Origin of the sequence: Desertibaculum subflavum (assembly GCA_003576705.1) — a bacterium.
Classification (GTDB): Bacteria; Pseudomonadota; Alphaproteobacteria; order Ferrovibrionales; family Ferrovibrionaceae; genus Desertibaculum; species Desertibaculum subflavum.
In genome coordinates this window covers 1-55,695 of the sequence record QOZS01000020.1, presented here as the reverse complement: position 1 = coordinate 55,695, position 55,695 = coordinate 1, and the positions used below count along the sequence as shown (strand labels likewise).

The 55,695-nt window shown below is 68.0% G+C and carries 57 protein-coding genes and 1 tRNA gene (1 of these 58 only partly in view); 30 read left to right on the top strand and 28 right to left on the bottom strand.

The window, feature by feature from the left end; all coding sequences use genetic code 11:
- Positions 1-538, top strand: the final stretch of a protein-coding gene (locus DT074_RS12550) for a 3-(methylthio)propionyl-CoA ligase (RefSeq protein ID WP_119420201.1). The gene continues 1,106 nt to the left of window position 1, outside the view; the window shows 538 of its 1,644 coding nt (coding positions 1,107-1,644); its start codon lies off the left edge, out of view; it ends in the stop codon at positions 536-538.
- Between the two features lie 34 nt (positions 539-572).
- Positions 573-1,508 (top strand): NAD(P)H-dependent flavin oxidoreductase, encoded by a 936-nt coding sequence (locus DT074_RS12545; protein ID WP_119420200.1) that lies wholly within the window; start codon positions 573-575, stop codon positions 1,506-1,508.
- Between the two features lie 2 nt (positions 1,509-1,510).
- Here DT074_RS12545 and DT074_RS12540 read toward each other — a convergent pair whose 3' ends face one another.
- The 4 genes from DT074_RS12540 to DT074_RS12525 all read right to left on the bottom strand — a co-directional run bounded on the left by DT074_RS12540 (position 1,511) and on the right by DT074_RS12525 (position 4,068).
- The gene (locus DT074_RS12540; protein WP_162914860.1) at positions 1,511-2,023 is read right to left on the bottom strand and encodes a PAS domain-containing protein; all 513 of its coding nucleotides are present in this window, start codon (positions 2,021-2,023) and stop codon (positions 1,511-1,513) included.
- 185 nt (positions 2,024-2,208) lie between these two features.
- Positions 2,209-3,255 (bottom strand): threonine aldolase family protein, encoded by a 1,047-nt coding sequence (locus tag DT074_RS12535; protein ID WP_119420198.1) that lies wholly within the window; start codon positions 3,253-3,255, stop codon positions 2,209-2,211.
- Positions 3,256-3,259: 4 nt separating this feature from the next.
- Positions 3,260-3,682 (bottom strand): M67 family metallopeptidase, encoded by a 423-nt coding sequence (locus DT074_RS12530; protein WP_119420197.1) that lies wholly within the window; start codon positions 3,680-3,682, stop codon positions 3,260-3,262.
- Positions 3,679-4,068 carry a hypothetical protein gene (locus DT074_RS12525; RefSeq protein WP_162914859.1) on the bottom strand — a complete coding sequence of 130 codons (390 nt, stop codon included), beginning with the start codon at positions 4,066-4,068 and terminating at the stop codon, positions 3,679-3,681. Before DT074_RS12525 ends, DT074_RS12530 begins: the two co-directional genes overlap by 4 nt.
- Between DT074_RS12525 and DT074_RS12520 the strand changes: the two genes are divergently transcribed.
- From DT074_RS12520 to DT074_RS12490, 7 genes are all read left to right on the top strand, one after another.
- Positions 4,067-5,065, top strand: coding sequence for an RluA family pseudouridine synthase (locus tag DT074_RS12520; RefSeq protein ID WP_119420195.1), 999 nt, complete (start codon positions 4,067-4,069; stop codon positions 5,063-5,065). The two genes, DT074_RS12525 and DT074_RS12520, sit on opposite strands and share 2 nt — an antisense overlap.
- A gap of 151 nt (positions 5,066-5,216) precedes the next feature.
- A complete protein-coding gene (gene rpoH, locus DT074_RS12515) occupies positions 5,217-6,122 on the top strand; it encodes an RNA polymerase sigma factor RpoH (RefSeq protein ID WP_119420194.1) in 906 nt (301 codons plus the stop codon).
- A gap of 15 nt (positions 6,123-6,137) precedes the next feature.
- Entirely contained in the window at positions 6,138-6,755 is a 618-nt protein-coding gene (locus DT074_RS12510; protein WP_119420193.1) for a hypothetical protein, read from the top strand.
- Positions 6,752-7,354 carry a hypothetical protein gene (locus DT074_RS12505; protein ID WP_119420192.1) on the top strand — a complete coding sequence of 201 codons (603 nt, stop codon included), beginning with the start codon at positions 6,752-6,754 and terminating at the stop codon, positions 7,352-7,354. Before DT074_RS12510 ends, DT074_RS12505 begins: the two co-directional genes overlap by 4 nt.
- Before the next feature lie 12 nt (positions 7,355-7,366).
- On the top strand, positions 7,367-8,107 hold the full coding sequence (locus tag DT074_RS12500) for an aspartate/glutamate racemase family protein (RefSeq protein ID WP_119420191.1): 741 nt from the start codon (positions 7,367-7,369) through the stop codon (positions 8,105-8,107).
- A gap of 141 nt (positions 8,108-8,248) precedes the next feature.
- Positions 8,249-9,445 carry an efflux RND transporter periplasmic adaptor subunit gene (locus DT074_RS12495; protein ID WP_119420190.1) on the top strand — a complete coding sequence of 399 codons (1,197 nt, stop codon included), beginning with the start codon at positions 8,249-8,251 and terminating at the stop codon, positions 9,443-9,445.
- A gap of 17 nt (positions 9,446-9,462) precedes the next feature.
- Entirely contained in the window at positions 9,463-12,621 is a 3,159-nt protein-coding gene (locus DT074_RS12490; protein WP_119420189.1) for an efflux RND transporter permease subunit, read from the top strand.
- A 6-nt stretch (positions 12,622-12,627) separates the two neighbouring features.
- Here DT074_RS12490 and DT074_RS12485 read toward each other — a convergent pair whose 3' ends face one another.
- Together DT074_RS12485 and DT074_RS12480 are read right to left on the bottom strand one after the other, a co-directional pair.
- Positions 12,628-13,314 carry a hypothetical protein gene (locus tag DT074_RS12485; RefSeq protein WP_162914858.1) on the bottom strand — a complete coding sequence of 229 codons (687 nt, stop codon included), beginning with the start codon at positions 13,312-13,314 and terminating at the stop codon, positions 12,628-12,630.
- A 62-nt stretch (positions 13,315-13,376) separates the two neighbouring features.
- Positions 13,377-14,675 (bottom strand): RsmB/NOP family class I SAM-dependent RNA methyltransferase, encoded by a 1,299-nt coding sequence (locus DT074_RS12480; RefSeq protein ID WP_119420187.1) that lies wholly within the window; start codon positions 14,673-14,675, stop codon positions 13,377-13,379.
- 63 nt (positions 14,676-14,738) lie between these two features.
- On the opposite strand from DT074_RS12480, the gene DT074_RS12475 reads away from it, so the two are divergent.
- Complete coding sequence (locus tag DT074_RS12475) at positions 14,739-15,479, top strand: formylglycine-generating enzyme family protein (RefSeq protein WP_119420186.1); 741 nt, start codon at positions 14,739-14,741, stop codon at positions 15,477-15,479.
- Here the strand turns inward: DT074_RS12475 and DT074_RS12470 are convergent.
- From DT074_RS12470 to DT074_RS12440, 7 genes are all read right to left on the bottom strand, one after another.
- A complete protein-coding gene (locus DT074_RS12470) occupies positions 15,476-17,452 on the bottom strand; it encodes an acetyl/propionyl/methylcrotonyl-CoA carboxylase subunit alpha (RefSeq protein ID WP_119420185.1) in 1,977 nt (658 codons plus the stop codon). The genes DT074_RS12475 and DT074_RS12470 overlap by 4 nt on opposite strands.
- Positions 17,453-17,462: 10 nt before the next feature.
- Positions 17,463-18,284 (bottom strand): enoyl-CoA hydratase/isomerase family protein, encoded by an 822-nt coding sequence (locus DT074_RS12465; protein ID WP_119420184.1) that lies wholly within the window; start codon positions 18,282-18,284, stop codon positions 17,463-17,465.
- Positions 18,281-19,444 carry an acyl-CoA dehydrogenase family protein gene (locus tag DT074_RS12460; protein WP_119420183.1) on the bottom strand — a complete coding sequence of 388 codons (1,164 nt, stop codon included), beginning with the start codon at positions 19,442-19,444 and terminating at the stop codon, positions 18,281-18,283. Before DT074_RS12460 ends, DT074_RS12465 begins: the two co-directional genes overlap by 4 nt.
- 8 nt (positions 19,445-19,452) lie before the next feature.
- Complete coding sequence (locus DT074_RS12455; protein WP_119420182.1) at positions 19,453-20,640, bottom strand: acyl-CoA dehydrogenase family protein; 1,188 nt, start codon at positions 20,638-20,640, stop codon at positions 19,453-19,455.
- A 2-nt stretch (positions 20,641-20,642) separates the two neighbouring features.
- Positions 20,643-21,038: an endonuclease domain-containing protein gene (locus DT074_RS12450; protein WP_119420181.1), complete on the bottom strand. Its 396-nt coding sequence runs from the start codon at positions 21,036-21,038 to the stop codon at positions 20,643-20,645.
- Between the two features lie 75 nt (positions 21,039-21,113).
- Positions 21,114-22,733, bottom strand: coding sequence for an acyl-CoA carboxylase subunit beta (locus tag DT074_RS12445; RefSeq protein ID WP_119420180.1), 1,620 nt, complete (start codon positions 22,731-22,733; stop codon positions 21,114-21,116).
- Positions 22,734-22,739: 6 nt separating this feature from the next.
- Positions 22,740-23,615: an SDR family oxidoreductase gene (locus DT074_RS12440; RefSeq protein WP_119420179.1), complete on the bottom strand. Its 876-nt coding sequence runs from the start codon at positions 23,613-23,615 to the stop codon at positions 22,740-22,742.
- 127 nt (positions 23,616-23,742) lie between these two features.
- Here DT074_RS12440 and DT074_RS12435 point away from each other — a divergent pair, with 127 nt between their 5' ends.
- Together DT074_RS12435 and DT074_RS12430 are read left to right on the top strand one after the other, a co-directional pair.
- Positions 23,743-24,045 (top strand): SCP2 sterol-binding domain-containing protein, encoded by a 303-nt coding sequence (locus DT074_RS12435; RefSeq protein ID WP_119420178.1) that lies wholly within the window; start codon positions 23,743-23,745, stop codon positions 24,043-24,045.
- A 22-nt stretch (positions 24,046-24,067) separates the two neighbouring features.
- Positions 24,068-25,315, top strand: coding sequence for a serine hydrolase domain-containing protein (locus DT074_RS12430; protein ID WP_119420177.1), 1,248 nt, complete (start codon positions 24,068-24,070; stop codon positions 25,313-25,315).
- Positions 25,316-25,321: 6 nt separating this feature from the next.
- On the opposite strand, the gene DT074_RS12425 is transcribed toward DT074_RS12430, so the two are convergent.
- Positions 25,322-26,161, bottom strand: a complete 840-nt coding sequence (locus DT074_RS12425) for a TauD/TfdA dioxygenase family protein (RefSeq protein ID WP_119420176.1) — start codon at positions 26,159-26,161, stop codon at positions 25,322-25,324.
- 134 nt (positions 26,162-26,295) lie between these two features.
- Between DT074_RS12425 and DT074_RS12420 the strand changes: the two genes are divergently transcribed.
- Positions 26,296-27,531: an MFS transporter gene (locus DT074_RS12420; RefSeq protein WP_162914857.1), complete on the top strand. Its 1,236-nt coding sequence runs from the start codon at positions 26,296-26,298 to the stop codon at positions 27,529-27,531.
- Between the two features lie 25 nt (positions 27,532-27,556).
- Here the strand turns inward: DT074_RS12420 and DT074_RS12415 are convergent, their stop codons facing one another.
- Complete coding sequence (locus DT074_RS12415; RefSeq protein WP_162914856.1) at positions 27,557-28,363, bottom strand: PEP-CTERM sorting domain-containing protein; 807 nt, start codon at positions 28,361-28,363, stop codon at positions 27,557-27,559.
- 221 nt (positions 28,364-28,584) lie between these two features.
- Positions 28,585-29,526, bottom strand: a complete 942-nt coding sequence (locus DT074_RS12410) for a glycosyltransferase family 2 protein (RefSeq protein WP_162914855.1) — start codon at positions 29,524-29,526, stop codon at positions 28,585-28,587.
- A gap of 143 nt (positions 29,527-29,669) precedes the next feature.
- Here DT074_RS12410 and DT074_RS12405 point away from each other — a divergent pair, with 143 nt between their 5' ends.
- Positions 29,670-30,746 carry a polysaccharide deacetylase family protein gene (locus DT074_RS12405; protein WP_162914854.1) on the top strand — a complete coding sequence of 359 codons (1,077 nt, stop codon included), beginning with the start codon at positions 29,670-29,672 and terminating at the stop codon, positions 30,744-30,746.
- Between the two features lie 42 nt (positions 30,747-30,788).
- Here the strand turns inward: DT074_RS12405 and DT074_RS12400 are convergent.
- Both DT074_RS12400 and DT074_RS12395 read right to left on the bottom strand, forming a co-directional pair.
- Positions 30,789-30,864, bottom strand: a tRNA-Ala gene (locus DT074_RS12400).
- 90 nt (positions 30,865-30,954) lie between these two features.
- Positions 30,955-31,278 (bottom strand): TIGR02300 family protein, encoded by a 324-nt coding sequence (locus DT074_RS12395; RefSeq protein ID WP_119420171.1) that lies wholly within the window; start codon positions 31,276-31,278, stop codon positions 30,955-30,957.
- Positions 31,279-31,421: 143 nt separating this feature from the next.
- Between DT074_RS12395 and aroA the strand changes: the two genes are divergently transcribed.
- From aroA to DT074_RS12345, 10 genes are all read left to right on the top strand, one after another.
- Positions 31,422-32,768: a 3-phosphoshikimate 1-carboxyvinyltransferase gene (aroA, locus tag DT074_RS12390; protein WP_119420170.1), complete on the top strand. Its 1,347-nt coding sequence runs from the start codon at positions 31,422-31,424 to the stop codon at positions 32,766-32,768.
- Positions 32,765-33,403 (top strand): (d)CMP kinase, encoded by a 639-nt coding sequence (gene cmk, locus DT074_RS12385; protein WP_119420169.1) that lies wholly within the window; start codon positions 32,765-32,767, stop codon positions 33,401-33,403. The genes aroA and cmk overlap by 4 nt, the downstream gene beginning before the upstream one ends.
- Positions 33,404-33,548: 145 nt before the next feature.
- Entirely contained in the window at positions 33,549-35,300 is a 1,752-nt protein-coding gene (rpsA, locus tag DT074_RS12380) for a 30S ribosomal protein S1 (protein ID WP_119420168.1), read from the top strand.
- Positions 35,301-35,418: 118 nt separating this feature from the next.
- Positions 35,419-36,267, top strand: a complete 849-nt coding sequence (sppA, locus tag DT074_RS12375) for a signal peptide peptidase SppA (protein ID WP_368744632.1) — start codon at positions 35,419-35,421, stop codon at positions 36,265-36,267.
- Positions 36,268-36,303: 36 nt separating this feature from the next.
- The gene (locus DT074_RS12370) at positions 36,304-36,642 is read left to right on the top strand and encodes an integration host factor subunit beta (protein ID WP_119420166.1); all 339 of its coding nucleotides are present in this window, start codon (positions 36,304-36,306) and stop codon (positions 36,640-36,642) included.
- Positions 36,643-36,649: 7 nt separating this feature from the next.
- A complete protein-coding gene (locus DT074_RS12365; RefSeq protein ID WP_119420165.1) occupies positions 36,650-36,988 on the top strand; it encodes a lipopolysaccharide assembly protein LapA domain-containing protein in 339 nt (112 codons plus the stop codon).
- A 19-nt stretch (positions 36,989-37,007) separates the two neighbouring features.
- On the top strand, positions 37,008-37,955 hold the full coding sequence (gene lhpI, locus DT074_RS12360; protein ID WP_119420164.1) for a bifunctional Delta(1)-pyrroline-2-carboxylate/Delta(1)-piperideine-2-carboxylate reductase: 948 nt from the start codon (positions 37,008-37,010) through the stop codon (positions 37,953-37,955).
- Positions 37,952-39,055: an FAD-dependent oxidoreductase gene (locus DT074_RS12355; RefSeq protein WP_119420163.1), complete on the top strand. Its 1,104-nt coding sequence runs from the start codon at positions 37,952-37,954 to the stop codon at positions 39,053-39,055. Before lhpI ends, DT074_RS12355 begins: the two co-directional genes overlap by 4 nt.
- 75 nt (positions 39,056-39,130) lie before the next feature.
- Entirely contained in the window at positions 39,131-39,664 is a 534-nt protein-coding gene (locus DT074_RS12350; RefSeq protein WP_119420162.1) for a superoxide dismutase family protein, read from the top strand.
- 11 nt (positions 39,665-39,675) lie between these two features.
- Complete coding sequence (locus DT074_RS12345) at positions 39,676-39,990, top strand: plasmid stabilization protein (protein ID WP_119420161.1); 315 nt, start codon at positions 39,676-39,678, stop codon at positions 39,988-39,990.
- Here the strand turns inward: DT074_RS12345 and ettA are convergent.
- Positions 39,987-41,669 (bottom strand): energy-dependent translational throttle protein EttA, encoded by a 1,683-nt coding sequence (ettA, locus tag DT074_RS12340; protein ID WP_119420160.1) that lies wholly within the window; start codon positions 41,667-41,669, stop codon positions 39,987-39,989. The genes DT074_RS12345 and ettA overlap by 4 nt on opposite strands.
- Before the next feature lie 80 nt (positions 41,670-41,749).
- Between ettA and DT074_RS12335 the strand changes: the two genes are divergently transcribed.
- Genes DT074_RS12335 through DT074_RS12325 form a run of 3 tightly spaced genes read left to right on the top strand, consistent with a single transcriptional unit; the run spans position 41,750 to position 44,241 of the window.
- On the top strand, positions 41,750-42,961 hold the full coding sequence (locus DT074_RS12335; RefSeq protein ID WP_119420159.1) for a CaiB/BaiF CoA transferase family protein: 1,212 nt from the start codon (positions 41,750-41,752) through the stop codon (positions 42,959-42,961).
- A gap of 35 nt (positions 42,962-42,996) precedes the next feature.
- Positions 42,997-43,854, top strand: coding sequence for an SDR family NAD(P)-dependent oxidoreductase (locus DT074_RS12330; protein ID WP_119420158.1), 858 nt, complete (start codon positions 42,997-42,999; stop codon positions 43,852-43,854).
- Positions 43,855-43,914: 60 nt separating this feature from the next.
- On the top strand, positions 43,915-44,241 hold the full coding sequence (locus DT074_RS12325) for a DMT family protein (RefSeq protein ID WP_119420157.1): 327 nt from the start codon (positions 43,915-43,917) through the stop codon (positions 44,239-44,241).
- On the opposite strand, the gene DT074_RS12320 is transcribed toward DT074_RS12325, so the two are convergent.
- From DT074_RS12320 to dcd, 9 genes are all read right to left on the bottom strand, one after another.
- Positions 44,238-44,699 carry an arsenate reductase ArsC gene (locus DT074_RS12320; RefSeq protein WP_119420156.1) on the bottom strand — a complete coding sequence of 154 codons (462 nt, stop codon included), beginning with the start codon at positions 44,697-44,699 and terminating at the stop codon, positions 44,238-44,240. The two genes, DT074_RS12325 and DT074_RS12320, sit on opposite strands and share 4 nt — an antisense overlap.
- A 12-nt stretch (positions 44,700-44,711) precedes the next feature.
- Positions 44,712-45,185, bottom strand: a complete 474-nt coding sequence (locus DT074_RS12315) for a UPF0262 family protein (protein WP_438503679.1) — start codon at positions 45,183-45,185, stop codon at positions 44,712-44,714.
- A 7-nt stretch (positions 45,186-45,192) separates the two neighbouring features.
- Positions 45,193-46,485 carry a histidinol dehydrogenase gene (gene hisD, locus DT074_RS12310; RefSeq protein WP_119420154.1) on the bottom strand — a complete coding sequence of 431 codons (1,293 nt, stop codon included), beginning with the start codon at positions 46,483-46,485 and terminating at the stop codon, positions 45,193-45,195.
- Positions 46,475-47,140: an ATP phosphoribosyltransferase gene (gene hisG, locus DT074_RS12305; protein WP_119420153.1), complete on the bottom strand. Its 666-nt coding sequence runs from the start codon at positions 47,138-47,140 to the stop codon at positions 46,475-46,477. Before hisG ends, hisD begins: the two co-directional genes overlap by 11 nt.
- Entirely contained in the window at positions 47,140-47,514 is a 375-nt protein-coding gene (locus tag DT074_RS12300; RefSeq protein ID WP_119420152.1) for a DUF2948 family protein, read from the bottom strand. Before DT074_RS12300 ends, hisG begins: the two co-directional genes overlap by 1 nt.
- Entirely contained in the window at positions 47,514-48,791 is a 1,278-nt protein-coding gene (gene murA, locus DT074_RS12295; protein ID WP_119420151.1) for a UDP-N-acetylglucosamine 1-carboxyvinyltransferase, read from the bottom strand. The genes DT074_RS12300 and murA overlap by 1 nt, the downstream gene beginning before the upstream one ends.
- 104 nt (positions 48,792-48,895) lie before the next feature.
- Positions 48,896-49,582: an SDR family oxidoreductase gene (locus tag DT074_RS12290; RefSeq protein ID WP_119420150.1), complete on the bottom strand. Its 687-nt coding sequence runs from the start codon at positions 49,580-49,582 to the stop codon at positions 48,896-48,898.
- 64 nt (positions 49,583-49,646) lie between these two features.
- A complete protein-coding gene (locus DT074_RS12285; RefSeq protein WP_162914852.1) occupies positions 49,647-51,389 on the bottom strand; it encodes a class I SAM-dependent methyltransferase in 1,743 nt (580 codons plus the stop codon).
- A 51-nt stretch (positions 51,390-51,440) separates the two neighbouring features.
- A complete protein-coding gene (gene dcd / locus DT074_RS12280; protein ID WP_119420148.1) occupies positions 51,441-51,995 on the bottom strand; it encodes a dCTP deaminase in 555 nt (184 codons plus the stop codon).
- 110 nt (positions 51,996-52,105) lie between these two features.
- Between dcd and DT074_RS12275 the strand changes: the two genes are divergently transcribed.
- Genes DT074_RS12275 through cobT form a run of 3 tightly spaced genes read left to right on the top strand, consistent with a single transcriptional unit; the run spans position 52,106 to position 55,642 of the window.
- Entirely contained in the window at positions 52,106-52,660 is a 555-nt protein-coding gene (locus tag DT074_RS12275; RefSeq protein WP_119420147.1) for a J domain-containing protein, read from the top strand.
- Between the two features lie 54 nt (positions 52,661-52,714).
- Positions 52,715-53,722 (top strand): cobaltochelatase subunit CobS, encoded by a 1,008-nt coding sequence (cobS, locus tag DT074_RS12270; protein WP_119420146.1) that lies wholly within the window; start codon positions 52,715-52,717, stop codon positions 53,720-53,722.
- Positions 53,723-53,740: 18 nt separating this feature from the next.
- On the top strand, positions 53,741-55,642 hold the full coding sequence (gene cobT / locus DT074_RS12265; protein ID WP_119420145.1) for a cobaltochelatase subunit CobT: 1,902 nt from the start codon (positions 53,741-53,743) through the stop codon (positions 55,640-55,642).
- The last annotated feature ends 53 nt before the right edge of the window (positions 55,643-55,695 follow it).

Below are 55,695 nucleotides of genomic sequence, written 5' to 3'. Positions count from 1 at the left end.
GAAGATCATCGACGACGAGGGCAGGGAGCTGTCGCGCGACGGCAAGGCCTTCGGCGACCTGGTGGTGCGCGGGCCCTGGATCACCGCCGGCTATTTCAAGGGCGAGGGCGGCCAGATCCTGGACAAGGACAACTGGTTCAAGACCGGCGACGTCGCCACGCTCGATCCCGACGGCTACATGCAGATCACCGACCGCTCCAAGGACGTGATCAAGTCGGGCGGCGAGTGGATCTCCTCGATCGACCTGGAGAACGAGGCGGTCGGCCATCCGGCCGTCGCGGAGGCGGCGGTGATCGGCATAGCCCATCCGAAATGGCAGGAACGGCCGCTCCTCATCGTGGTGACGAAGAAGGACATGGATGTCAGCCGCGAGGACCTTCTCAAGTTCCTGGAAGGCCGCGTCGCCAAATGGTGGCTGCCGGACGATGTGGTGTTCGTGAAGGATCTGCCGCACACGGCGACCGGCAAGCTGCTCAAGACCAAGCTGCGCCAGGATTTCAAGGACTACCGCTTCCCCGGCGCCGACGCGGCGGAGTAGAGGTCGGCCACGCTACAAGAGGGAAGGGGACGAGATGAACCGGGTGCTGGCGCATACGGGGGTGCGCTATCCGATCGTGCAGGCGCCGATGGGGTGGATCGCGCGGTCGCAGCTCGCCAGCGCGGTCTCGAATGCCGGCGCGCTCGGCGTCATCGAGACCTCGTCGGGCGAGACCGAGGCCTGCGCCGCCGAGATGCGGAAGATGCGCGAGCTGACCGACAAGCCGTTCGCCGTCAACCTGCCGCTGCTGTTCCTGCGCGATGCGAAGATCGTCGACTATGTGATCGAGAGCGGGGTCAAGTTCGTCACCACCTCGGCGGGTTCGCCGGCCAAGCTGATCGGCCCGCTCAAGGGCGCCGGGCTGATCGTCTATCACGTGGTGCCGACGCTGGCGGCGGCGGTGAAGGCGGTCGATGCCGGCGTCGACGGCCTCGTCGTGGAGGGCGGCGAGGGCGGCGGCTTCAAGAATCCGGACGACGTCTCGACCCTGGTCCTGCTGCAGGCGGTGCGCGAGAAGGTCGACGTGCCGCTGATCGCCGCCGGCGGGATCTGCGACGGCCGCGGCATGGCGGCGGCCTTCGCGCTCGGCGCCGAAGGCATCCAGATGGGCACGCGCTTCGTTTCCTCTGCCGAGAGTCCGGTGCACGGCAATTACAAGCAAGCGATCGTCGATGCGCCGGATACCGGCACGGTGATGCTGAACCGCAAGGGCACGCCCTGCGTTCGCGCCTTGAAGACGCAGACGTCGCTGGCCTTTGCCGAGGCAGGCGTGATGGACCGCAGCGCCCTTAAGACCGTACGGGACCTTTATTTCGGCGGCGACATGGAGGCGTCGGTCGGCCTTGCCGGCCAGACCGCCGGGCTGATCCACGAGGTGCTGCCCGTGGCGGATATCATCCGGCATACCGTCGAGGGGTTTCACGCGATTCGCCGCGCGCAGGGCGAACGCTCGGCGGCGGGCGGATTCTGACGTCAGGCCGGGAGCGGGACGCGCTCCTTGCCGGCGGCCGCATGCGGCGTCGTACGGGCCATCCGCATGGGGTCGTCGAAATAGGCCAGCCCGCCGAGCAGCATGTCGATCTGCTCGCCGTCGCTGGAGAGCGGCAGCCACACCACTTCGTAGCCATATGCCGTGCCGTCGACGGTGCGCTGGCTGCGCGCGAAACACGGCCGCCGCGTCCTGACCAGATCGCGGCAGCGCTGCAGCAGCACGGCACGGTTCTCCTCGTCGGGAAGCTCGTCCACCATGCGACCGGTCATGTCATAGCGGGCGCGGAAGCTCAGCACCGATCCGTGCAGACGGAAGCGGAAGCGCTGCGGGCGCTCCAGCACGTCGATCAGCAGGACATGGCCGAGCGCGAAGGCGAACTCGCGCGGGTCGAGGTCGCGACGCGAGGGAAAATCCTGCCCGCGCCGCTTATCCTGCCAATAGGCGAACAGCCGCCTGAGATACGGCGTCTCGATGTCTTCGAGATCGCACTCCATCGGTTCCTCCGCGCCGCGATCCTGTCGCGGCCGAGGCCGGTAGGCCCAGCCTTGCTCGGGAATCTTGCAGGCTGTGCCTTTACGGGGAGTAAACGGAGCCTGACCCATCTGGCGCCTTGCATTGCCCGTAGCGGCAACGCTCCGACGTCAAACAAGTTCCTGACGCGATGGCGCTTTTCGCGTCGCTATTCGGCGGCGCGGCCGGCGACCGCCTGACCCGCAGCGGCCAGCACCCGGTCGACTTCCGCAGCGGTGGTCGACCAGGCCGTCACCAGCCGGATCAAGGTGCCGCCGGGCTCCCAGCGATGGAAACGCAGCCCGGCCGCCTCCAGGGCCTGGATCGTCGGCTCGGCCAGGTCGATGAAGACCTCGTTGGCCTCGACCGGCGTGTCGAGCCGGGCGCCCGGCAGCCGTGCGAGGCCTTCCGAGAGCCGACGGGCCATGGCATTGGCATGCGCCGCATTGCGCAGCCACAGATCCTGTTCCAGATAGGCGTCGAGCTGCGCCGACAGGAACCGCATCTTGGAGAACAGGTGCCCGGCGCGCTTGCGCCGGTACAGGAAATCCTCGGCCTTCGCCGGATCGAAGAACACCACCGCTTCGGCCGCCAGCGCGCCGTTCTTGGTCGCCCCGAACGACAAGATGTCCACACCGGCCTTCCAGGTGATCTCGGCCGGTGAGCAGCCGAGATGGGCGAGCGCATTGCCGAACCGTGCGCCGTCCATATGCAACGCCAGGCGATGCTTGCGGCAGACCTGGCCGATCGCGGCGACTTCCTCCGACCGATAGACAGCGCCGCGCTCGCTCGCCTGGGTGATCGAGACCGCCGCCGGCTGGGCGTGGTGCTGCACGCCGGCGCCGGCGCCGGCCAGCCGGCGATCGAGATCGGCGGCACTGAGCTTGGCGTGCGGGCCGTCGAGCAGCGCGAGCTTGGCGCCGCCGGTGAAGAATTCCGGCGCGCCGCATTCGTCCTGCTCGATATGGGATTCGCGATGCGCGTAGACGACGCCCCAGGGTGGCGCGATGGCGGCCAGCGCGAGCGAGTTCGCGGCCGTGCCGGTGGCGACCGGGAACACCGCCACCTCGCGCTCGAACAGCCGGCTGAACTTCGCCTGCAGGCCGAGACTGATCGGATCGGCGCCGTAGGAGGCGGCGGTGCCCTCGTTGGCACGGGCAATGGCGGCCATGATCTCCGGGCAGGCGCCGGCGGTATTGTCGCTGCGGAATTCCATCACGCTATCCGTTCAGTTCAAGTTCCTCGAAGCCGGCACCGTGCGGGCGGAAGGCACGCGTCACCGGCTCGGCCGGCGGCGCAATCCCGGTGACCAGCCAGAGCAGGTCCGGCTCATGGATCATGGCAGCATCGGCCGCCGAAGGCTCGGAGGAACCGTTCGGATGGCTATGCCAGACGCCGATGATGCGCTCCGCCGTGCCGCGCAACGCCACTTCCAGGCGGATGCGCGCGGCCGGATCGACTTCGAACCGGCGGCGCCGGTCGGCGGCGATGTTGGCGCACGGAATCAATCGGGTGATCGAAGGCGGATCGCCGGTGCCGACCAGGAGCGCGCAGGCTTCCTCCGGATAGGCCTGCCCGGCCCAGGCATCCAGGCGGGCACGATCGTCGGGACCCAGCGCCAGCGCCGGGCGCGCGCCCGTCATTCCGCGATCAGCTCGAAACTGCCGAGCTGCTGGCCGGTCAGCAGCGACAGCACGATCCACACCTCGTTGCCGCCGAGCAGGCGGGCGCGCAGGAACATCCGATCGCCGGTGATGCGGGTCTCGACCAGCCGGGCGCCCTGAGGCAGCTCAACCCGCCGCTCGCCGAAGATCGGCAAGGGGACGCCCGAACTGCGCTCGCCGTTGGTTTCGCTGCTCCCGTTGGCGGGCGCCGAAGCCGGCGCCGTCGTCAGCCGGGCCGGCGGCGGACCGGTATCCGACAGGCGCCGGAACACGGTCACCCCGATGACGCCGATGGAAGCGACGATGAGCAGGCCGAGGACGATGACGACCGCCTTCAGCATGCGTATGTTGGCTTGTGACTCCATGACCGATCCGCACCCTTCCGCTGCCGTTCATCGCGTGGCCGCGGAGCCGGCAGATGCGGGCGAACGGCTTGACCGGTTCCTCGCCCGCCGGCTCGGCGACATCTCTCCCGGCAACGCTCCCCTTCGCTCCGACGGTCTCGGGGCGCCGCTCTCTCGCGCGCGCCTGAAGGCGCTGATCGAGGCGGGCCATGTCGTCAAGGGCGCGGCGACCTTACGAGACCCCTCCCACAGGGTCAAACCGGGGGAATGCTTCGAGGTCGTGGTGCCGCCGCCGCTGCCGGCCACCCCACAAGGCCAGGAAATTCCATTAAAAATCGTTTACGAAGACCCGCATCTGGTGGTCGTCGACAAGCCGGCCGGCCTGGTCGTGCATCCCGCCCCCGGCAATCCCGACGGTACACTGGTGAATGCCCTGATTGCGCATTGCGGCGACGGGCTCTCCGGCATCGGCGGCGTGCGTCGACCTGGCATCGTGCACCGCCTGGACAAGGACACCTCCGGCCTGCTGGTCGCCGCCAAGTCCGACCAGGCGCATCAGGGGCTGGCCGCCTTGTTCGCGCGACACGACATCGACCGGGCCTATCGGGCCGTCGTCTGGGGCACGCTTCGCCCTCTGGTCGGCACCATCTCCGGCGCGATCGGCCGCGATGTCAGGCACCGCCAGCGCATGGCGGTGGTTAGTCAGGGCGGCCGCCATGCCGTCACCCACTACAAGGTGCTGCGCGCCCTCGGCGAGCGTGCCAGCCTGCTGGAATGCACCTTGGAAACCGGGCGCACGCACCAGATCCGGGTGCACCTCGCCCATCGCGGGCATCCGGTCGTCGGCGACCCGGTCTATGCGCGCGGCCGCAAGCCGCCGGTCGAGGGCTTTGCCCGGCAGGCCCTGCATGCCTGTCGGCTCGGTTTCCGGCATCCGGTCGGCGGAAAAATACTGAGTTTCGACAGTGACTTACCTGACGACATGCAGCGCCTCATTTCCGCCTTCGAGGCCCGTTAATCATAGCAGAGGAGGCGCCGGGTCCCTTGAACCCTGATCGGCTCGATACCATTTCAGCACTCGGCACCGGAGAGTGCCAAACGACCTGGCTTGAACTTTCGGCAGGTGGGGCGGCTTGTGCCTTCGGGGCAGGCCGTGGAAAGGTGGGTAGATGAGCAGCAGGGCGCTCGCGCTGACGATCGGGCCCGAAGGCGGGCTGGCGCGTTATCTGGATGAAATCCGCAAATTTCCCATCCTCGCGGCGGATGAGGAATTCATGCTGGCCAAGCGCTGGCGTGAGCATGGCGATACGGACGCGGCGCAACAGTTGGTGACCAGCCATCTGCGCCTGGTGGCCAAGATCGCCATGGGCTATCGGGGCTATGGCCTGCCGATCGGCGAGCTTATCTCCGAGGGCAATGTCGGCATGATGCAGGCGGTGAAGCGGTTCGATCCCGACAAGGGGTTTCGCCTCGCCACCTACGCCATGTGGTGGATCCGCGCCTCGATGCAGGAATACATCCTGCGCTCCTGGTCGCTGGTGAAGATGGGCACCACCGCGGCGCAGAAGAAGCTGTTCTTCAACCTGCGCCGAATGAAGGGCCAGCTGAAGCAGATCGACGAGGGCGACCTGCCGCTGGAGGCGGTGCAGAAGATCGCCAAGGATCTCGGCGTGCCCGAGGACGATGTGGTGCAGATGAACCGCCGCCTGGCGGCGCCGGATCATTCGCTGAATGCGCCGCTGCGCCAGGACGGCGATGCTGAGTGGCAGGACTGGCTGGTCGACGACACACCGAGCCAGGAAAATGTGCTGGCCGATCGGCAGGAGATGGACCAGCGCCGCCAGTTGCTCGAAGGCGCGATGGGCGGCCTGAACGAGCGCGAGCGTGACATCCTGCGCGAGCGGCGCCTGAAGGAAGAGCCGGCGACGCTCGAGGATCTGTCGAAGAAATACAGCATCAGCCGCGAGCGGGTGCGGCAGATCGAAGTGCGCGCGTTCGAGAAGCTGCAGCGCGCCATGCGTGCCGGCAATCGCCGCCTGGTCGACCTTCCCGGCGCCGGCGGCGCCACCGCCTGAATTCGCGCCGCGCCGATGCAGATCGAATCTCTGTCCAGGGCCGAACTCGAGGCAGCCTTGGCATGGATCGGCGGCGAGCTGCCCGGTCAGGCCGCGTCAGCGTGGCGCCGGATTGCCGGCAACCCGGCAAAGCAGCTCAACGACGGGATGGACACGCCGATGCACCGCGCCATCGCGTGCGATACCGCGGCGCGGCTCGGCATCGCCTTGATCGATGCCGCGCCGGTGGAGGCGTTCAGCTGGGACGGCGCTGCGATCCGCAGCCGTTCGGAAGCCAGCGTCGTGCTGCATGAAGTCGCGCATTGGCAGCTTTGCCCGGCCGCGCGGATCGGCCTGCCCGATTTCGGCCTCGGCGCCGGACCGGAGACGGGCCGCAAGGCGGAAGCCGATGCGGCGCGCGCCGTCGATCCGTTGACCGAGGTGAAGGAAGAACAGCGCGCCTCGCTGCTCGGCATCCTGTGGGAGGCGCATCTCGGCCTGCCGGCGCTCGGCGCCTTGCTGGAGCAGAACTGGCTGGAAGGCTGGAGGCGCGGTGCCGCGGCCAGACATTTCGGCGCCATCCTCGACGACCTCGCGTCCCTCCGCCTTGTTTCGCCCGAAGGGATGCCGTTCGCCCGGAGCATCCGCGCATGAACCGTCGTGCCTTCCTCGCCGGCTGCGCCCTCGCCGTGATCGCGCGTCCGGCCGCCGCCGTGCCGTTCCAATTGCCCCAGGTCGAATATGCCGCCGACCGCTATGTCGAGCAGGCCGACCGCTTCCAGAACATGCGCGTGCGCTACGCGCCGGGCATGGAGCGGCTGGAACTGCAGGGCAAGTCGGCCGGGGGCAATGTCGTGCTGCTGCGGCACGATCTCGGCAAGGCCTGGCTGGTGATGCCACGCATGTTCGCGCTCGCCGAGCTGCCGGGCGAGGTGCTGGCGCGCCTCGGCCAGGCGATCCAGGGCACCGATCTGAAGCCGATCGGCACCGAGACCCTGAACGGCATCGCTGCGGTGAAGCACCAGGCGACCGGCACGTTCACCGGCAATGTCTGGCTCAGCCGCAGCGGTATCCCACTCAGGCTCGACGGGCAGCGCCGCGCGGAAGGCGGCGCCCGGCGGTTGTTCCTGGAGCAGCGCAATGTCGCTCCCGGGCCCCAGGCCGCGGATCTGTTCGAGCCGCCGGCGGGCCTTGCGCGCATCCAGATGACCGATCCGTCCTGGCTCGCCCTCTTGAACGACATCATCGGCTAGGATCGGAGCCGCATGCGGCTCCTGCTGATCAACCCGAACACGACGCCCGCGATCACCGACCGGGTGCTGGCCGTGGCGCGCGCGGCGGCGAGCCCGGGCGTGAGGCTCGCGGCGGTGACCGGCCGGTTCGGCGGCCGCTATATCGCCGACCGCGCCACCTACGCCATCGCCGGGCATGCGGCGCTCGACGCGCTGGCATCTTATCCTGGGCGCTACGACGCGGTGGTCCTGGCCTGCTTCGGCGATCCGGGCCTGCTGGCCCTGAAGGAAGTATGTCCGCGGCCGGTGGTCGGCATGGCCGAGGCCTCGCTGGCCCTGGCGATCACCCTCGGCCGGCGGGTGGCGCTGGTGACCGGCGGCGAGGCCTGGGTGCCGATGCTGGAAGAGTTCGTTGCCGCGCAGGGGCTGAGCCACAGGCTGGCGGCGGTGCTGGCGGTGGCGCCCACCGGCGCCGATATCGCGCGCGATCCGGAGGGCTCCCTCGCGTTGCTGGCGGAGGCGGTTTCGGACGCGGTGCAACGGTGCGGCGCCGATGTGGTTGTCCTCGGGGGCGCCGGGCTGGCCGGTCTCGCGGCGCCCTTGGCGGCGCGGGTCGCCGTGCCGGTTCTGGACTCGGTCGTCTGCGCCATCCGCATGGCGGAAGCTGTGGCAGGACAGCCGAGAGGCCACCGGCCAGGCCACCGTGGCGGGGTGAAATCCACAGAGACCGTGGGGTTGTCGGCCCCTCTGCGCGATTTCCTGCGGCGGCGCTGACGCGCGGCTCTGCGCGTCGGCAACATGGCTGTGACATGCGTTGGGCGCGGGTCTCGCAGCGCGTTATCGATTGCGATCCCGCTTGCGATGCCGCGAAACCCTGGTAGTCCAGGGTAATATATTCTGGTCCGGGAGTTGCGGATGCGCCGAGCATTGTTCCGATTGTTGACGGCTGTCGGCGGCCTCTGCCTCTCGTCTCTGCTCCCTGCCGTTGCGGTTGCCCAGGGACCGGGCGGTCCGCCGCCGGTGACCGTGGCCAAGCCGGTGGTGAAGGAGATCGTCGAGCTCGACGAGTTCGTCGGCCGCTTCGACGCCTCGGGCTATGTCGAGGTGCGGGCGCGGGTCGACGGCTATCTCGAGGGCGTGAAGTTCACCGACGGCGCCATCGTCAAAGAAGGCGACCTGCTGTTCGTCATCGATCGCCGGCCCTATCAGGCCGCATTGAATCAGGTGCAGGCCAGCCTGGTGGCGCAGCAGACCCGGCTCGACTTCGCCAAGGCCGATTACGAGCGCTACGAGCGGCTGATGCGCACGGGCGTCGCCGCCGAGCGCACGATGGAGGAGAAGCGGCAGGCCTATCTGCAGGCCCAGGCCGACATTGCCGCCATCCGCGCCGAGATCGAGACCGCGCGCCTCAACCTCAGTTTCACCGAGATCCGCGCGCCGATCACCGGCCGCATCTCGCGCAAGCTGGTGACCGAAGGCAACCTGGTGCGGCAGAACGAAACGCTGCTCACCAGCATCGTCCAGCTCGATCCCATCTACTTCTACTTCGACATCGACGAGCGCTCGTTCCTCGCTTACCAGCGCATGGCGCTGCGCGGGACGCATGCGGCCAACGGGTCCGCCCTGCCGGTCAAGGTCAAGCTGACCGACGAGAAGGAGTTCACCCATCCGGGTACGCTCGATTTCGCCGACAACCGGCTGGACTCGGCGACCGGGACGATGCGGCTCCGCGCCGTGCTGCCGAACAAGAGCTTTTTCCTCACCCCGGGCCTGTTCGGCCTGATCGCCGTGCCGGGCAGTCCGAAATATCAGGCCGTTCTGGTGCCCGACGAGGCGATTCTGACCGATCTCGATCGCCGCTACGTCTATGTCGTCGGCGACGACGGGTCGGTGCGCCAGCAGCCGCTCCGCCTTGCCTCGCGTACCGACAATTACCGCATCGTGCGCGAAGGCCTGAAGGGCGATGAGACGATCGTCGTCAACGGCCTGCAGCGCGTCAGGCTCGGTGGCGGCAAGGTGACGCCGCAGATGGTGGCGCTGCCGCCGGTCTGGCAGGGCCTGATGGCGCTGTCGCCGCCCGGCGCCGCCGCCGACGCGGCACCGAAGCAGTGACCGGCGGGCGTTAGGACATGAAATTCGGGCATTTTTTCGTCGACCGGCCGATTTTCGCCGTGGTCGTCTCGATCGCGGTGGTGATCATCGGCGCGATCGCCTATCTGCAGCTTCCGGTCACCGAGTATCCGGAGATCGCGCCGCCGCAGATCAACGTGACGGCGAGCTATCCCGGCGCCGATGCGGAGACGGTGGCCCGCACCGTGGCGACGCCGCTGGAGCAGGAGATCAACGGTATCGAGAACATGCTGTACATGTCGTCGTACTCGACGGCGGACGGCCTGCTGCAGCTGACGGTGACCTTCAAGACCGGCACCGATCTCGACATCGCTCAGGTGCAGGTGCAGAACCGCGTCACCATCGCCGAGCCGCGCTTGCCCGAGGAAGTGCGCCGCCTCGGCGTCTCGACCCGCAAGCAGGCCGGCGACTTCCTGATGGTCGTGCACCTGCTCTCGCCCGACAAGCGTTACGACGAGCTCTACATCGCCAACTACATGCAGCTGCGCATACGTGACGCGCTGCTGCGACTGGAAGGCGTCGGCAACATCATCGTGTTCGGCGGCAGCGAGTACGCCATCCGCGTCTGGCTCGATCCCAACCGGCTGGCCTCGTTCGGCCTCACCGGCACCGATATCGTCGAGGCGCTGCGCGCGCAGAACATCCAGGTGTCCGGCGGCGGCCTCGGCCAGCAGCCGGCACCGTCCGACACGGCGCAGCAGGCCATCATCACGACACAGGGGCGGTTCGAGGACGCGCGCCAGTTCCGCAACGTGATCGTCAAGAGCGGCAAGGACGGGCGCCTCGTCCGCCTACAGGACGTGGCGCGCATCGAGCTCGGCGCCAAGGACTACAACAGCCGCAGCTATCTCGACGGCCAGACGGCGATCGCGCTCGGCGTGTTCCAGCGGCCCGGCACCAATGCGCTCGACACTTCGGCGGCGGTGATCCAGCGCATGGAAGAGCTGCAGAAGTCGTTCCCGCCGGGCCTCGAATACACCGTCATCTACAACCCGACCGAGTTCATCGAGGAATCGCTCGACGAGGTCTACAAGACCCTGATCGAGGCGGTGATCCTGGTCGCCCTCGTCGTTCTGATCTTCCTGCAGAGCTGGCGCGCCTCGCTGATCCCGATCCTGGCCATCCCGGTCTCGATGGTCGGCACCTTCGCGGTGATGTACGCCTTCGGCCTGACGCTCAACGTGCTCAGCCTGTTCGGCATGGTGCTGGCGATCGGCATCGTCGTCGACGACGCCATCGTCGTGGTCGAGAACATCGAACGCAACATCGCGCGCGGCCTGTCGCCGCGCGAGGCCGCGCACAAGACGATGGATGAAGTCGGCCGCGCGGTGATCGCCATCGCCGTGGTGCTGTCCGCGGTGTTCATCCCCACCGCTTTCATTCCCGGCATCAGCGGCCAGTTCTACAAGCAGTTCGCGCTGACCATCGCGGTCGCGACCATATTGTCGGCGTTCAACTCACTGACCCTGTCGCCCGCGCTCGGCGCCATCCTGTTGCGTCGGCATCATGAAGGGCATCGGTCGCGCTTCGCGCCGTTCCGCGCGGTGCAGTGGGCGGCGTCGAAATTCAATCTCGGCTTCGACCGGATGAGCAGCGCCTATGGCCGCAGCGCCGGCTCGATCGTGCGGCACCGTGTGCTGATGCTCGGCATCTACCTGCTGCTGGTCGGCGCGACGGCCTTCATGTTCTTCAAGGTGCCTGCGGGCTTCATCCCGCCGCTCGACCGCGGCTATGCGATCGTCGTCATCCAGCTGCCGGACGGCGCCTCGCTCAGCCGCACCGACGAGGTGACGCAGAAGGCGACCAGGCTGATCGCGGGCATGCCGGGCGTCGAGCACGTGGTCGCCATTCCGGGCTTCAACGGCGCGACCTTCACCAATTCCACCAGCGCCGCCGTCATGTTCACGACCTTCAGCCCGTTCGCCGAGCGGCTGGCACAAGGTCTGACCGCCGATGCCATCATCGGTCAGATGATCGGCCGGCTGCAGGCGGTCGAGGAGGCCTTCGTCATCGCGGTCCCGCCGCCCGCGGTGCCTGGCATCGGCTCCGGCGGTGGCTTCAAGATGCAGCTGCAGAACCGCGCCGGCGACGATGTGCGGCCGCTCCTGGCCGCCGCCTACCAGATCATGGGGCGTGCCATGCAGACGCCGGGCGTCACCGGCGTGTTCACCACCTTCTCGGCCACGTCGCCGCAGATCTTCCTGAACATCGATCGCGTCAAGGCACAGATGCTGAACGTGCCGATCGGCAACGTGTTCGAGGCGCTGGAGGTCAATCTGGGCTCGGCCTATGTCAACGACTTCAACGCCTTCGGTCGCCTGTTCCAGGTGCGCGTGCAGGCGGATTCGCGGTTCCGGCTGAACCGGGAGGATATCCAGCGGCTCAAGGTCCGCTCCGCCACCGGCGAGCTGGTGCCGCTCGGCACCCTGGTCGAGATCCGCGAGACGGCCGGCCCGGATCTGGTCCAGCGCTACAACACCTATGTCTCGGTGCCGTTGCAGGGCAACACGCCGCCGGGCTTCTCCACCGGCCAGTCGCTGGATGCGATGGAGCAGCTGGCGAACCAGGTGCTGCAGCCGGGCCAGAGCTTCGAATGGACCGAGATCGCCTTGCAGGAGCGCTCGCTCGGCAATACCGCGGTCTACATCTTCATCCTGGCCATCGTCTTCGTGTTCCTGGCGCTGGCGGCGCAATACGAAAGCTGGGTGCTGCCCTTCGCCATCATGCTGATCGTGCCGATGAGCATGCTGTTCGCCCTGCTCGGCGTCTGGACCGTCGGCATCGACAACAACGTGCTGGTGCAGATCGGACTTGTCGTGCTGATCGGCCTTGCGGCCAAGAACGCGATCCTGATCGTCGAGTTCGCCCGGCAGCTGGAGGACAGCGGCAAGAGCATCCTCGAGGCGGTGGTCGAGGCCTGCCGCTTGCGCCTCAGGCCGATCCTGATGACCGCGCTCGCCTTCATCCTCGGCGTGGTGCCGCTGGTGACATCGTCCGGCGCCGGGGCGGAGATGCGGCGCGCGCTCGGCACCGCGGTTTTCGCCGGCATGATCGGGGTCACCCTGGTCGGCCTGTTCCTGACGCCGGTGTTCTATGTCGTCATGCGCCGGCTCGGCGGTCGCTTGCGTGCCACGCCGGCGCCGCAGGCTGCGGAGTAGGCGCCTCTAGTCGAACTGTCGCCCGATGAAGCGACCTACGCGGCCGAAGAAGCTCCCGACTTCGTCAATCGCTTCCTCGATGTCGCCTTTCTCATCCGGCGGCTCCGCTTTGCCGTTCGGATCGGCCTTCTGACCGGTGGCCGGAGCGGCGCTGCCCGGCGGCGGGTCGCTCGCCGGCACGCTCGGCCGCTCCTGTCGCGGGACGTTGTGATCGACCTCGGCCATGGCCTGCTTGAGCTCGCGATAGGTCGGCTCGAAGCCGTCCAGCGCGAAGCGGGCGAAGCGGCTCTGCCCGAACAGGTCGTTGTAGGTGACGGAGGCCATCTTGCCGTCGATCATCAGGCCGATCAGGCGCAGGCCTTCAATGCCGTTGACATGCGCGACCCGTCGCTGCTGCGCCAGCACCTGAAAGCGCTCGCCCTCGTCGACGCGCAGCATGACGTGCTGCGACCGGTCGAACTGGATGCCGGGCTCGGCCTGGACCACGACGAAGGGCTGGCCTCGACGCTCCACGACATAAAGCTGGAGGCCGTCGCGCGAGGCCGTGCGGCCGGCGCAGGCATAGCCGAGCGGCCCGTCATCGCGGGTGTAGCACTCGACCCACCAGTCGCCGTGGCGACTGCGGTAATCGGCCGATGCGGGCGTCGCCGCCAGCAGCACCGTTGCCGTCACCAATCCCGCCGCGCACCGCATGGAACGCTCCCGCCACCACCCGTACTAGAGATAAACCGCGTGTCCCGGGGCGGCAATGCCGCTCACCGGCGCTGCAACCGGGCCGCGTAAAACCCGTCCCAGCCGCCGGGATCGGGTGCGTCGCCCGGCAGGGTGCGTAGATCGCCTTCGGCGGAGATCGCATTTGAATGTCCGCCAATTTCGGCCGCCGCCAGCGGCAGGCGGGCCCAGGCCCCGTCGCGCGAGAGCAGTGCGGCGATCCGGTCCCGCCCTTCCTCGGGCTCCAGGGAGCAGACCGCATAAACCAACATGCCGCCCGGCCGCACCATTCGTCCTGCCGCAGCCAGCAGAGCATCCTGGAAGGCCGTCAGTGCCACCAGGTCGTCGGGCCGCTTGAGATGCGGCACGTCGGGATGGCGTCGCGCCGTCCCGGTGGCGGAGCAGGGCGCGTCCAGCAGGACGGCATCCGCCGGATCTCCAGGCCGCCATGCGGTGGCGTCGCCCACCACGATCTCCGCTTCGAGCTTGAGGCGCCGAAGGTTGCCTTGCAGCCGCTGCGCGCGGGCCGAAGATTTCTCCACCGCCGTCACCCGGGCGCCCGCCGCGGCCAGCTGTGCCGTCTTGCCGCCCGGGGCCGCACAAAGGTCGATCACCCGCTTGCCCGACACGTCGCCAAGCAGTCGGGCAGGGAGGGCGGCCGCGGCATCCTGCACCCACCAGGCACCCTCGGCGAAGCCCGGCAACTGTTCGACGGCGCCGGCATGCGGCCGGCGCAGCGTTCCGGTCGGAAGCAGGGCGGCGCCCAGCTGCTCCGCCCAATTGCCGGGGTTTTCCTTGGCGGTGATGTCGAGCGGCGGATCGGCCATGTGCTGGGCCGCGATGCGACGGGTCGCCGCCTCGCCATATTCCTTGCACCATCGCTGCCATAGCCATTCCGGCGTGTTGAGATGTGCGGCGTCGAGATCGGCCACGAGCGCCTGGGGCTCTCGCGCGACGCGCCGGAGCACGGCATTGACCAGCGCACGGTAGGGGCTTGCCTCGCCGACCAGCGCCACCGTCTCGCCGACCGCGGCATGGGCCGGTGTACCGAGATGCAGCAGTTGCGCGACACCGAGCTGCAGCGCCGTGCGCTCCCGGCCGGCCTTGGGCGGCAGCGGCTTGGCGATGCAGCGCGCCAGCACGGCATCGATCTCACCCTTGCGGCGCAACGACGTGGCCACGAGAAGGCGGGTGAAGGCACGATCGCGCTCCGACAGCCGGGTCAGCGGCGCGTCGGGGGCGAGCGCCGCCGCCCAGGCTTCGTCCAGCGGCCGGCCGCGCTCCAGCACGGCGGACAGGATGCGTCGGGCGGCGTCGCGGGCGGTGGGAGGATCGGATGTCATGCTGGCGCGGTCTCGTAGCGGATGGGCGGCAATGAGTCACTCGCGATCGGCTAGGATGGCGGCATGCGGCTTTCCGGTCCGGTCATTGCGATGCTGTTCTGTCTTGCGCCGGCGCGTGCCGACGACACGCCGCTCGGCGCGCCGTTTCGCGATTGCGGCCAGTGCCCGGAAATGGTGTTCGTCCGCGCCGGTGCGGTCGATCTTGGCCTCGAGCGGGCGCCGGCCGGGATTTCCAAAGCGCGGATCGCGAGCCGGCTCGCGGTCGGCCGGCATGAGGTGACATTCGACGAATGGGATGCCTGTGCGGCCGAGGGGGCCTGCCGGCGGCTGCACGACCAGGGCTGGGGGCGGGGGCGCCGGCCCGTCGTCAACGTCGCCTACAAGGATGCCGAGGCTTATGTGGCCTGGCTGCGCGCCACCACCGGCCAGCGCTATCGGCTGCCCACGCAGCCGGAATGGGAATACTACGTCCGCAGCGGGGTCACGACCGACAATCCGTGGGCGGAGTTCACCGACGGCAATTGCGATCCCTGCGACCCGACTTATGCGGGGATCAAGACGGCGCCGGTCGGCAGCTACAAGCCGAACGGCTTCGGTCTCTACGACGTGCTCGGCAATGTGTGGGAATGGACGTCCGACTGCGTCGACGCCTGCGCGCGGCGTCTGATGCTCGGCGGCTCGTTCCGTTCCGGTGCGCTGTTCATCGCCGGCGGCGTGCGGTTCGAGCCGGTCGAGGGCAAGGCCGATCTGATCGATGTAGGCTTTCGCGTCGTGCGCGACGAAGCGAATGTGGCGCTGCGCTAACCTTCCGATGCGAGGCTCGCCAGCAGGTGCCGCGTCGGCACCTGGTCGCCCGGCTTGACGTTGACCGTCGCCAGCGTGCCGGCGCGGCCGGCGGCGATCTCATGCTCGATCTTCATTGCCTCCAGCACGATCAGGCGCTGCCCTTTGGCCACCTTGTCGCCGGGCTGGGCGAGGACGGAGACGATCTTGCCGTTCATCGGCGCCCGCAACTCGGCATCGCCGTCGCCCTCGGCGGCGCTGCGCGGCACCATCAGGGTCTCCGCCACGACCAGCGACACGCCGTCGGCCTCGAAGACCAGCTCCGCATCGCGGAAGGCATAGGCGACGGTGCGGCGCAGGCCGTCGATCTCCATGGTCAAACGGTTGTCGCCGATCTCGATGATGTCGACCCTCACCCGCGCGTCGCCGACGGCAACTTCGAAGGCCGCTGGCGAATGCGGCGTCACGTCGACCACATGATGCTCGTCGCGGATGGTGAGGCGCAGCGGCTGCGTTGTGATGCCGGTCGACCGCCAACCCCGGGCGCCGCCGTCGAGCGGCATGGCCGCGCCCAATCGCCGCTGATGCAGCACGGCCGCGATCGCGAGCGCCTCGGTGCCGGGCGCCGGGCGCTTCACCAGCGGGCTCTTCGGCCCGAAGGCCTCCTGGATGAAGGTCGTGGTCGTTCCGCCTTCGACGAAGACGGGATGGCTTACCAGGTCGACCAGGAAGCGGCGGTTGGTCTGGATGCCCAGCACGACCGTGTCCTGCAGCGCGGCGATCAGCCGGCGCCGTGCCTCCTCGCGCGTGCGGCCATGCGCGATCACCTTGGCGATCATCGGATCGTAATAGGGGCTGATGGTGGCCCGCGGCTTCAGGCCGTGATCGGTGCGTACGCCGTCGCGCTCGACCGGCGCCCAGACCAGGATGTCGCCGGATTGCGGCAGAAAATTGCGGAACGGATCCTCGGCGTAGAGCCGCGCCTCGATGGCATGCCCTGTGAGGGTCAGCTCTTCCTGGCTGATCGGCAGCTTCTCGCCGGCGGCGACGCGAAGCTGCCACTCCACCAGGTCGAAACCGGTGACCATCTCGGTCACCGGGTGCTCGACCTGCAGGCGGGTGTTCATCTCCAGGAAGTAGAAATGCCCGTTGGCGTCCAGCAGGAACTCGACCGTGCCGGCCCCGCGGTAGCCGATCGCCTTGGCGGCGGCGACCGCCGCCTCGCCCATGCGGGCACGCAGGTGCGGGTCGACGGCGGGCGAAGGGGCCTCCTCGATCACCTTCTGGTGCCGCCGCTGGGCGGAGCAGTCGCGCTCGCCGAGATGGATCACGTTGCCATGGGCATCGGCGAAGACCTGGATCTCGACATGCCGGCCGCCGATCACCGCGCGCTCCAGGATCAGTTCATCGGAGCCGAAGGCGTTCTTCGCCTCCGAGCGGGCGCCGGCGACCGCGCGGGCGAACTCGTTCATCGAGCCGACAACCCGCATGCCGCGCCCGCCGCCGCCGGCCGCTGCCTTCACCATCAGCGGGAAGCCGATGCGCTCGGCCTCCTCGGCGAGGCGTGCGTCGGACTGATCGTGACCTTGATAGCCCGGCACGGTCGGCACCTCGGCCGCGATCATGCGCCGTTTGGCCGCGGCCTTGTTGCCCATCGCTTCGATGGCGGCGGGCGGAGGACCGATGAAGACGAGGCCGGCCTGCTCGCAGGCGGCGGCAAAGCCCTCGTTCTCCGACAGGAAGCCATAGCCCGGATGCACCGCGTCGGCGCCGGCCTTCTTTGCCGCGGCGAGGATCGCGTCGATGTTGAGATAGCTCGACCGCACGTCGGGCGGGCCAATGCGCGCCGCCTGGTCGGCCAGCGCGACGTGGCGCGCATCGGCGTCGGCATCGCTGAACACGGCCGTCATACGATAGCCCATGGCGCGCGCCGTGCGGATGATGCGGCAGGCGATCTCGCCGCGGTTTGCGATCAGGATGTTGGTGAAGGACATCGGCGCTCGTTCAGTCGATGGTGACGGCCCAGGCCGGCTTGCGTTTCTCGACGAAGGCCTTGGTGCCTTCGCGGCCCTCCGCTCCCCGCACCGCCGCGGTGAAGCTTTCGGCGGCGTAGGCCGCGATCTCGTCTATCGGCGCAGGGCCCGCGGCACGGTGCATCAGGCGCTTCGTCTCCGCCACCGCCTCCGGCGCGCAGCGCAGCACCTGGTTGACGTTGGCGGTGATCGCGGCGTCGAGCGCCGGGCCGTCGGCCGCCGCCTCGTGCGCGATGCCGATCTCGACCGCCTGCACGCCGTTCAGCTTGGCCCCGGAGACTCCGAAGCGCCGGGCCGCCGTGAGGCCGATCCGCCTCACCACGAAGGGCGAGATCGCTGCCGGCACGATGCCGAGCGTCACCTCCGTCATGGCGAAGGTGGCGTCCGCCCGCGCGATGGTGATGTCGCCGACGCAGGCGAGGCCGAAGCCGCCGCCCATGGCGAAGCCCTCGACGGCGCAGATCACCGCCTGCGGTGCAGTGTTGACCGCCTGCATCATGCGGCTGAAGCGCAGATTGCCTTCCTTCAGTTCGTCGCGCTCGCCAGGGGCCGGCGGCGTGCCCGAGGCCTGCATGTTCTTGAGGTCGCCGCCGGCGCAGAAGGTGCCACCGGCCCCGCGCAGGACCACGACGCGGATGGAGCGGTCGGCCTCGATCGCCTGGAAGGTCGCCAGGATCTCGGCCGTCATCTGGGCGGAGAAGGCGTTCCGCATCTCCGGCCGATTGAGCCAGAGCCGGAGCAGCGGGCCTTGCCGCTCCAGCTTGATGTGTTCGGTCGTGGGGAGGGCGGTCATTTGCGCTTCTGCGGCCGGGGCGCCGTTCCCATCAGCTTGGAGATGATGCCGAGCATGATCTCGTCGGCGCCGCCGCCGATCGAGGCGAGCCGGCCGTCGCGATAGGAGCGGCTGATCCGGCTTTCGCTCATGAAGCCCATGCCGCCCCAGTATTGCAGGCAGCTGTCGTTTACCTCGCGCAGCAGGCGGCCGGCCTTCAGCTTGGCCATCGAGGCGAGCAGGGTGACGTTGGTGCCGGCGAGATATTCCTCGCAGGCCCGGTAGCAGAGCGCGCGCAGAAGCTCGACCTCGGTCTTCAGCTCGGCCAGGCGGAAATGCACCACCTGGTTGTCCAGGATCGGCTTGCCGAAGGCGATGCGGTTGCGCGTGTATTCGATCGTGTCGTCGATCGTCCGCTCCATGCCGACGATGGCCGAGGTCGCGCCCCAGAGCCGCTCCTCCTGGAACTGGATCATCTGGTAGGTGAAGCCGGCCCCTTCCTCGCCGACCAGGTTGCGGCGCGGCACCCGGACCTCGTCGAAGAAGAGCTGCGCCGTGTCGGAGGAGCGCATGCCCATCTTGTCGAGCTTGCGGGCGATCTGCACACCTTTCGTCTTCATCGGCACGCAGATCAGCGACTTGTTCTGGTGCGAGGGGCCTTCGGAAGTGTTGGCGAGCAGGCAGATCCAGTCGGCCTGGGTTCCGTTGGTGGTCCACATCTTGCCGCCGTTGATGACGTAGTCGCCGCCATCCTTGCGCGCGGTCGTCTTGACCGAGGCGACGTCGGAGCCGGCGCCGACCTCGGAGACGCCGAGGCAGGCGATGAAATCGCCGCTGATGGAGGGCGCCAGGAACTCGCGCCTGACCTCGTCGGAGCCGAACTTGGCCAGCGCCGGCGTCGCCATGTCGGTCTGCACGCCGATGGCCATCGGCACGCTGCCGCAATTGATGTTGCCGAGCTCCTCGCACATCACCATGGCATAGGAATAGTCGAGGCCGAGGCCACCGAACTCCGTTGGCTTGTTGACGCCGAGGAAGCCCATATCGCCCATCTTCTTGAACAGCTCATGGGCGGGGAAGATGCCGGCCTCTTCCCAGGCGTCGACGTGCGGGTTGATCTCCGCCGCGATGAACTTGCGGAGCGAGCGGCGCAGCTCTTCGTGCTGGGGCGTGAATTGCATTGTGCGTCCTACTCCGCCGCCTGCTTCAGCGGCTTTCGGGAGCGCTCCGGCTTCGGCAGCGTGCCCATGTATTTCGCGATGATGGTCAGCATGATCTCGTCGGCCCCGCCGCCGATGGAGCCGAGGCGCACGTCGCGATAGGCGCGGCTGATCTGGGTCTCGTTCATGAAGCCCATGCCGCCCCAGTATTGCAGGCAGCTGTCCATGACCACGCGGCCGAGGCGGCCAACCTTCAGCTTCGCCATCGAGGCCAGCATGGTGACGTCCTGGCCGGCGAGATAGCCCTCGCAGGCGCGGTAGACGAGGGAGCGCAGCGCCTCCACCTCGGTCTGCAGCTCGGCCAGCTTGAAGTGCACCACCTGGTTGTCGAGGATCGACTTGCCGAAGGCGATCCGCTCGCGCGTGTAGTCGATGGTCTGCTGAATGGCGCGCTCCATGCCCTTCAGGCCCTTGGCGGCAGCCCAGAGGCGCTCCTCCTGGAACTGCAGCATCTGGTAGGTGAAGCCCTTGCCCTCCTCGCCGATGCGGTTCCGCTGCGGCACGCGCACGTCGTCGAAGAAGATCTGCGCCGTGTCGGAGGAGCGGGTGCCGAGCTTGTCGAGCTTGCGGGCGATCTCGACGCCCTTCGATTTCATCGGCACGCAGATCATCGACTTGTTCTCGTGCGCCGGCCCGTCGGAGGTATTGGCGAGCAGGCAGATCCAGTCGGCCTGGGTGCCGTTGGTGGTCCACATCTTGCCGCCGTTGATGACGTAGTCGTCGCCGTCCTTGCGGGCCGTGGTCTTCAGCGAGGCGACGTCGGAGCCGGCGCCGACCTCGGAGACCCCGAGGCAGGCGACATAGTCGCCGCTGATCGAGGGCGCCAGGAACTCCTTGCGCACTGTGTCGCCGCCGAAGCGGGCCAGCGCCGGCGTCGCCATGTCGGTCTGCACCCCGATCGCCATCGGCACGCCGCCGCAATTGATGCCGCCGAGCTCTTCCGCCATCACCATCGCATAGGAATAGTCGAGGCCGAGGCCGCCATATTCCACCGGCTTGTGGATGCCGAGGAAGCCGAGTGAGCCCATCTTCTTGAACAGCTCATGCGCCGGGAAGGTGCCTTCCTCCTCCCACGCATCGACATGCGGATTGATCTCGTTGTCGATGAACCGCGCGAGATTGCGCCGCAGCTCCTCGTGCTCCTGGGTGAATCGCATGATCAGACTCCGTCAATCGAACCCTCTCCCTGGGGGAGAGGGTGGCGCGCAAGGCGCACCGGGTGAGGGGCACCGCCAGCGGCAGCTCGTATTGCTTCCAGCACGCTGTTCGCGCGCTGCATCACGTCGTTGTTCCAGAATCGCAGGACACGGCACTGATGGGCTTCGGGCCACTCGGTGCGCTTCTCATCATGCTCGACTCGATCTGCGTGCTGGCTGCCATCGACTTCGACCACCAAGCGGTGCTCTTCGCAGAAAAAGTCCAATACGTACGGGCCAAGCGGTACCTGGCGACGAAACTTCAGGCCGTCCAATCGGCGATCGCGCAAGCGCGACCAAAGCAGGCTCTCCGCTTCGGTCATCGTGCGTCTCAGTCGGCGGGCGGATTGCAGGCTCATAGGGTGCCCCTCATCCGGCCCTTCGGGCCACCTTCTCCCCCAGGGAGAAGGAAACTTGGTGCATGTTCCGGCGCATCACATCCGCCCCACGCCAAACGTGCTGGCTTTAAGGGGGCGGAGATCGGCTTCGCGGCAGATGGAGAGGCAGAAGGCGAGCACCTTGCGGGTATCGCGCGGATCGATCAGGCCGTCGTCCCACAGGCGCGCGGTGGCGAACAGGGCGGTCGATTCACGGTCGATGCGGTCGCGGATCGACTTCTCGGTCGCCGCGAGCTTGGCCATGTCGACCGGCTTGCCCTCGCGCTTGCCCTTCTCCTCGGTGACGATCGACATCACCTTGGCGAGCTGCTCGCCGCCCATCACGGCGACGCGATTGTTCGGCCAGGCGAAGATGAAGCGCGGGTCGTAGGACCGCCCGCACATGCCGTAATTGCCGGCGCCGAACGAGGCGCCGATATGGATGGTGATCTGCGGCACGGTCGCGTTGGCCACCGCCTGGATCATCTTCGAGCCGTGCTTGACGATGCCGGATTGCTCGGCCTCGCGCCCGACCATATAGCCGGTGGTGTTCTGCAAGTAGACGATCGGCGTGTTCGACTGGCAGCAGAGATGGATGAACTGCGTTGCCTTGGTGGCGCCGTCGGCGTCGATCGGCCCGTTGTTGGAGATGATGCCGACTGGCCAGCCTTCGATCGCGCCATGACCGCAGATCGTGTGCGGGCCATAGAGCGGCTTGAAATCCAGCCAATCGGAGCCGTCGATCAGGCGCGCGATCACCTCGCGCACATCGTAGGGCCGGCGGTAATCGGTCGGCACCACGCCGCAAAGCTCTTCCGGCGCGTAGCGCGGCTCCTTGTAGCTGCGCCTGGGGATCATCGGCAGCTGCTCGTTCCAGGGCAGCTTGGCGAAGATCTCGCGGGCGAGGCGGATGCCGTCGGCATCGTCCTCGGCGAGGTACTCGGCAACACCGGAAACCATGGTGTGCATCTCGGCGCCGCCGAGCTCCTCGTCGTTCGCCACCTCGCCGGTGGCAGCCTTGAGCAGCGGCGGGCCGGCGAGGAACACCTTGGCCCGCTTCTTCACCATGATGACGTAGTCGGACAAGCCCGGCAGATAGGCACCGCCCGCGGTGGACGAGCCGTGCACCACGGTGACCTGCGGGATGCCGAGCGCCGACATGCGGGCCTGGTTCTTGAAGCCGCGGCCGCCCTCGACGAAGATCTCTGACTGGTAGATCAGGTTGGCGCCGCCGCTCTCCACCAGGTGAATGAAGGGCAGCTTGTTCTCCAGCACCACCTGCTGCGCCCGCAGGTTCTTCTTCAGACCCATCGGCGCCGTGGTGCCGCCCTTGATCGCGCTATCGGACGCACCGACCATGACACGGATGCCGCAGACATAGCCGATGCCGACGATCGAGGCGGCGCCGAGCACGTCGTCCTTGCCGTCGTCGTCATGCATGCCGAGGCCGGCCAAGGTGCCCAGTTCGAGCCAGGGGCTGTCCTTGTCGAGCAACAGCGCGATGCGCTCCCGCGGCAGCAGCTGGCCGCGCTTGCGGAAGCGATCCTTCTGGCCGTTCGACCGGTCGCGCACCTTCTGCTCCAGCCCGCGGAACTCGGCGATGAGCGCCAGCATCTGCTCGCGGTTCTTCCGGAAGTCGTCGCTGTTCGTATCGATGCGGCTTTCGAAGGCGGGCATTGGATCTCAGCTGTCCTGCAGAACCTTGGGCGTCACCGCGAGGTGGAAGCCGTTATAAGCCGGCGCGCCCTGTCGCGCCGTGGGCGCTTTGATCGGGAAGCTGGGTCGCGCATTCGGCACCGCACCATCGACGCGCAGCGTCGAGCCGGAAATAAATCCGGCCGCCTCCGAGAGAAGGAAGACGATGGCCGCCGAGACCTCGCTTTCGGTGCCCATGCGGCCGAGCGGCGCGATGTTCTTCAGGCCGCGGATGTGCTCGGCCATTTCCGGCGGGTAGTGGTCCATGCCGGAAGACATGATCCAGCCCGGCGCCACCGCGTTGACCCGCACATTGGCTGCCGCCCATTCGAAGGCGGCGGTCTCGGTGAAGTTGACCATGCCGGCCCGCGCGGCGCCGGAATGCGCCATGCCCGGCATCCCCATCCACATATCGGCGACGATGTTGACGATGCTGCCGCCATGGCCGCTCATCCACTGCACGAAGCACTCGCGCGCCATCAGGAAGCCGCCGGTCAGGTTGTTGCGGACCACCGTTTCCCAGCCCTTCTGGGTGATGGCGGCGACCGGCGCGGCGAACTGGCCGCCGGCATTGTTGACCAGGCCGTCGATCCGTCCGAACCGGGCCAGCACCTCGCTGACCGTCGCCTTGACGCGCTCCTCGTCGCGGATGTCGCAAGCGAAGCAGCCGGCCTCGCCCTTCACCTCGGCGATCTCGGCGGCGACCTGCTCCAGTCTTTCGATACGGCGCCCGACGAGAGCGACCTTGGCGCCGAGGGCGATCAGCTCATGAGCAGTGCAACGGCCGATGCCGCTGCCGCCGCCCGTGACGATCGCGACCTGGCCGTCGAACAAGCCCGGTCGGAACACGGACCGGTAGGGCATGCCGTGTCACCTTCCTCCCAACTTTCGTTGTTACGATGCGCCGCGAAGCGGCACGTTTGACCGCACGCTAGGCGGGCTTTACGTTAACGTCAAGCTGACCACGTTCGGCGGGAAACGGGAGACGGGAATGGACCTCGATACGCTCACCAACGGCATGCGCGAACGCGTTCAGGGCAAGTCCGGCCTGGATGCGACGGTGAAGTTCGATTTTGGCGACGACGGCAGAATCTATCTCGACGGCACCACCTCGCCCTACACGGTGTCGAACGATGACAAGGAGGCCGACTGCACGCTGTCGGTGAAGATGGACGACTTCGTCGCCATCGTGAAGCGTGAGATGGACCCGACCATGGCCTTCATGATGGGCAAGCTGAAAGTCGCCGGCTCGATGGGCATCGCGATGAAGCTGTCGAGCGTGCTCGGCGGCTGATCGTTCTCCGGCGCTCGCCCCGATGTGGCGGCGCGCTTTCGCGGCCCTCGCCGTCGGGGCGATCTTCGCTTGTCGCGCGGCCTCCGTTGCCGCCGGCAGTCCGGTTTTCGATCCCGGCGGTCCGGAAGCCGAAAGGCTCGGCCTGAGCGCGAGCGGATTTCCTGTCGCCAACCAGCAGACCTTCTGGCAGATCCCCTTCCTCGTCGATTCCCATTCCAGGCTCGACGAGATCTTTCCGGCGCGTCGGGTTGCCAGGTCCGATGCGCCCCGCGCCATCGCGCGGGCGGTGGAGCCGCCGCCCTTGACGTACCGGGTCGGCAACGAGGCGCGCACGATCGACGGCTATCTGGCGCGCAATCCGATCACCGGCCTGATCATCGCCAAGGACGACACCATCCTGGTCGAGCGCTACCAGTATGGGCGGCTCGATACCCACCGCCTGACATCGTGGTCGATGGCGAAAACCGTTGTGTCGATGCTCATCGGCATCGCGCGGGAAGAGGGCGCGATCCGCTCGCTCGACGACAAGGCGCAGGACTACGTCCAGGCTCTTGCCGGCACCGAATACGGCCGCACGCCGCTCCGGCGCCTGCTGACGATGTCCTCGGGCGTGAAGTTCCGCGAGGACTACGATGGGTCGGACGACGTCAGCAAGCTGAGCCGGGCGACGCTCTCGCCGACCGGCATCGGCGGTCTTGCCGTGCTCGGCCAGTTCAACGAGCGCATCGCCGAGCCGGGGCAGCGGCACTACTACGCCTCCAGCGAGACGGAGGTTTTGGGCTTGGTGCTGGCGGCGGCAGTGGGGCGGCCGCTCTCCGACTATCTTTCGGAGAGGATCTGGCAGCCGATCGGCGCGGAATCCGACGCCAGCTGGCAGATCGATCCGACGGGCCAGGAGCTCGGCTATTGCTGCTTGAATGCGGTGCTGCGCGACTGGGCGCGGCTCGCGCTGCTGCTCGCCAATGGCGGCCGTGTGGGTGAGCGCCAGCTCGTCCCGTCCGCCTGGCTGCGCGAGGCGACGATGGTGCATTCGCCGCATCTCGCACCCGGCACCGCGAGCCGGTTCTTCGGCTACGGCTACCAGACCTGGATCTTCCCGGAGAACGACGGCAGCTTCGCCCTGCTCGGCGTGCGCGGCCAGATGATCTTCGTCGACCCGGCGACGAAGCTGGTGATGGTCAACACCGCGGTACGCTTCAATGCCCGCGATCCCGGCACCGCCGAGACGGTCGCGCTTTGGCGCGGCCTGCGTACCCATTTCCGCAACTGATCCGGCTCAGGCCGATTTGTCACCGGCGAGCGTGATGCGGTGCATGATGCGCCGATAGCCCTGATAGTCGTTGATCGGATTGTGCTGGGCGCAGCGATTGTCCCAGAAGGCGAGCGAGCCGGGCTGCCAGTCGAACCGGCAGGTGAATTCCGGCCGCACCTGGTGCTGGAACAGGAAGTCGAGCAATGGCCGGCTTTCGGCCTCGGTCCAGCCCTTGAACCGCACGGTATGCGCGAAGTTGACGTAGAGCGCCTTGCGCCCGGTCTCCGCATGGACACGCACCACCGGATGCTCGGCGATGAATTCGTGGCCGGCCTCGTCGGTGGCACTGGTCTTCAGCCGGTCTTCGCGCGTCTTGGTCACATCGGCCTTGGCGGAGCTCGAGACCCCGATCAGGCCGTCGAGCGTCTGCTTCAGCCCCGCGGAGAGCATCTCGTAGGCGAGATATTGGTTGGCGAACAGCGTGTCGCCGCCGACCGGCGGCACCTCGCGCGCCACCAGCATGGTGGCGATCGGCGGGTCCTCCAGATAGGTCGTGTCGGCATGCCAGATGCCGCCGAAGTTCATTTTCTCGTTCTCGAACTTCGCCACCTGGATGATCTTCGGATAGCCCTCGATGCCCTTGACGAAGGGATATTCGATCGGCCGGCCGAAGCGCGCGGCGAAGGCCATGAAACGTTCGGGCGGCAGCGTCTGGTCGCGGAAGAACACAACGCAATGCTCGAGCCAGGCCCGGCGGATCGCCGCCACCTGCTCGTCGTCCAGATCGCCGCCGATATCGATGCCATGGATCTCGGCGCCCAGGGCGCCAGCGATCGGCCGCACGTCAAGCTGCCAGTTGCGCATGTGAGCGGCTCCGTTTCCTCCCGTTCGCAGCGAGGCTAGGGCGCGGTCGCGTCGGTATCAAGCGCGCCCGCGACATCCGCAAATCGGCTACGGTTGGTGTCAAGGAATCAATCGCCGTAGAGCGAAGCCGGGTGTTGGAAACGTCCTCGAATACCACGTCTGCCCGGCATCAGCCGATCAGCCTGCTGGTCGACCCTGTCTTCCGGCGCATCTGGCTGATTGGGGCGCTGATCGGCACCATGCGCTGGCTCGACATGCTGGTGGTCGGCATCTGGGTGTTCGACGTCACCCGCTCGGCCTTCACCGTCGCTGTGGTGACGCTGCTGCGGCTGGTGCCGATGCTGGCCGGCGTCTTTGCCGGCGCGCTGGCCGAGCGGCTGGCGCTCCAGCGCTTCCTCACCGTCGCGCTGGCTCTGATGACGTTGGGCTATCTCCTGCTGGCCGGGCTCGCCGCGACCGGCGCGATCGAGGTGTGGCACGTCGCCATCGGCTCTGTTCTCGCGGGTCTCTACTGGGCGACCGAGATGTCGGTCCGCCGCACCCTTGCCGGCGAGGTCGCGGGCGCGCCGCGGATGGCGGCCGCGATGGCGCTCGACTGGGCCACATTCAGCATCACGCGGACGATCGGCCCGCTGGTCGGCGGCGGCCTCTACGTGGCGATCGGCCTTGCCGGCTCGTATCTGCTCGGCGCGCTCCTGTTCGGGATCGGCGCCGGTCTTGCCGCCACGCTCTCCGTCGGGCGGGCTGCGCGGGCCGGTCGCCAGGGCCGCGTGGCGACGATCATCCTCGAGGGTTTCCGCACGGCGCGGCTGCTGCCGGTCGTCATGGGCACGCTCGCGGTCAGCATCGTGCTCAACTTCTTCGGCTTCCCCTATACCAGCATGGTGCCGGTGATCGGCAAGGACGTCCTGCTGGCGTCGCCCATCGCCGTTGGCCTACTCTCCTCGGCCGAGGGCATCGGGGCACTCTTCGGCTCGCTCCTGCTGGCCTGGCTCGGCCGTTCGGTCTGGCTGGGTCGCTGCCTGCTCGCCGGCTCGGCCATGGTGCTGATCGGCGCCTTCGGCTTCGGCGCTTCGGCGAACTACCTCCTGTCGCTCGCCGCGCTGATCCTGCTCGGCTGCGGCACCGGCATCTTCGCCACGACGCAGAGCACGCTGATCTTGACTCACGCGCCGGCGGACCAGCAATCGCGCATGATGGGCGTGCTGACCACCTGCATCGGCCTCGGCCAGCTCGGCCATCTGCATATCGGCCTCCTGGCGGGCTGGCTCGGTGCGCCGGGTGCCGTGCTGCTCTCCACCGCCGAGGGCCTGCTGCTGCTCGGCCTCTGCCTGTGGCGCTGGCCGGTGCTGTGGCGCGGCGGGGCCTGAGAGGCAGACCCCGCTGCCATAGAAGCTATGCCATGCGCCGCCGCCGGCACAGGCCGAGACCGGCCACACCGACGGCGAACAGGGCGAGAAGCGTTGGTTCCGGCACCGCGACGGTTCCGGGCAGAGCCTCGCTGCGCAGGCGGAGGATCGGACCGGTCGTGCTCTCCGTGCCGGTTGCGGCGCTGCCGGAATTCAGGTTGATGACACTGAACACGCCGTCGTTCAGCGCGTTCACCGTGTCGAATGTCAGGAAGCCGAAGCCGACATTCGGAGTGACGGTCGCGTCGGATGGCACCAGGACGTCGATCAGCAGGTTACCGAGATCGGGATCGAAGGTGAACGGCGTCGCGAACTCGATCGAGTAGTCGAACGGGCTGACCGGCAGATTGCTGTTCGCCGCGGTGGTCAGCGTCAGGCGGCCGGCGAAAGCCACAGCCTCGTCGGCGCCGACATTGTCGGCGAAAGTGGTGCTGAGCGGGTTGCCCTCACCGCCGCGCGCGGTGGTCGAGAGCCGGATGACGACGTTCGACGCGGTCACCGTATTGCCGAAGAAGGCACTCGGCGCGATGCCGGGGAAGGTCCGCAGATCGAAACCGGTGATCGAGCGCGGGCCATCGAATTCGCCGAACAGCGACGAGTCGTAGACGAGCTGCGAGCGGCTGCCGCCGCCGCCCGGAAAGCGGAGCGGGGCAGGGCCCTGGAACCCGCCGGCCTGGCTTTCGAAGCCGCCGGGCAGGACGGTGAAGATCGTGGCGGCGGCAGGCCAGGCGAACGAGGTCGCAATGAAGGCTGCCGCAGCGGCGAGCAGGCCGCGATGAGGTGATGAAAGCACGGATGTGTCCTCGCTTGAGATGAGCACGCGGACAAACGGCCTTCGCAGGGTCCCTCACCGCCTGTCTTCCTCGCTACGGCGAGCCGGCCAGGCAGGATCACGACCAGCCCTCTCACCTTTCGGACAGGCGGCCGCGGCTTCCGATCAAATCGGCGGCAGTGCGGTCGCCGGGAGCGGCGGCGCGCCTGGGAAGGATCAGGTAAGCGGGAGAGGGCGGGGCTTCAGGGCAGAAACCCGCGCAGCCACCGGCCGAAGGCAGAAGAGGTGAGTGAGAAGATCAGGTTCTGCAGAGGCTGGTAGCCATAGAAACTGCCGAGAACGAGAAATCGCAAGGCGGGGCGAGGCGTCTCCACATAGGCACCCCGGCCGATCCGCGCATAGCGCTCGGCAAGGATTCGCCGGCGCTCGGCCGGGGCAAGCCGGTCGCTCAGCCGCGCCAGGTGCCGATGCAGCATCGGCAACGTGTAGGTCTGCTGCAGCTTGATCCTGGGCTGTCCCCCGGTCAGGCTCGATGGCTGTTCGTGGATGACGATCAGCGGCCGGTCGAGATAGACGAGGTCGCCCGCGACGGCGAGACGGATCCACATATCCTGGTCTTCTGCTACTCTGAGGGCGACATCGAACAGCCCGGCGTCGATCAGCGCCTTGCGCCATGCCAGCACGCTCGGCGTCGCAATGAAGTTCGCCCGCAGAATCGCCCGCCAGGCGTCGGGCCCGCCGACCTTGCGTACACCGGGGTACTGGTCGGGCGCATAGCGCCCATCGAGATCGATCACGCTGCCGCCGCAGGCGGAAAAGGTTGCTCTCGGATTTGCGAGCAGCGCGGGCACTTGCAGGGCAAGCTTGTTCGGAAACCATTCGTCGTCGGCATCGAGGAAGGCGACCAGCTCGCCGGTGGCATGCTGGATTCCCTGATTGCGGGCGTTGGAGGCCCCGCTTGGCCTGGGGTTCCGCAGAACGTTGAGGTCAGCGCCTGCCAGGCGTTCCAGCAGGTTCGGCGTATCGTCCGAGCTGCCGTCGTCGATCACCACAATTTCGATCGGCCGATAGGTCTGGTCGCGCACGGAACATATGGCGCGCGCCAAGGTGGAAGCGGCGTTGAACGAAGGAATCACGACGGAGACGAGCGGAGTCCGATCGACTTCTTTCTGATCGATGGCCAAGGCCCAATCCCGAGCAAGAATTTGTTCAGCGCCGCGAATGCATATAATGGCCCCGGTCGCCTGTAAACGCGGTAGCGATGGCGTACCCTCTTGGTGAGGCAGAAACGGCCGAAAAGGCCGGGACGACGCGGGAGGCAGATTCGTTGCAGATGTTGGCGAGCGCAGTGGCGACGACGGGGCCGGACCTGACCGGGTTCCGAGCGGTTCAGGAACGCACGCTGCGCCGCCCGGTGCTGATCTCGCTGGTCGATCTGGAGGAGGAGTTCGACTGGAAAGGCCCGTTCTCGCGCGAGAATGTCGCCCTGACGCACCTGCACGCGCTTCCCGTGGCGCAAGCCCGGTTCGACGCCTTCGGCGTTCGGCCGACCTACCTTGCCGACTACCCGGTCGTCGCCAGCGACTTCGGCGCGGAGTTCCTGTCGCGCACCTCGGCCGAGGGGCGTTGCGAGCTCGGCGCCCAGCTGCATCCCTGGGTCAACCCGCCGCATGACGAGGTCGCCTCGGTGCGGAACTCCTACCCCGGCAACCTCGCCTTCGATGTCGAGCGCCGCAAGATCGAAGCCCTGACCGATCTGATCGAGCGGCGCTGCGGCATGCGGCCCCGCGTCTTCAAGGCCGGCCGCTACGGCCTCGGCCCGTCGACGATCGGCATCATCAAGTCCCTGGGCTATCTGGTCGATACCAGCGTGATGCCTTTCACCTCGTATGTGGATGAAGGCGGACCGGATTACAGTGAGTTTGACCGTCACCCGTTCTGGCTCGGCGCCGGCGAGGTTCTCGAGCTGCCGTCGACGCGGGCCTTCGTCGGTCGCCTGCGGAATATCGGCGCCGCGCTGTATCCGCGGGTCGCCGCCAGCACCGGTCGCACACTGCATGTCGGGGCCTTCTTCGCGCGTCTGGGCCTGCTCGAGCGCGTCACCCTGTCGCCGGAAGGCAACAATTTCGACGACCAGCGCCGCCTGGTCGACGCCATGCTGGAAGACGGCCACCGCGTTCTGGTGTTCTCCTTTCACTCGCCGTCGCTCTCGCCGGGGCATACGCCCTATGTGCGCTCCGACGCCGACCGGGATCAGTTTCTGGCGACGATCGAGCGGCTTCTGGAGTACATGCTGGTGCAGGTCGGCGCCGAGCCGATGACAACCTTGGAACTTCATCGGCGCTTGGCCGCCGACCTGGATCCTTTGCAGGCCCCGTCTGTCGAGCGAGGGCGGCAGTCCTAAACGATCAGGGCCCGACCGTCGCCGGCCGGGCCCTCAGGGATTTGGTGGAGCCAAGGGGAGTCGAACCCCTGACCTCTTGAATGCCATTCAAGCGCTCTCCCAACTGAGCTATGGCCCCTGGAATATCTCCTCGGGAAATCTGCCGCGCCGCCGCGCGGGCCTCCTTCTATGTCCGCCGCCGCCGCCGCGCAAGGGGCGGCAGGTCGGATCAGCGATCGACCGTATCCTCCCCTTCGTCGGCCGATTCGACGACCTCGACGACATCCTCCTCGTCCTCGCCCAGCTCCGAGGCATCTTCGATGAAGGCGTCTTCTTCGGTCTCCTCGACCGCATCCACGTCCACCGGCTCCGGCGCGGGTTTCGGCACCACCACGGCCTTGTCATCGGGCCGGGTGCGGCGCGGCTTCAGGATCTGCTCGGGCTGGTGCACGGTGTTGCAGCGCGGACAGATGATCGGGTCCTTGCGGAAGTCGTAGAACGCCGCCGCACAGCTCACGCAGCGCCGCTTGGTGCCCCATTCCGGTTTCGCCATCCTGACCTCGGCTTGCGGTGTTCGGCCTCGGACCGCCCTTGGCGGTCCCTATGCGAAGGCGGGGGGTTTTGTGGTAAGAACCGGCCCGCTGTCAACCCTTGAAATTCGGCTGGGGCCGATCCCTGCAAAAGGCGCTTTAACGAATGACCGGTCAGGCGGCCGCGCGGCCGCATGTTTCTCACCCCGTCGAGGCCTTGTCGGGCAGCGCCCGGGTGCCGGGCGACAAGTCGATTTCGCATCGTGCCCTGATCTTCGGCGCGCTGGCCACCGGTACAACCCGGGTGACCGGCCTGCTGGAAGGCGAGGACGTGCTGCGCACCGGCGCCGCCATGCGGGCGCTCGGGGCGGAGGTCGAGCGCGGCGCCGACGGCGACTGGACGATCCGTGGACGCGGCGTGGGCGGGCTCGGCGAGCCGGCCGATATCCTCGACCTCGGCAATTCGGGCACTGGCGCGCGGCTCATTGCCGGGGTGCTGGCGACCCATCCCATCACCACTTTCGTGACCGGCGATGCGTCGCTGCGGCGGCGCCCGATGGGCCGGGTGAAGGTCCCGCTGGAACAGATGGGCGCGCGTTTCATCACCCGGGCGGGCGACCGGCTGCCGATGGCGGTGATCGGCGCTGCCAATCCGCTGCCGATCGAGTACCGCCTGCCGGTTGCTTCGGCCCAGGTGAAGTCGGCGATCCTCCTGGCCGGCCTCGTGGCGCCGGGACGCACCACGGTGATCGAGCCGGAGGCCACCCGCGACCACACGGAAAACCTGCTGCGCCATTTCGGCGCCACCGTGACGGTCGCGCCCGACGGGAAAGGCGGCCGCATCGTGAGCGTCACCGGCGAGGCGGAGCTCGCGGGACGGGACGTGGTCGTGCCGACCGATCCCTCTTCGGCCGCATTCCTGGCCGTGGCCGCCGCCGCGCTGCCGGGCTCTGATTTGACGCTACAGGGCGTCGGCATCAATCCGCTGCGGGCCGGCCTCTATCAGACGCTACGCGAGATGGGCGCCGACCTTCGCTTCGACAACCGGCGGATCGAGGGGGGCGAGCCGGTGGCCGATATCGTCATCCGCGGTGCCCGCCTCAAGGGCGTCGAGGTGCCGGCGGAGCGGGCGCCATCGATGATCGACGAATATCCGGTGCTCGCCGTCGCCGCCGCCTGCGCCGAGGGCCGCACGGTGATGGCCGGGATCCAGGAAATGCGGGTCAAGGAGAGCGATCGCATTGCGGCCGTCGCCGCTGGCCTCGCCGCCAACGGCATCGACTATGCGGAAACGCCCGACAGCTTGACCGTGCAGGGCCGTGGCGGCCGGCCCAGGGGCGGCGGCAAGGTGGTAACCCACATGGATCACCGCATCGCCATGTCGTTCCTGATGCTGGGCCTGCTGGCGGAACGCGCCGTCACGGTCGACGATGTCGGCATGATCGATACCAGCTTCCCCGGCTTCGTCGGCCTGATGAACCGGCTCGGCGCCCGGATCGAGGTGGCGGCGTGATCGTCACCGTGGACGGCCCCGTCGCGGCCGGCAAGGGCACGCTGTCGCGTCGGCTGGCGGCCGATCTCGGCTTCGCGCATCTGGACACCGGAATGATCTATCGGGCGGTTGGCTGCAAGGTCATGTGGGCTGGCGGCGACCCGGCCGACGAGGCGCGGGCCCTCCAGGCCGCAGCCAAGCTCAGTCCCGCGGACCTTGCCGCCGACGGCCTGCGCGAGGAGGCGGCCGGCCATGCCGCGTCGAAGGTCGCGGCGATCCCGAGCGTCCGGGCCGCCTTGCTCGATTACCAGCGCCGGTTTGCTGCCCAGCCCCCCGGCGGCGAGCCCGGCGCGGTCCTGGATGGCCGCGATACAGGCACCGTGGTCTGCCCCGGGGCCGAGGCGAAGCTGTTCGTCACCGCCCGGCCCGAGGTGCGCGCCCGTCGCCGCTACCTCGAATTGCAGGCCCGCGGCGAGACGATCAGCGAGGCCGAAGTCCTGGCGGACCTGGTCGCCCGGGACAAACGCGACAGCGAGCGGGCCATAGCGCCCCTGAAGCCGGCCGCGGATGCCCACTTGCTCGACACCAGCGACTTGGATATAGACGCCGCTTTCCGGGCGGCCCGCGCCTTCGTGGCGGGCAGGCTCGGCCGCTGAAACGGCCCCGACGCGCCGGGGCATCCCGAAACTGACGTCCCGCCAGCGCGGGCCGGCCCGAGTGCCGGCGTGGGATTTCGTGGCCTCGTGACCCGCCGGAGACAACCGGCGAGGCCTGATAGGGTCGACTGAAAGGACATTTCGCATGGCTCGTGCCCGTACTGCCGTCGCCGCCGAACGCGCGGCGCCGCCCCCGACCGACGAGAATTTCGCGGAGCTGCTCGACGAGATCTACGGCTCCGGCTCCGGCCTCGAAGGCTCGGTGATCAAGGGGACCGTGGTCTCCATCGAGAACGATTTCGCCATCATTGATGTCGGCCTGAAATCCGAGGGCCGGGTGCCCTTGCGCGAATTCTCGCAGGCGGGCCGTCCCGCCGAGCTGAAGGTCGGCGATACCGTCGACGTTTATCTCGACCGCGTGGAGAACGCGCAGGGCGAGGCCGTGCTGTCGCGCGACAAGGCGCGCCGCGAAGAGGCCTGGGAGAAGCTGGAACACGCCTTCCAGGGCAACCAGCGCGTCGAGGGCATCATCTTCGGCCGCGTGAAGGGTGGCTTCACCGTCGATCTTTCCGGCGCCGTGGCCTTCCTGCCGGGCAGCCAGGTGGATGTGCGGCCGGTGCGCGACGTGACGCCGATCATGGGCACGCCGCAGCCGTTCCAGATCCTCAAGATGGACCGCCGCCGCGGCAACATCGTGGTGTCGCGCCGCGCCGTGCTGGAGGAAAGCCGCGCCGAGGCCAGGAACGAGCTGGTCGCCAACCTGCGCGAAGGCCAGGTGCTGGAAGGCGTGGTCAAGAACATCACCGATTACGGCGCTTTCGTCGATCTCGGCGGCGTCGACGGCCTGCTGCACGTGACCGACATCGCCTGGCGCCGCGTCAACCATCCGTCCGAGGCGCTGAACATCGGCCAGACGGTGAAGGTGCAGGTCATCCGGCTCAACCCGGAAACCCAGCGCATCTCGCTCGGCATGAAGCAGCTCGAGGCCGATCCCTGGGACGGCATCGAAGCGAAATACCCGGTCAACGCCAAGTTCACCGGCCGCGTCACCAACATTACCGACTACGGCGCCTTCGTGGAGCTGGAGCCGGGCGTGGAAGGCTTGGTGCACGTCTCCGAGATGTCCTGGACCAAGAAGAACGTCCATCCCGGCAAGATCGTCTCGACCAGCCAGGAGGTCGAGGTCATGGTGCTCGAGGTCGATCCCTCGAAGCGCCGCATCTCGCTCGGCCTCAAGCAGTGCCTGGCCAATCCCTGGGAGAGCTTCGCCGAGGCGCATCCGGTCGGCAGCACCCTGGAAGGCGAGGTCAAGAACATCACCGAGTTCGGCCTCTTCCTCGGCCTCGACAACAACGTCGACGGCATGGTGCACCTCTCCGATCTGTCCTGGACGGAGCAGGGCGAGGTGGCCATCCAGAAGTTCAAGAAGGGCGACATGGTGCGCGCCCAGGTGCTGGACGTCGATGTCGAGAAGGAGCGCATCTCGCTCGGCGTGAAGCAGCTGGAGAAGGATCCGCTGGCCGGCTCCGATGCCGTGAAGCGCAACGACGTGGTCACCTGCACCATCACCGCGGTGCAGGATGCCGGCCTCGAGGTGAAGATCGGCGACGACCTGACCGGCTTCATCCGCAAGGTCGAGCTGTCGCGCGACCGCGCGGAGCAGCGGCCGGAGCGCTTCGCGGTGGGCGAGAAGATCGACGCCAAGATCACGGCGATCGATCCGAAGACCCGCAAGATCTCGCTCTCCATCAAGGCGCGCGAGATCGCCGAGGAGAAGGACGCGGTCGCCCAGTACGGCTCGACCGACAGCGGCGCCTCGCTCGGCGACATCCTCGGCGCGGCCCTGCACCGTGCCCGCAAGGAGGCCGAGAAGAAGGACGAGGGCGAGGAAGGCTGAGCAGCGGCCTCGACCCATGGCGGCTTGAGCAGGACGGATGAGCGTCGAGAGCGACCTTCTCGCCGACCGCCGCCGGCTCAAGCGCCGCATCGCCTGGTGGCGGGGGCTCGCGGTCCTGGTGATCGCGGCCCTCGTTGCCTTTCTGGCGACCTACGATCCGGCTGAGGGGCGTTTCGTCCTCCGGCGCGGCGACTACATCGCCTGGCTCGACGTCGTCGGCGTGATCGCCGAAGACCGCCGGCTGGAAAGCGCGATCCGCGACATCGCCAAGGACGACGACGCCAAGGCGGTGATCGTCTACATCTCCTCGCCCGGCGGCTCGACTTATGGCGCGGAGCAGCTTTTCGTCGAGCTGCGCAAGCTGGCCGACAAGAAGCCTGTCGTTGCGGTGATCGGCACCATGGGGGCGTCCGGCGGCTATCTCACGGCGCTGGCGGCGGATCGCACCTTCGCGCGCGAAAGCTCGATCGTCGGCTCGATCGGCGTCCTGTTCCAGACCGTCGAGGTCTCCCGGCTGATGGACAAGCTCGGCATCTCGGCCGAGGCCATTACCTCCGGACCGCTGAAGGCTGAGCCGTCGCCCTTCAAGCCGCTCTCCGACCGTGGCCGCGTTGCAGTGCAGGATCTCGTCAACAAGGCCTACGAGTGGTTCGTGGGCCTGGTCGCCGACCGCCGCAACCTGCCGATGGAGCAGGCACGCCAGTTGGCCGACGGGCGCGTCTTCCACGGCCGTGAGGCCCTGGAGGCGGGCTTGATCGACCAGATCGGCGGCGACCGCGAGGCGCTCGACTGGCTGGCGCGTGAGCGAGGCATCGACCGCGGCCTGCCGTATCGTCACTTCCCGGTCCAACCGGTGTTTTCGGACTTGGCCGAGCAGGGGGCGCGGATCATCGGAAAATCCGTGTTTCCAGAAAGACTTACGCTTGACGGGCTGATTTCCCTTTGGCACCCTGACCAGCCACGATAGGTGGCACGGTGAGTGGGGATCGCCGGGGGAACGGGAATGATAAAATCAGAGCTGGTGGCCCGCGTGGCAGCGCGCAACCCGAGCCTCAATCATCGTGAGGCGGAACGTATCGTTGCGACCATTTTCGACGAGATCGTGGCGGCCCTGGCGCGTGGCGATCGGGTGGAACTTCGCGGTTTCGGCGCCTTTTCGGTGAAGCGCCGTCCCTCGCGGGTCGGCCGCAATCCGCGCACCGGCGACGCGGTCGCCGTGTCCCAGAAATCGGTGCCTTACTTCAAGACCGGCAAGGAATTGAGGGAACGGCTGAACGCCACCCAGTCCGGCGTGCAGGCGGCCCCGCCGATGGAATCGGCCGCCACCGGCTCCTCCGACTGACCGGCCCGTGCGCCTCTCCACCATCGTCGTCGCCATTCCCGTCGGCATCGTCGCCATCGGATTCGCGATCGCGAACCGCCAATCCGTCGAACTGAGCCTGGACCCGTTTCCCTGGCGAATCGATCTGCCGCTGTTCGCCGTGCTCTATGGCGGCGTGGTGATCGGCCTGCTGCTGGGCGTGATGGCGGAATGGTGGCGGGAGCGCCGGCTCAGGCGCGCGGCCCGCGAAGCCCGTGCGGCGGCGGAATCGCTACGGCGTGAAAATGCGGCCCTGAAGTCCGGCCAGCAGGAACCGTCAGCCGGCGGCGCCCTGACCACCTGGCCGGCGGCGCCCGGCCGTCCCTGACCCGGCGGTCATGAATTCCTTGCGCATGATCGGCGCCGCGGAGGTCGATGCGGCGCTGCCCGTGGTCGCGCTGGTCGACCGCCTGGAACAGGCCTTCCGCGAGGGCGCCGAGGTCCCGCTACGGCATCACCATGCCGTGGCCACGCCGGAGGGGCCGGGCGGCACCCTGCTGCTCATGCCGGCCTGGCGTACGGGCGCCGCGCTCGGCGTCAAATGTGTCACGGTCTTCCCCGGCAACACGGCGCGCGGTCTCGCCAGCGTGCTGGGTCTCTATCTCCTGCTCGACGCCACCACCGGGCGGCCGCGTGCCGTCCTCGACGGCGTCACTTTGACGCTCCGGCGGACTGCGGCGGCCTCGGCACTCGCTGCCCGCTTTCTCGCCCGTCCCGATGCGCGCCGCCTTGTCCTGGTCGGCGCCGGCGCCTTGAGCGCGCATCTTGCCCGTGCCCATGCCACGGTGCGGCCGATCGACGAAGTGACCATATGGAACCGCACGCCGGAGCGGGCCGAGGCGGTGGCCCGGCAGCTGACCGGCGAGGGGCTGCGCGCGCGGGCGGCGCCGGACCTGGAAGCGGCCGTACGTGCCGCCGACATCGTCTCCTGTGCCACGATGAGTGCGACGCCGGTCGTCTCCGGCGTCTGGCTGAAGCCGGGCGCGCATCTCGACCTTGTCGGCGGCTACACGCCGGCGATGCGCGAGACCGATGACGACGCCGTCCGGCGGGCACGGGTCTATGTCGACACCCGGGCCGGTGCAGGGAAGGAGGCGGGCGACATTGTCCAGCCGCTGCGCTCCGGCGTGCTGGGCGAAGCGGCGATCCTGGGCGATCTGTTCGAGCTCGCCCGCGGCCAGGTGGCCGGTCGCCGCTCAGCCGAGGAGATCACCCTGTTCAAGTCGGTGGGTACCGCCATCGAGGATCTCGCGGCGGCCGAGTTGGCGGCCGAGAATCTCGGCATTCCCGCATGAAGATCAGCATCGTCGGCGCCGGCATCATCGGGCTTTGCACCGCCTGGGCGCTGGCGCGGCGCGGCCATGCGGTGCAGCTGTTCGACCAGGCGGAAGTGCCGAACCCGGCCGGCTCATCGGTCGACGATCACCGGCTGATCCGCCACCCCTATGGCGAATTCGACGCCTATGTGCGGATGGTGGACGAGGCCTATGCCGCCTGGGAGCGGGTCTGGGCCGATCTCGGCACCGTTCTGTACGCGCCGACCGGCACGATCGCCTTCGATGCGGCGGAACAGGGCTGGGCGGCGGCGTCGCAGCGCTCGATGCACCGGCTGGGCATCGCCCATGAGGTGCTGAAGCCGGCCGAGGCGGCGGCACGGTTTCCGCATCTCCGCTTCGGTGCGGCGGAAGCTGTGCTCTACGCGCCTTCGGGCGGCGTGTTGCGCGCCGGCGCCATCGTCGAGGCGTTGGCCCGGCATCTTTCGGCCGCGCGCAACGTCGAGCTGCATCAGAACACCAGGGTCGAAGCAGTGGAGGCCGATCAGGGCCGCATTGTCCTGGCGGATGGCAATCGCATCGATGCGGATACGGTCGTCGTGGCAGCGGGGCCATGGGCGACGCGCCTCGTCCCGGCGCTGGCCGCCCGTGTCACGCCGTCGCGCCAGGTCGTCGCCTATATCGAGCCGCCGGCGGCGATGAAGCAGCTTTGGGCGGCGAGCCCGATGGTGCTGAAGATCGGCGCCGATTCCGGCTTCTACGCGGTGCCGCCGGTGCCGGGCACCGGCCTCAAGATCGGCGACCATCGCTTCTCGCTCGAAGGCGATCCTGCGGCGCCACGCGAGTTGCGCGCCGGCGAGGCGGAGGCGCTGATGGCGACCGCCCACGACAACCTGGTCGACTTCTCGGGCTATCGCCTGGTTCAGGGCAAAGTGTGCTTCTACGACGTCGAACCGGAGGAGCGTTTCATCGTCGAGCCGCTGGGGTCGAAAGCCTGGCTGCTCTCGGGCTTCTCCGGCCACGGCTTCAAGTTCGGACCTGTGATCGGGGAAAAGCTCGCCGCCGGTATCGATGGCGCGCTCGACGTAGACGCACTGAAGGGATGGGCGGCGGGGCGCTGACCCTCTCGCGTCGCGGCAACCTTCTGCACCGGAAACACGTTCCCACGGCGATACCGCAACCACGGGAGGACGAGCATGCGTCTTCGTCCCTGCCTTGCCGCCATGGTCTTTGCAACGGTCCCGCTGACCGGATGGGCGCAGTCGGAGCCGATCGCCGTCGCCGAGATGCATGACCGAGACGGCCGCGAGATCGGCAAGGTCGTGTTTCGCCAGACTGCGGCGCACGGGGTCGCCATCACCGCCGGCTTCATTTCCGGCGGCCTCCCCGCTGGGCAACACGGCTTCCACGTTCACGAAAAGGGGGCCTGTGCACCCGACTTCGCAGCGGCCGGAGACCACTTCGCGCCGGAGGGCCATCAGCACGGCGTGCTCGCCCTTCGCGGAGCGCATGCGGGAGATCTCCCGAATTTGCACATCCCGAAGACGGGCGAGCATGTAGTCGAATTCTTCGCGGCCGCGCTCAGCCTGGAGCCGCGCACGGCCGGAAACCTGCTGGACGAAGACGGCTCGGCCGTCGTCGTGCACGCCAAGCCCGATGACTACAAATCCCAGCCATCCGGCGATGCCGGCGACCGCATCGCCTGCGGCGTGATCCGCCGCGCATCGTGAAGGAGCGAGCCATGCCGAGAGGCGACAAGTCCAGCTACACGGGCAAGCAGAAGCGCAAGGCGGAGCATATCGAGGAGGGCTACCGCAAGCGCGGCGTCTCCGAGGGCGAGGCCGAGCGGCGCGCCTGGGCCACCGTCAACAAGGAGACCGGCGGCGGCAACAAGAGCGGCTCCGGCCGCGGCAAGAAGGATACGAAGGTGTCCTCTCGCCGCGGCGGCAAGATCGGCGGCAGGGCCGCCGCAGCCCGCCCGGCCGCGGCACGCTCGGCGTCGGCAAAGAAGGCGGCAGCCACGCGCAGCCGCCGCGCCGCTGCGAAGAAGCGCTAGCCGCGGCTGATCGGCTTGTACTTGATCCGGTGCGGCTCGGCGGCGTCCGCCCCGAGCCGCTTCTTCTTGTCTTCCTCGTAGTCCTGGAAGTTGCCCTCGAACCACTCGACATGGCTGTCGCCTTCGAAGGACAGGATGTGCGTCGCGATGCGGTCGAGGAACCAGCGATCGTGACTGATCACCAGCACGTTGCCGGCAAAATCCAGCATGCCTTCCTCGAGCGCCCGCAGCGTGTCGACGTCGAGATCGTTGGTCGGCTCGTCGAGCAGCAGCACGTTGGCACCGGATTTCAGCATCTTGGCGAGATGCACCCGGTTGCGCTCGCCGCCGGAAAGCTGGCCGACCTTCTTCTGCTGGTCGCCGCCCTTGAAGTTGAAGGCGCCGACATAGGCGCGGCTCGGCACGTCGCGCTTGCCGAGTGTGATCACGTCGTCGCCGCCCGAGATCTCCTCCCACACGGTCTTCTTGTCGTTCAGGCTGTCGCGGCTCTGGTCGACATAGCCGAGCTTCACCGTATCGCCGATCCGCATGGTGCCGGCATCCGGCTGGTCCTGGCCGGTGATCATGCGAAACAGGGTGGTCTTGCCGGCGCCGTTCGGGCCGATGATGCCGACGATGGCGCCGGGCGGAATCTTGAACGACAGGTCGTCGATGAGCAGGCGGTCGCCAAAGCCCTTGGCCACGCCGTTCGCCTCGATCACCAGGTCGCCGAGGCGGGGGCCGGCCGGGATGACGATCTGCTTGGTCTCCTGGCGCGCCTCGGCTTCCTGGGACAGCAGCTCCTCATAGGCCTTGATGCGCGCCTTGCTCTTGGCCTGGCGGGCGCGCGGGCTCGCCTTGATCCACTCCATCTCGTTCCTGAGGGTGCGGCGGCGGGCATCCTCGGCCTTGCCCTCCTGCTCCAGCCGCTTCTCCTTCTGCTCCAGCCAGGAGGTGTAATTGCCTTCCCAGGGAATGCCGGCGCCGCGGTCGAGCTCGAGGATCCAGCCCGCCACGTTGTCGAGGAAGTAGCGGTCGTGGGTCACCGCCACCACGGTGCCGGGATAGTCGTGCAGGAAATGCTCGAGCCAGGCGACGGATTCGGCGTCCAGATGGTTGGTCGGCTCGTCCAGCAGCAGCATGTCCGGCTTCTCGAGCAGCAGCCGGCAGAGCGCGACGCGGCGCCGCTCGCCGCCCGAGAGCTTGCTGACTTCGGCGTCGCCGGGCGGGCAGCGCAGCGCATCCATGGCGATCTCGACATTGCGCTGCAGGTCCCAGGCGCCGGCGGCGTCGATCTTCTCCTGCAGCTCCGCCTGCTCGGCCAGCAGGGCGTTCATCTCGTCGTCTTCCAAGGGTTCGGCGAATTTGGCCGAGATCTCCTCGAAACGGTCCAGCAGCGCCTTGGTCGGGCCGACGCCGTCCATCACGTTGCCGAGCACGTCCTTGGCCGGGTCGAGATGCGGCTCCTGCGGCAGAAAGCCGACCTTCACGCCATCGGCGGCCCAGGCCTCGCCGTTGAACTCCTTGTCCTCGCCGGCCATGATCCGGAGCAGGGTGGATTTGCCGGCGCCGTTGAGGCCCAACACGCCGATCTTTGCGCCCGGAAGGAAGCTCAGCCAGATGTTCTTCAACACCTGCCGTCCGCCGGGATAGGTCTTGTTCAGACCCTTCATCACATAGACGTATTGATAAGCGGCCATGGCGGCTCCGACGGCGTTAGCTAGGGAGAGGGGCGCGTTGTACCGGCGAAGGGTCGCCGGCGCAACGCGGGTGAAATCAGATGAGTGATCGAATCCTGCCGCTGGCCGGCCTCAAGGTGATCGACGCCGCGAGCTTCATCGCCGCCCCGGCCGCGGCCACGGTGCTGGCCGATTTCGGCGCCGACGTCATCAAGGTCGAGGAAAAGGGGGAGGGCGACCCGAACCGCCGCCTGCACCAGCTGCCGGGCATGCCGCCGCATGACGTGCCGTATAGCTGGGCATTGGACAGCCGGGGCAAGCGCAGCCTGGCGGTCGACCTGAAGCAGCCGGCCGGGCGCGAGGTGGTGACCCGGCTGGTCCGCCGCGCCGATATCTTCATCACCAACTTTCCGTTCCAGGTGCGCGAGCGGCTCGGGCTCCGCTACGAGGACTTGGCGCCGCTGAACGACCGGCTGATCTATGCCTCCTTCTCGGGCTACGGCGAGACCGGCCCGGACCGCGACCGGCCGGGCTTCGACACCAATGCCTATTTCGCCCGCAGCGGCATCAGCCACGCGCTCAGGGTCGCGGATGGACCGCCCTCGCAGGCGGTGCCCGGCGGCGGCGATCGGCCGACGGCGATGAGCCTGTTCGCCGGCATCCTGATGGCGCTGATGCTGCGCGAGCGCACCGGCAAGGGCACGCGCGTCACCAGCTCGCTGCTCGCCAACGGGCTCTGGGCCAACGGCGTGCTGGCCCAGGCCTCGCTGCTCGGCACCGTGCCAGGCCCGCGCCGGCCGCGGCACGATCCCTGGAACGCCGTCGGCACCCAGTATCGCAGCCGCGACGGACGCTGGTTCGTGCTGAACCTGGTGCAGGAGGAAAAGCTCTGGCCGCGCCTCTGCGAGGCGATCGGCCGGCCGGACCTCGCGACCGATCCGCGCTTCGATCAGCTGAAGAAGCGCCGCGCCGATCCGAAGGCGCTGTTCGCCATCCTCGATCCGATCTTCGCCGGCCGCGACTGGGCCGACTGGGCGGCGACCCTGAGCCGCTTCGACATCACCTTCGGGCTGATCGCCGAGCTGCGCGACATCCCGGGCGACGAGCAGGCGGTGCATGCGGGCGCCGTGGTGCCCTCCGACGATCCGGCGGTCGGGCGTACCATCGCAGCGCCGTTCCACGTCGACGGCATCGCGCGCCGCGCGCCGGGACCGGCGCCTGGCCTCGGCCAGGACACCGATGCGATCCTCGCCGAGGCGGGCTACGACGGGGCGGCGATCGCCAAGCTCAGGGCCGACGGCATCGTTACCTAGGCGATGCGTGCCAACGACAACAAGAGGAGGAAACCATGACGGGCCGGCTTGAAGGCAAGGTCGCGGTCATAACCGGCGGCGCCAGCGGCATCGGCCGCGCCACCGTGCTGCGCTTCCTGGACGAAGGGGCGAAGGTGCTGTTCGCCGACATGAACCAGGCGACGGCGGACGAGACGGTCGGCCTCGCGGCCAAGGCCGGTCATGGCGACCGCATCGCCTATCGACGCGTCGACGTCGCTCAGGAAGGCGACGTGAAGGGCATGATCGAGGCGGCGACAGCGAAATTCGGCCGGCTCGACGTCATTTTCAACAATGCCGGGGTCGGCGGTGCCTTCGGCCCGCTCGACGAGGTGACGGTCGAGGATTGGGACTACACCTTTGCCGTTCTGGTTCGTGGCGTATTCCTCGGCATGAAGCACGCGATCCCGGTGATGCGCGCCCAGGGCGGCGGCTCCATCATCAACACCGCGTCGATCGCCGGGCTCGGCGGCGGTGCCGGCTCGAACTGCTACTCCGCCGCCAAGGCAGCTGTCGCCAACCTGACCAAGGCTTCGGCTTCCGACCTGGCGCGCTTTCGCATCCGCGTGAATGCCATTGCGCCGGGGGTGATCTGGACGCCGTTGCTCGGCTCCACCAGCAATCGCGACCTCGACGAACGCGTGGCACGGGCGCAGCCCTGGCCCGACCGGGGCCGGCCGGAGGACATCGCCTCCGCCGCGCTCTACCTCGCCAGCGACGACGCGGTGTTCGTCTCTGGCCACATCCTCACCGTGGACGGCGCCATTCTCGCCCAAGGCCCGAACGTCTGGGGCCGCGACGAGACCAGCCCGATGCTGCGCCGCACTGGCGTGAACAAGGGCACCACCGGCGAGGCCAGCGTGGTGCGCCGCTAGCAGCGCCCCGGAGCGGCAAATCTACGGCTATTCTCCGCCGGCATTCCGGCGGAGACCTGCATGTCCACCATTGTGCTGTTGATCGGTTCCAACGTGCTGATGACCTTTGCCTGGTACGGGCATCTGAAGCACCCGTCCTTCGCAATGTGGCAGGCGATCCTGGTGAGCTGGGGCATCGCCTTCTTCGAGTACTGCCTCGCCGTCCCGGCCAACCGGCTCGGCTACGGCGATTTCAGCGTGGCGCAGTTGAAGATCATGCAGGAGGTGATCACGCTCGCCGTCTTCGCGGGCTTCGCCGTGCTCTATCTCGGCGAGACCCTGCGCTGGAACTATTTCGCCGCCTTCGGCTGCCTGCTCGGCGCCGTGTTCTTCATCTTCAAGGCTTAGGCGGGCGCGACCGGGTCGCGTGGGAAGCGGGCGCGGATCTTGCGGAACAGCTCGTCGCGCACCGCGCGATAGGCGTCCAGGATCTGCTCGCGCGATCCCTGCACGACCGAAGGATCGAAGGTGTTCCAGAACTCGATATCCACCGCGGCGTTGCGCGTCATCTCGATCGCATGGTGATGCGCCTCGGGCGACAGCGAGATGACGAGGTCGAAGCTCTCGGTCTCCTCCTCGTATTCGTCGTGCAGGTCGTCGAAGGTCTTCGGCTTGTGACGCGTGAGGTCGATGCCGATCTCGTCCATGACTTCGGCGACGAAGGGATCGGGCTCGCCCGTCCGGATGCCGACCGACTGCACGTAGATCCGGTTGCCGTGCAGATATTTCAGCATCGCCTCGGCCATCGGCGAGCGAATGACGTTGGAGGTGCAGGCGAACAGCACGGCACCCGGCAGCTTCGCCATCCGCGTTCCCGCCTATACCTTTATATGGAGGACGCAGATCAGCGTGAACAGGCGGCGCGCCGTGTCGTGGTCGACATCGATCTTGCCGTCGAGGCGCTCCTTCAGGATGCGCGAGCCCTCGTCGTGCACGCCGCGGCGACCCATGTCGATCGCCTCGATGCGCGACGGCGTCGCCGTGCGGATCGCCTGGTGATAGGTCTCGACCATATGAAAATAGTCACGCAGCACGCGGCGGAGCGGTGTCAGCGACAGCCCGAATTTGTGCCGCGGCGCCTCCGCCGTATCCCGTACGTCGAAGACCAGGCGGCCTTCCTCGATAGCGAGGCGAAGGTGATAGGGGCCGCCGTCAGGGTCGTTGGCCAGCGCGAAACGGTTCTCTTCCAGGAGATCGAAGATCGCGACCTTGCGCTCGTGATCGACATCGGCCCCGCGCCAGCCGATCGTCGCTTCGTCGAGATGGATCTGCGCGATGCGGGGCTCCGCCACGGCGGCGTCAGCTCTCCAGGCGGATCGCGACGGAGCGGGCATGCGCCGGCAGGCCCTCCGCCTCCGCGAGCGCGATGGCGGCCGGGCCGATGGCGCGGAGCGAGCGCTCGTCGCACTGCACGAGCGTGGTGCGTTTCATGAAGTCGAGCAGGTTGAGGCCGGACGCATAGCGGGCCGCGCCGGCAGTCGGCAGTACGTGATTCGGGCCGGCCACGTAGTCGCCGATCGCTTCCGGCGTGTGGCGGCCGAGGAAGATGGCACCGGCATGCCGCACCGCGCGGGCCAGGGTCGCCGAATCCTCGACCGCGAGCTCGAGATGCTCCGGTGCAATGCGGTCGATCAGGGCGGGGGCGTCCTGCAGATCCTTGACCGTGATCAGGGCGCCGAACCGCTCCCAGCTTGCCGCCGCGATATTGCCGCGCGGCATGCTGGCGAGCTGCTTCTTCACGGCCTTGCCGACGCTTGCCGCAAAGGCTGCGTCATCGGTGATCAGCACCGACTGTGCCACCTCGTCGTGCTCGGCCTGCGACAGCAGGTCGGCGGCGATCCAGGCCGGATCATTCTTGTTGTCGGCGACGACCAGAATCTCCGACGGTCCAGCCGGGTTGTCGATGCCGACCTGGCCGAACACCATGCGTTTCGCGGTCACCACGTAGTCGCGGCCCGGCCCGGTGATCTTGTCCACCGGTGCGATGCTTTCGGTGCCATAGGCCATGGCGGCCACCGCCTGGGCGCCGCCGGTCCGATAGACCTCGCCGATGCCGATCAGCTTGAACGCCGCCATGACCAGCGGATTGAGCTCGCCGCCGGGCGTCGGCACGCAGACTGCGACCCGTTCGACGCCGGCGACCAGCGCCGGAATGGCGTTCATCAGCACCGAGGAGGGATAGGCCGCCTTGCCGCCCGGGACGTAGAGCCCGGCGGCGGCAAGCGGCGTCCAGCGATGGCCGAGGGTTACGCCCTGCGCATCGGTGAACATGTCGTCAGCCGGCATCTGGCGGGCATGGAACTGGCGGATGCGGATCGCGGCTGTCTCCAGCGCCGCCAGTGTCGTCCCATCGACCTGGGCGGCCGCCTCGTCGATCTCTTCCTGGGTGATGCGCAGGCCGAGCTTGCGGCTGTCCACCTTGTCGAACTTGGCGTTCAGCTCGTGCAGCACCTCGTCGCCGCGCGCGCGCACATCGGCGATGATGGCGGCGACGGTGGCACCGACATCCGCCTCGGCATCGCGCTTGGACTTCACCAGCGCGTCGAACCGCGCGGCGAAGTCGGCGTCGCGTGCGTTCAGCTCAAGCGGCATCGAGGGCCTCGCGGAAACGGTCCACCACGCCGCCGACATCGGCGGGGCGCGTCTTCAGCGCCGCGCGGTTGACGATCAGGCGCGAACTGATGTCGGCGACCGTCTCCACCTCGACCAGGCCATTGGCTTTGAGCGTCGATCCGGTCGAGACCAGGTCGACGATGCGCCGGCAGAGGCCGAGCTGCGGCGCCAGCTCCATGGCGCCGTTCAGCTTGATGCATTCCGCCTGCACGCCGCGGGCGGCGAAATGCGCCTCGGTGATGCGCGGATACTTGGTCGCCACGCGGACATGGCTCCAGCGCGCCGGATTGTCGGTGCGGCGGAGCTCGGCCGGCTCGCAGACGGACAGCCGGCAGCGGCCGATGCCGAGATCGAGCGGTGCGTAGATCTCGGGATAGCCGAATTCCATCAGCACGTCGTTGCCGGCAATGCCGATCTCCGCCGCGCCGAAGGCGACGAAGGTCGCGACGTCGAACGACCGCACGCGGATCACGGTGACATTCGGGTGATTGGTCGCGAAGCGCAGCTTGCGCGAGTTCTCGTTGGCGAAATCGGGCTCGGGCTCGATGCCGGCACGCGCGAGGAGGGGCATCGCCTCGTCCAGGATTCTGCCTTTCGGCAGCGCCAGGGTCAGCAGATTGTTGGGACGCGACATCAGCTCCGCTCCGCCGCCGGAAGATCGGCGAGATAGGCCTCGATGCATTCGACGTCGAGGCGGATTGAGGCGCCGCCGGCGAAGGCGAGCACGACGGTGGCCGCGGCATCCGAGCCCGGCTCGCAGCCGATCGCCCGCAGCTCGAGCTGGGCTTCCGGATCGTCGCGGTCGAAGCCGCGGCTGGCCGCCTTGAGAACGCCCTCGAAATGCAGGCCGCTCGCCATGCCGTGGCGGTCGAGGACGATGGCAAAGCGGTGCCGCTTCGGCTCGAAGCCGATATTGCCGACCCGCACCTGCGCGCCGCGCACGGCCTCGTCCAGCGCGGCGAGGTCTTCCAGGTCGAGCGCCTGAAGCTGCAGCCGTGCCGCCGCCATCACGCCGCGATCCGCTCGATCCGCGCGCCACAGGCCGACAGCTTCTCCTCCACGCGCTCATAGCCGCGATCCAAGTGATAGACGCGGCTGACCACGGTCTCGCCCTCGGCGGCGAGGCCCGCCAGCACGAGCGAGACCGAGGCGCGCAGATCGGTCGCCATCACCGGCGCACCTTTCAGCTTCGGCACGCCGCGCACCAGGGCGGAGGCGTGGTGCACGGTGATATTGGCGCCCATGCGAGCCAGTTCCGGCACGTGCATGAAGCGGTTCTCGAAAATGGTCTCGGTCACCATCGCGGCGCCCTCGGCGATGGTCATCAGGGTCATGAACTGCGCCTGCAGGTCGGTCGGGAAGCCGGGATAGGGCTCGGTGATCACGTCGACGCCGCTGATCCGGTTGTTCTCGCGCCGCACGATGGTGCCGGTGCCGTTCGCCTCGACGGTGACGCCGGCGCGGCGCAGCGCGTCGATCATGGCGCCGAGATGCTCGGCCGGCAGGTCGATCAGCTCCACCTTGCCGCCGGCGATCGCGGCGGCCAGCGCATAAGTGCCGCCCTCGATACGGTCGGCCATCACCTTGTGCGCAGCGCCGCCGAGCGACGGCTTGCCGAGGATGCGGAGCCGGTCGGTGCCAATGCCCTCGATCTCGGCGCCCATCTTCACCAGGCAATGGGCGAGGTCGCCGATCTCGGGCTCGCGCGCGGCGTTTTCCAGCACCGTCTCGCCCTTGGCGAGGGTCGCCGCCATCAGCAGGTTCTCGGTCGCGCCGACGGAGACGAAGGGGAAGCGGACAATCGCGCCGGTCAATCCCTTCGGCGCACGCGCGCGAATATAGCCGCCCTCGATGTCGATCTCGGCGCCGAGCGCGCGCAGGCCCTCGATATGCAGGTTGACCGGCCGGGCGCCGATGGCGCAGCCGCCGGGCAGCGACACGTCGGCCGTGCCGCAGCGGGCGACCAGCGGCCCCAGCACCAGGACCGAGGCGCGCATCCGCCGCACCAGATCGTAAGGCGCCGTGGTGCTGGTGATCTCGCCGGCCTGCAGGATCAGGCGCTGCCCTTGCGGGTTCGCGGCATCCTCGACCTTGATGTCGACGCCATGCTGGGCCAGCAGCACTTCCAGGGTGCGGATATCGGCGAGCCGCGGCACCCGTTCCAGCACCAGCGGCTGGTCGGTCAGCAGCGCGGCGCACATCAGCTTCAGGGCGGCGTTCTTGGCGCCGCCGACATGAATGGCGCCATACAGGGGGCGGCCGCCCTCGATGCGGATGCTGTCCACGGGATTGCCTCGGAAACCTTGGGCTATCTAGCCGACCGGGGCCGGCCTCCTCAAGCCGAATAGCCGGGAATCCGGGCAGTTTCGGGGAGAAGGGCCGGAATCGCCTAGAATTTCTCGACCCAGGGCCTGAGTTCGATCTCCCAGGTCCAGGCGCTGCGGTGCTGGCGATGGGTCGCCAGATAGGTCGCCGCGATGGCATCCGGGTCCAGCCAGCGGTCCGGCGGGTCGCCGCTGCCGTCCCGCCCGGTGGCGACCCCGCCGTCGATGACGAAATGGGCGACATGGACGCCCTGGGGGCTGTATTCCCGGGCCAGGCTCTGGGCCAGGCCGCGCAGCGCGAATTTCTGCATGGCGAAGGCCGCCGAATTGGGAAAGCCCTTCACGCTCGCCGTCGCCCCGGTGAAGAACAGCGATCCCGACCGGCGCGGCTGCATGCGCCGGATCGCTTCCTGCGCCACCAGGAAGCCGCCGAAGGCGCCGATCTCGAGCGCCTTGCGCACCTCCGCCGGGTCGCGCTCCAGGAACGGCCCGCGATAGCCATAGGAGGCGTTGAACAGCACGAAGTCCGGCGCACCGTGGCGCTGGTCCACCGCCTGGAACAGCCTCGCGACGGCCGCCGGCTGGCTGGTATCGCATTCCTCCGCGGTGGCGCCGATTTCGCCGGCGAGCGGGGCGAGCTTCGCTGCGTTGCGGGCGGCGATGACGACCTGCATGCCCTCGCGCGCGCAGGCGCGTGCGACCGAGGCGCTGATCCCAGGTCCGGTCCCGACGATGATCGCTGTTTCTGCCATGGCTTCCCCTCCGTTGCGCCGGAATGACCTAGGGCGTGCGCCCGGCGGGTAAAGTGCGGTCGCCCTATCGCCTCTGCGACCAGAAGCGATACATGCCGCGGAACGTGCGCGGATTCTCGCGTTCGAAGACGGCCCACTGACCCAGATTCAAGACATCGGCGGCGGGTCCGAACCGCCCCAGGAATCTCGTCTGAACGCCGGGCGGAAGATCCCAGTCGCGCAGCTGCAGCCCATTCGCCGCCAGGAGCGCGCCGACCTGCTCGAGCGTGAATCTGTGTTCGACCCGGTGAAACAGGAAATCGCGGCAGGTCGACAGCGAGTAGAACCCGGGAGAGGCAAGCAGGTCCGCCTTGAGCGGAATGTCGGGCCCCTCCATCAAAGCCTTCCGGAATTCCCGCATGCCGGCCGGCGTGTCGGGGATTCCCTCGGCGGCAATGCGCTCGCGCGCCGCAACCACGTCGCGGCGGGCTTCCTCGCTGTACAGCGCGAGGAACAGCAGGCCCCCGGGCCGCAGCTTGGACACCAGGGCGGCCAGCGCGGCCGCCGGGTCGGCAACGCAGACCAGCACGCCGGTCGATTCGATGATGTCGAACTGGCCGGGCAGCCGGTCGACTTCGAGCAGGTCGCCGCACATATGCCGCAGATTGCTCGCTCCCTGGGCTTCGGCCTGACAGACGGAATAGGCCAGGCTCGTCCGCGAAAGATCTATGGCCAGAAGGTCGACTTCCGGGCCATAGGCGAGCGCCGTCGAAACCGATTGGAATCCGGTGCCGCCGCCCGCGATCAGAACCTGCAGACGGCCATCGGGTCCGATGCCGCGCCGATCGCCGGCGAGCATGCGTTCGGCCCAGGCCTTGCGGCTGCCCGGATCCGGCAGGGTCAACCTGAACCAGCGGGGATAGGGGCTCTCTTCGTAGTGCTCCTTCACCAATGTCGAGGTCGCGTTGTCGATGGCGGCGAACTGGGGCAGGTCCCGGGCGATCTCCCGCTCCCGGAGCGGCCGTCGCACGACCCGGTCGAGCAGCTCGTGGACCGACGGAGGCCAGGTTCGTTCGAGCAAAGCGGCGGCCTCCGGCCGCAGATCCAACCGGCGGTACATGGCGACGCGCAGGAGTGATCGCAGATCCTCGATGCGGGTGATCGCATCGACGACCGACGCCTCTTCGTCGCTCTCAAAGAAGACGAACTCGTTGTTGTTCGCCTGCTGCGCGATCGCCGCCGCAAAGTCGATACGCGTCGGATCGAGAGCCGGCTCGCTCAGCAGAAAATCCCGGCGCAGCCTGGTCAGCATTCGCTCGAGGACGGCGTCGCGGTTGAAGCCGCTGACAAGCATGGCGCGGAACAGCGGCTCGCCCAGCAGCCCCGTTGGAAGCGCCGCCCAGCTGTCGGCCGGATCTCCGTTCTGCAGCTGCGACAGCAGCTGCCGGAGATCCTGGCGCTTGAGCATGATATTGGCGGTCGATCGCGCCAGCTGCTGGGGATTGACGTCGCCGCGCTGGTACAGCCGCCGCAGCACGCCGATGGTCATCTCGCTGTCATCGGTCAGTTGATTGTGCTCCAGCAGCAGCGCGAGGGCGCGCCCGGCATCGGACAGGGCGGGGTCGACGGCGAGCGCACGCAGCAGCGCGCCGAGCGCGTTGCCGATATCGCCGATCGCGATGCAGGTCAGGCCGATCTCCTGCATGACCAGCGGGTCGTCGGGGGCGAGCTGGATCGCCTGCTGCAGGGGCGCGACGGCCGCCGCCGGGTGGCCCCCAAGCCTGGCGGCTCGGCCGCGCTCGATCAGCGGCATGACGGCGCTAGACAAAGGCCGGCTCCGGCTCTGCTGGGTCCCGGCCCGGCATGCGCTTTGCCGGGCTCACAGCTTGGGCAGGGTGACGCCGCGCTGGCCCATATATTTGCCGGCGCGGTCCCGATAGGAGATCTCGCAAGGCTCGTTGCCTTGCAGGAACAGGAACTGGCAGGCGCCCTCGTTGGCGTAGATCTTTGCCGGCAAAGGCGTGGTGTTGGAGAATTCCAGGGTCACGTGGCCCTCCCATTCAGGCTCCAGCGGCGTCACATTGACGATGATGCCGCAACGCGCGTAGGTCGACTTGCCGAGGCAGATCACCAGCACGTCGCGCGGAATGCGGAAATATTCCACCGTGCGTGCCAGCGCGAAGGAATTGGGCGGGATCACGCAGACATCGCTCTTGCGGTCGACGAATCCTTCTTGCGAGAAGGATTTCGGATCAACCGTCACCGAATTCACATTAGTGAAGATCTTGAAGTCCTCGGCGACGCGGGCGTCATAGCCATAGGAGGAAAGGCCGTAGGAGATCGTGCCGTCCCGCTTCTGTGCCTCGACGAAGGGCTCGATCATCCCTTGCTCCTTCGCCATGCGGCGGATCCAGCGGTCGGACATGATGGCCATGCAGATCTCCCCAACTCCACGTGCATAACATTGCGCCGGGCGAACTTGCCTCGCCCCCGGCGACCCACCATACTCTGTCAATGCCGCGTTCTCGAAGGTCCGACGCTTGGGTGCGCGGGGCCGCGGAGAGCGAGGCCCCGGGTCGCGGCTGCGACCATCCAGACTGCTCCGCCGCCGGTCAATATCGCGCCCCGAAGGATCGTCGCGGGCAGGACCATTTCTGGTTCTGCCTCGATCACGTGCGGGCCTACAATGCCGGTTGGGACTTCTTTTCCGGCATGAATCAATCTGAAATTGAGGCCTATCAGCGCGGCAACTCGACCTGGCACCGGCCCACCTGGCGACTTGGCGACCGGCCCGGCACGGTGAAGTTTGCAGGCTACGAATGGGTGGACCCGATGGACATTATCGGGGCCGCCGGATTCGCCGGCAGCCGCGCCCGCGAGGAGCGGCCGGAAGAGCCGCGGATCGATCCCGAGGCGAGGCAGGCCTTTGCCGACCTGGACCTCGAGCCGTCGTCCTCCTTGCAGGAGATCAAGACCCGCTATAAGCAGTTGGTGAAGCGCTTTCATCCGGATGCCAACGGCGGCGACACCGCGGCCGAAGAGCAGCTCAAGCGCATAATTCGCGCCTATTCCGTGCTGACGAGCCGGGGAGGAGGCTGACAGGCCCGGCAACGTCTGCACTCGACACGAACCCAAACGACGGAACTTGAGACAATGTCCAGCGTCCCGCAAACGACCTCGCCGACCGCCATGCCGAAGGGCATGCCCGATATCAAGCTGTCGGTGCGGCAGACTTTCGGCTTCGACAGCGACATGGCGGTGCCGGCGTTCTCCGAGCGGTCGGACTACGTACCTGACGTCGACAACGCTTATCGCTTCGACCGCGAGACGACGCTCGCGATCCTCGCCGGCTTCGCGTTCAACCGCCGCGTCATGATCCAGGGCTATCACGGCACCGGCAAGTCGACCCATATCGAGCAGGTCGCCGCGCGGCTCAACTGGCCCTGCATCCGCGTCAACCTGGACAGCCATATCAGCCGCATCGACCTGGTCGGCCGCGACGCCATCGTGCTGCGCGACGGCCAGCAGGTGACCGAGTTCCGCGAAGGCATCCTGCCCTGGGCGCTGCAGACGCCGACCGCGCTGGTGTTCGACGAATACGATGCCGGCCGGCCGGACGTGATGTTCGTGATCCAGCGCGTGCTGGAAGTCGAGGGCAAGCTTACCCTGCTCGACCAGAACCGCGTGATCCGGCCGCATCCCTGCTTCCGGCTGTTCTCGACCACCAACACGATCGGCCTCGGCGACACGACCGGCCTCTATCACGGCACGCAGCAGATCAACCAGGGCCAGATGGACCGCTGGTCGATCGTCACCACGCTGAACTATCTGCCGCATGCCGACGAGACGGCGATCGTGCTGGCCAAGATGCCGTCCTACGACACCGACAAGGGACGCAAGCTGATCGCCCAGATGGTGTCGGTCGCCGATCTCACGCGCTCGGGCTTCATGGCCGGCGACATCTCGACGGTGATGAGCCCGCGCACGGTGATCACCTGGGCCGCCAATGCCGAGATCTTCGGCGGCGATATCGGCTTCGCCTTCCGCGTCACCTTCCTCAACAAGTGCGACGAGATCGAGCGGCCGACGGTCGCCGAGTACTATCAGCGCTGCATGGGCGAGGAACTGCCGGAATCGTCCACCCATGTGGACGTGGCCTAGCGGCATCGCGAGGCGGGCATGACAGGGAAGCCGGAGACCCCGGTCGACGTCTTCAAGCGCTCGGTCGCGGCGACCATGCGCGCGGTTTCTCACGACCGCGAGCTGCAGGTCAGCTACGGGCCGGAGACGCCGGGATTGCGCGGCAACAAGGCACGGCTGCCGATTCCGGCGCGCGATCTGCCGGCCGAGGAAGTCGCGCAGGTGCGCGGCGTCGGCGACAGCTTTGCCCTCCGTCTCCGTCATCACGACGCCAAGGTGCACAACCGGCTTCAGCCCGTCGGCGGCACCGCGCGCGCCGTGTTCGAGGCGGCGGAGCAGGCGCGCTGCGAGGCGATCGGCGCGCTCCGCATGGCCGGCGTCGCCAAGAACCTGCAGGCGGCGCTGGAGGAGCGTTGCCGTGCCCGCGGCTATTCCAGGGTGCGCGACCGGTCCGAGGCGCCGCTCGCCGACGTGGTCGGGCTGATGGTGCGCGAAAAGCTGACCGGCGCGCCGATCCCGGAAACGGCGCGCCGCATGGTCGATCTGTGGCGCGCCTGGATCGAGGAGAAGGGCGGCGCCGATCTCGCCAAGCTGCACGACGCCGTGCACGACCAGAGGAACTTCGCCCGCGTCGCCCGCAAGCTGATCGTTGATCTCGAGCTCGCCGACGAGGATGCGAGCGACCTCTCCGACGATGACAGCGACGGTGAGAGCGACAAGAACGACGCCCAGGATGCCGGCGGCGAGGGCCAGGCCGGCGACAAGGCGGAGAGCGACCAGGCCGCCGGCCAGTCCAGCGCCATGGACCAGGAAGGGGCCGAAGCCAGCGAGACCGAGGCCTCCGCCGCGGAAGCCGCCGAGATGGCCGGCGCCGGCGAAGAAGCCGGCCGCGGCAAGCGGCCGAACTATCCGAACCTGCTGCCCGGCCTGCAGGACGAGAATGCCTACAAGGCCTTCATCACCAAGTTCGACGAGGTGGTGGAGGCGACCGACCTCTGCGACACCGACGAGCTGGCGCGGCTGCGTGCGCATCTGGATCAGCAGCTGCATCATCTGCAGAGCATGGTCGGCCGCCTCGCCAACCGGCTGCAGCGCCGCCTGCTCGCCAAGCAGACCCGCTCCTGGGAGTTCGACCTGGAGGAGGGCATGCTCGATGCGGCGCGGCTCGCCCGCATCGTGGTCAATCCCGTGCTGCCGCTCTCCTACAAGCAGGAGCGCGAGACGGATTTCCGCGACACGGTCGTCACGCTCCTGATCGACAATTCAGGCTCCATGCGCGGCCGGCCGATCACCGTCGCCGCCATGTGCGCCGATATCCTGGCCCGCACGCTGGAGCGCTGCGCGGTGAAGGTCGAGATCCTCGGCTTCACCACGCGGGCCTGGAAGGGCGGCCAGTCGCGCGAAGCCTGGCTGGCGGCGAACAAGCCGGCCAATCCGGGCCGCCTCAACGACTTGCGGCACATCGTCTACAAGGATGCCGACGCGCCCTGGCGCCGTGCGCGGCGCAGCCTCGGCCTGATGCTGCGCGAGGGCCTGCTGAAGGAGAATATCGACGGCGAGGCGCTGCTCTGGGCGCATAACCGCCTGATGGCCCGCACCGAGGACCGGAAGATCCTGATGGTGATCTCCGACGGTGCGCCGGTCGACGATTCGACGCTCTCGGTCAATCCGGGAAACTATCTCGACCGGCACCTGCGCCATGTGATCGAGATGATCGAGAACCGCTCGCCCGCGGAACTGATCGCCATCGGTATCGGCCACGACGTGACCCGCTATTACCGGCGCGCCGTCACCATCGTCGATGCCGAGCAGCTCGGCGGTACCATGCTGGAGAAGCTGGCCGAGCTGTTCGAGGAGACGCATACCGCGCCCGGGATGAAGCGTCCCGGCGCTGCCGCCGGCGGTCGCCGCGCGGCGCGCGCCGCCGCCTCGCGACATTAGGGCGGCGGCGCCGCCGCCACCCCGGCCGCGCTCAGCGTGTTGGTGCCGTCGGA

Coding starts and splice junctions, on each gene's coding strand:
- DT074_RS12545 (WP_119420200.1), top strand. CDS start 573: ATGAACCGGGTGCTGGCGCATACGGGGGTGCGCTATCCGATCGTGCAG.
- DT074_RS12540 (WP_162914860.1), bottom strand. CDS start 2,023: ATGGAGTGCGATCTCGAAGACATCGAGACGCCGTATCTCAGGCGGCTG.
- DT074_RS12535 (WP_119420198.1), bottom strand. CDS start 3,255: ATGGAATTCCGCAGCGACAATACCGCCGGCGCCTGCCCGGAGATCATG.
- DT074_RS12530 (WP_119420197.1), bottom strand. CDS start 3,682: ATGACGGGCGCGCGCCCGGCGCTGGCGCTGGGTCCCGACGATCGTGCC.
- DT074_RS12520 (WP_119420195.1), top strand. CDS start 4,067: ATGACCGATCCGCACCCTTCCGCTGCCGTTCATCGCGTGGCCGCGGAG.
- DT074_RS12525 (WP_162914859.1), bottom strand. CDS start 4,068: ATGGAGTCACAAGCCAACATACGCATGCTGAAGGCGGTCGTCATCGTC.
- rpoH (WP_119420194.1), top strand. CDS start 5,217: ATGAGCAGCAGGGCGCTCGCGCTGACGATCGGGCCCGAAGGCGGGCTG.
- DT074_RS12510 (WP_119420193.1), top strand. CDS start 6,138: ATGCAGATCGAATCTCTGTCCAGGGCCGAACTCGAGGCAGCCTTGGCA.
- DT074_RS12505 (WP_119420192.1), top strand. CDS start 6,752: ATGAACCGTCGTGCCTTCCTCGCCGGCTGCGCCCTCGCCGTGATCGCG.
- DT074_RS12500 (WP_119420191.1), top strand. CDS start 7,367: ATGCGGCTCCTGCTGATCAACCCGAACACGACGCCCGCGATCACCGAC.
- DT074_RS12495 (WP_119420190.1), top strand. CDS start 8,249: ATGCGCCGAGCATTGTTCCGATTGTTGACGGCTGTCGGCGGCCTCTGC.
- DT074_RS12490 (WP_119420189.1), top strand. CDS start 9,463: ATGAAATTCGGGCATTTTTTCGTCGACCGGCCGATTTTCGCCGTGGTC.
- DT074_RS12485 (WP_162914858.1), bottom strand. CDS start 13,314: ATGCGGTGCGCGGCGGGATTGGTGACGGCAACGGTGCTGCTGGCGGCG.
- DT074_RS12480 (WP_119420187.1), bottom strand. CDS start 14,675: ATGACATCCGATCCTCCCACCGCCCGCGACGCCGCCCGACGCATCCTG.
- DT074_RS12475 (WP_119420186.1), top strand. CDS start 14,739: ATGCGGCTTTCCGGTCCGGTCATTGCGATGCTGTTCTGTCTTGCGCCG.
- DT074_RS12470 (WP_119420185.1), bottom strand. CDS start 17,452: ATGTCCTTCACCAACATCCTGATCGCAAACCGCGGCGAGATCGCCTGC.
- DT074_RS12465 (WP_119420184.1), bottom strand. CDS start 18,284: ATGACCGCCCTCCCCACGACCGAACACATCAAGCTGGAGCGGCAAGGC.
- DT074_RS12460 (WP_119420183.1), bottom strand. CDS start 19,444: ATGCAATTCACGCCCCAGCACGAAGAGCTGCGCCGCTCGCTCCGCAAG.
- DT074_RS12455 (WP_119420182.1), bottom strand. CDS start 20,640: ATGCGATTCACCCAGGAGCACGAGGAGCTGCGGCGCAATCTCGCGCGG.
- DT074_RS12450 (WP_119420181.1), bottom strand. CDS start 21,038: ATGAGCCTGCAATCCGCCCGCCGACTGAGACGCACGATGACCGAAGCG.
- DT074_RS12445 (WP_119420180.1), bottom strand. CDS start 22,733: ATGCCCGCCTTCGAAAGCCGCATCGATACGAACAGCGACGACTTCCGG.
- DT074_RS12440 (WP_119420179.1), bottom strand. CDS start 23,615: ATGCCCTACCGGTCCGTGTTCCGACCGGGCTTGTTCGACGGCCAGGTC.
- DT074_RS12435 (WP_119420178.1), top strand. CDS start 23,743: ATGGACCTCGATACGCTCACCAACGGCATGCGCGAACGCGTTCAGGGC.
- DT074_RS12430 (WP_119420177.1), top strand. CDS start 24,068: ATGTGGCGGCGCGCTTTCGCGGCCCTCGCCGTCGGGGCGATCTTCGCT.
- DT074_RS12425 (WP_119420176.1), bottom strand. CDS start 26,161: ATGCGCAACTGGCAGCTTGACGTGCGGCCGATCGCTGGCGCCCTGGGC.
- DT074_RS12395 (WP_119420171.1), bottom strand. CDS start 31,278: ATGGCGAAACCGGAATGGGGCACCAAGCGGCGCTGCGTGAGCTGTGCG.
- aroA (WP_119420170.1), top strand. CDS start 31,422: ATGACCGGTCAGGCGGCCGCGCGGCCGCATGTTTCTCACCCCGTCGAG.
- rpsA (WP_119420168.1), top strand. CDS start 33,549: ATGGCTCGTGCCCGTACTGCCGTCGCCGCCGAACGCGCGGCGCCGCCC.
- DT074_RS12370 (WP_119420166.1), top strand. CDS start 36,304: ATGATAAAATCAGAGCTGGTGGCCCGCGTGGCAGCGCGCAACCCGAGC.
- DT074_RS12355 (WP_119420163.1), top strand. CDS start 37,952: ATGAAGATCAGCATCGTCGGCGCCGGCATCATCGGGCTTTGCACCGCC.
- DT074_RS12350 (WP_119420162.1), top strand. CDS start 39,131: ATGCGTCTTCGTCCCTGCCTTGCCGCCATGGTCTTTGCAACGGTCCCG.
- DT074_RS12345 (WP_119420161.1), top strand. CDS start 39,676: ATGCCGAGAGGCGACAAGTCCAGCTACACGGGCAAGCAGAAGCGCAAG.
- ettA (WP_119420160.1), bottom strand. CDS start 41,669: ATGGCCGCTTATCAATACGTCTATGTGATGAAGGGTCTGAACAAGACC.
- DT074_RS12335 (WP_119420159.1), top strand. CDS start 41,750: ATGAGTGATCGAATCCTGCCGCTGGCCGGCCTCAAGGTGATCGACGCC.
- DT074_RS12330 (WP_119420158.1), top strand. CDS start 42,997: ATGACGGGCCGGCTTGAAGGCAAGGTCGCGGTCATAACCGGCGGCGCC.
- DT074_RS12325 (WP_119420157.1), top strand. CDS start 43,915: ATGTCCACCATTGTGCTGTTGATCGGTTCCAACGTGCTGATGACCTTT.
- DT074_RS12320 (WP_119420156.1), bottom strand. CDS start 44,699: ATGGCGAAGCTGCCGGGTGCCGTGCTGTTCGCCTGCACCTCCAACGTC.
- hisD (WP_119420154.1), bottom strand. CDS start 46,485: ATGCCGCTTGAGCTGAACGCACGCGACGCCGACTTCGCCGCGCGGTTC.
- hisG (WP_119420153.1), bottom strand. CDS start 47,140: ATGTCGCGTCCCAACAATCTGCTGACCCTGGCGCTGCCGAAAGGCAGA.
- DT074_RS12300 (WP_119420152.1), bottom strand. CDS start 47,514: ATGGCGGCGGCACGGCTGCAGCTTCAGGCGCTCGACCTGGAAGACCTC.
- DT074_RS12290 (WP_119420150.1), bottom strand. CDS start 49,582: ATGGCAGAAACAGCGATCATCGTCGGGACCGGACCTGGGATCAGCGCC.
- dcd (WP_119420148.1), bottom strand. CDS start 51,995: ATGGCCATCATGTCCGACCGCTGGATCCGCCGCATGGCGAAGGAGCAA.
- cobS (WP_119420146.1), top strand. CDS start 52,715: ATGTCCAGCGTCCCGCAAACGACCTCGCCGACCGCCATGCCGAAGGGC.
- cobT (WP_119420145.1), top strand. CDS start 53,741: ATGACAGGGAAGCCGGAGACCCCGGTCGACGTCTTCAAGCGCTCGGTC.